At 44.4% G+C, this 57,671-nt stretch carries 45 protein-coding genes and 2 rRNA genes (2 of these 47 running past the window's edge); 15 read left to right on the top strand and 32 right to left on the bottom strand.

The features are described from left to right. The 3 genes in view from AC0VYI_RS07180 to AC0VYI_RS07170 are tightly spaced (at most 14 nt apart) and all read right to left on the bottom strand, a layout consistent with a single transcriptional unit that may run on beyond the window. Window positions 1–1,481: the 5' portion of an ATP-binding SpoIIE family protein phosphatase gene (locus AC0VYI_RS07180; protein WP_475448289.1), read on the bottom strand. 175 nt of this gene lie to the left of the window's left edge; only the first 1,481 of its 1,656 coding nucleotides appear in the window; the start codon lies at window positions 1,479–1,481; the stop codon falls past the left edge of the window. Next, entirely contained in the window at window positions 1,474–1,749 is a 276-nt protein-coding gene (locus tag AC0VYI_RS07175) for an STAS domain-containing protein (protein ID WP_475448287.1), read from the bottom strand. The genes AC0VYI_RS07180 and AC0VYI_RS07175 overlap by 8 nt, the downstream gene beginning before the upstream one ends. Window positions 1,750–1,763: 14 nt before the next feature. After that, window positions 1,764–2,420, bottom strand: coding sequence for a methyl-accepting chemotaxis protein (locus AC0VYI_RS07170; protein ID WP_418903775.1), 657 nt, complete (start codon window positions 2,418–2,420; stop codon window positions 1,764–1,766). A 979-nt stretch (window positions 2,421–3,399) separates the two neighbouring features. Here AC0VYI_RS07170 and bamE point away from each other — a divergent pair. Both bamE and AC0VYI_RS07160 read left to right on the top strand, forming a co-directional pair. Next, a complete protein-coding gene (gene bamE, locus AC0VYI_RS07165; RefSeq protein WP_199476108.1) occupies window positions 3,400–3,726 on the top strand; it encodes an outer membrane protein assembly factor BamE domain-containing protein in 327 nt (108 codons plus the stop codon). A 63-nt stretch (window positions 3,727–3,789) separates the two neighbouring features. After that, window positions 3,790–4,779: an aldose epimerase family protein gene (locus tag AC0VYI_RS07160; protein ID WP_475448285.1), complete on the top strand. Its 990-nt coding sequence runs from the start codon at window positions 3,790–3,792 to the stop codon at window positions 4,777–4,779. A 107-nt stretch (window positions 4,780–4,886) separates the two neighbouring features. On the opposite strand, the gene AC0VYI_RS07155 is transcribed toward AC0VYI_RS07160, so the two are convergent. The 5 genes from AC0VYI_RS07155 to AC0VYI_RS07135 all read right to left on the bottom strand — a co-directional run bounded on the left by AC0VYI_RS07155 (window position 4,887) and on the right by AC0VYI_RS07135 (window position 11,507). Continuing rightward, complete coding sequence (locus AC0VYI_RS07155) at window positions 4,887–6,740, bottom strand: feruloyl-CoA synthase (RefSeq protein WP_475448283.1); 1,854 nt, start codon at window positions 6,738–6,740, stop codon at window positions 4,887–4,889. Window positions 6,741–6,890: 150 nt separating this feature from the next. After that, window positions 6,891–7,658, bottom strand: a complete 768-nt coding sequence (locus AC0VYI_RS07150; protein ID WP_475448281.1) for a 3-hydroxyacyl-CoA dehydrogenase — start codon at window positions 7,656–7,658, stop codon at window positions 6,891–6,893. 22 nt (window positions 7,659–7,680) lie between these two features. Then, window positions 7,681–8,445: a crotonase/enoyl-CoA hydratase family protein gene (locus AC0VYI_RS07145; RefSeq protein WP_199476104.1), complete on the bottom strand. Its 765-nt coding sequence runs from the start codon at window positions 8,443–8,445 to the stop codon at window positions 7,681–7,683. 270 nt (window positions 8,446–8,715) lie between these two features. Continuing rightward, window positions 8,716–9,924 carry a thiolase family protein gene (locus AC0VYI_RS07140; RefSeq protein ID WP_475448279.1) on the bottom strand — a complete coding sequence of 403 codons (1,209 nt, stop codon included), beginning with the start codon at window positions 9,922–9,924 and terminating at the stop codon, window positions 8,716–8,718. Between the two features lie 14 nt (window positions 9,925–9,938). Next, window positions 9,939–11,507 carry an acyl CoA:acetate/3-ketoacid CoA transferase gene (locus AC0VYI_RS07135; RefSeq protein ID WP_199476102.1) on the bottom strand — a complete coding sequence of 523 codons (1,569 nt, stop codon included), beginning with the start codon at window positions 11,505–11,507 and terminating at the stop codon, window positions 9,939–9,941. A 325-nt stretch (window positions 11,508–11,832) separates the two neighbouring features. On the opposite strand from AC0VYI_RS07135, the gene AC0VYI_RS07130 reads away from it, so the two are divergent. Both AC0VYI_RS07130 and AC0VYI_RS07125 read left to right on the top strand, forming a co-directional pair. After that, window positions 11,833–12,285: a MarR family winged helix-turn-helix transcriptional regulator gene (locus AC0VYI_RS07130; RefSeq protein ID WP_475448276.1), complete on the top strand. Its 453-nt coding sequence runs from the start codon at window positions 11,833–11,835 to the stop codon at window positions 12,283–12,285. A gap of 280 nt (window positions 12,286–12,565) precedes the next feature. Beyond that, a complete protein-coding gene (locus AC0VYI_RS07125) occupies window positions 12,566–13,420 on the top strand; it encodes an inositol monophosphatase family protein (RefSeq protein WP_475448274.1) in 855 nt (284 codons plus the stop codon). Between the two features lie 42 nt (window positions 13,421–13,462). On the opposite strand, the gene AC0VYI_RS07120 is transcribed toward AC0VYI_RS07125, so the two are convergent. Beyond that, window positions 13,463–14,386, bottom strand: coding sequence for a LysR family transcriptional regulator (locus AC0VYI_RS07120; protein WP_199476099.1), 924 nt, complete (start codon window positions 14,384–14,386; stop codon window positions 13,463–13,465). 117 nt (window positions 14,387–14,503) lie between these two features. Here AC0VYI_RS07120 and AC0VYI_RS07115 point away from each other — a divergent pair, with 117 nt between their 5' ends. Beyond that, window positions 14,504–16,420 carry an FAD-binding monooxygenase gene (locus tag AC0VYI_RS07115; RefSeq protein WP_475448272.1) on the top strand — a complete coding sequence of 639 codons (1,917 nt, stop codon included), beginning with the start codon at window positions 14,504–14,506 and terminating at the stop codon, window positions 16,418–16,420. Between the two features lie 79 nt (window positions 16,421–16,499). Here AC0VYI_RS07115 and AC0VYI_RS07110 read toward each other — a convergent pair whose 3' ends face one another. From AC0VYI_RS07110 to AC0VYI_RS07100, 3 genes are all read right to left on the bottom strand, one after another. Then, window positions 16,500–17,126 carry a TetR/AcrR family transcriptional regulator gene (locus AC0VYI_RS07110; protein ID WP_475448270.1) on the bottom strand — a complete coding sequence of 209 codons (627 nt, stop codon included), beginning with the start codon at window positions 17,124–17,126 and terminating at the stop codon, window positions 16,500–16,502. 72 nt (window positions 17,127–17,198) lie between these two features. After that, window positions 17,199–18,071, bottom strand: coding sequence for a dimethylarginine dimethylaminohydrolase family protein (locus AC0VYI_RS07105; RefSeq protein ID WP_475448268.1), 873 nt, complete (start codon window positions 18,069–18,071; stop codon window positions 17,199–17,201). 244 nt (window positions 18,072–18,315) lie between these two features. Then, entirely contained in the window at window positions 18,316–19,071 is a 756-nt protein-coding gene (locus AC0VYI_RS07100; protein ID WP_475448266.1) for an SDR family NAD(P)-dependent oxidoreductase, read from the bottom strand. A 143-nt stretch (window positions 19,072–19,214) separates the two neighbouring features. Here AC0VYI_RS07100 and AC0VYI_RS07095 point away from each other — a divergent pair, with 143 nt between their 5' ends. Further along, a complete protein-coding gene (locus AC0VYI_RS07095) occupies window positions 19,215–20,105 on the top strand; it encodes a LysR family transcriptional regulator (RefSeq protein ID WP_475448264.1) in 891 nt (296 codons plus the stop codon). A 194-nt stretch (window positions 20,106–20,299) separates the two neighbouring features. Here AC0VYI_RS07095 and AC0VYI_RS07090 read toward each other — a convergent pair whose 3' ends face one another. Further along, a complete protein-coding gene (locus AC0VYI_RS07090) occupies window positions 20,300–21,199 on the bottom strand; it encodes a LysR family transcriptional regulator (RefSeq protein WP_475448262.1) in 900 nt (299 codons plus the stop codon). Between the two features lie 173 nt (window positions 21,200–21,372). On the opposite strand from AC0VYI_RS07090, the gene AC0VYI_RS07085 reads away from it, so the two are divergent. Further along, window positions 21,373–21,993 (top strand): DsbA family protein, encoded by a 621-nt coding sequence (locus tag AC0VYI_RS07085; protein ID WP_475448260.1) that lies wholly within the window; start codon window positions 21,373–21,375, stop codon window positions 21,991–21,993. A 76-nt stretch (window positions 21,994–22,069) separates the two neighbouring features. Here AC0VYI_RS07085 and AC0VYI_RS07080 read toward each other — a convergent pair whose 3' ends face one another. From AC0VYI_RS07080 to AC0VYI_RS07055, 6 genes are all read right to left on the bottom strand, one after another. Then, window positions 22,070–23,452, bottom strand: a complete 1,383-nt coding sequence (locus AC0VYI_RS07080; RefSeq protein ID WP_475448258.1) for an efflux transporter outer membrane subunit — start codon at window positions 23,450–23,452, stop codon at window positions 22,070–22,072. 5 nt (window positions 23,453–23,457) lie between these two features. After that, window positions 23,458–25,404 (bottom strand): MacB family efflux pump subunit, encoded by a 1,947-nt coding sequence (locus tag AC0VYI_RS07075; RefSeq protein WP_475448256.1) that lies wholly within the window; start codon window positions 25,402–25,404, stop codon window positions 23,458–23,460. Between the two features lie 2 nt (window positions 25,405–25,406). Beyond that, window positions 25,407–26,564, bottom strand: coding sequence for an efflux RND transporter periplasmic adaptor subunit (locus tag AC0VYI_RS07070; RefSeq protein ID WP_475448254.1), 1,158 nt, complete (start codon window positions 26,562–26,564; stop codon window positions 25,407–25,409). Between the two features lie 241 nt (window positions 26,565–26,805). Next, window positions 26,806–28,080, bottom strand: a complete 1,275-nt coding sequence (locus AC0VYI_RS07065) for a hypothetical protein (protein ID WP_475448252.1) — start codon at window positions 28,078–28,080, stop codon at window positions 26,806–26,808. Between the two features lie 103 nt (window positions 28,081–28,183). Continuing rightward, a complete protein-coding gene (locus tag AC0VYI_RS07060) occupies window positions 28,184–28,357 on the bottom strand; it encodes a hypothetical protein (RefSeq protein WP_475448250.1) in 174 nt (57 codons plus the stop codon). A 58-nt stretch (window positions 28,358–28,415) separates the two neighbouring features. Continuing rightward, the gene (locus AC0VYI_RS07055) at window positions 28,416–28,835 is read right to left on the bottom strand and encodes a hypothetical protein (protein ID WP_475448247.1); all 420 of its coding nucleotides are present in this window, start codon (window positions 28,833–28,835) and stop codon (window positions 28,416–28,418) included. A gap of 289 nt (window positions 28,836–29,124) precedes the next feature. On the opposite strand from AC0VYI_RS07055, the gene AC0VYI_RS07050 reads away from it, so the two are divergent. Beyond that, on the top strand, window positions 29,125–29,586 hold the full coding sequence (locus tag AC0VYI_RS07050) for a DUF3237 domain-containing protein (RefSeq protein ID WP_475431523.1): 462 nt from the start codon (window positions 29,125–29,127) through the stop codon (window positions 29,584–29,586). Window positions 29,587–29,629: 43 nt separating this feature from the next. Further along, a complete protein-coding gene (locus tag AC0VYI_RS07045) occupies window positions 29,630–30,571 on the top strand; it encodes a LysR family transcriptional regulator (protein WP_475448245.1) in 942 nt (313 codons plus the stop codon). A gap of 32 nt (window positions 30,572–30,603) precedes the next feature. Here AC0VYI_RS07045 and AC0VYI_RS07040 read toward each other — a convergent pair whose 3' ends face one another. The 5 genes from AC0VYI_RS07040 to mdlC all read right to left on the bottom strand — a co-directional run bounded on the left by AC0VYI_RS07040 (window position 30,604) and on the right by mdlC (window position 37,611). Beyond that, window positions 30,604–31,830 carry an MFS transporter gene (locus AC0VYI_RS07040; protein ID WP_475448243.1) on the bottom strand — a complete coding sequence of 409 codons (1,227 nt, stop codon included), beginning with the start codon at window positions 31,828–31,830 and terminating at the stop codon, window positions 30,604–30,606. A gap of 372 nt (window positions 31,831–32,202) precedes the next feature. Then, on the bottom strand, window positions 32,203–33,123 hold the full coding sequence (locus tag AC0VYI_RS07035; RefSeq protein ID WP_475448241.1) for a helix-turn-helix domain-containing protein: 921 nt from the start codon (window positions 33,121–33,123) through the stop codon (window positions 32,203–32,205). 302 nt (window positions 33,124–33,425) lie between these two features. Next, a complete protein-coding gene (locus AC0VYI_RS07030; RefSeq protein ID WP_475448239.1) occupies window positions 33,426–34,400 on the bottom strand; it encodes a ketopantoate reductase family protein in 975 nt (324 codons plus the stop codon). A gap of 60 nt (window positions 34,401–34,460) precedes the next feature. Beyond that, complete coding sequence (locus AC0VYI_RS07025) at window positions 34,461–35,912, bottom strand: aldehyde dehydrogenase (RefSeq protein ID WP_475448238.1); 1,452 nt, start codon at window positions 35,910–35,912, stop codon at window positions 34,461–34,463. Window positions 35,913–36,024: 112 nt separating this feature from the next. Continuing rightward, entirely contained in the window at window positions 36,025–37,611 is a 1,587-nt protein-coding gene (mdlC, locus tag AC0VYI_RS07020) for a benzoylformate decarboxylase (RefSeq protein WP_475448236.1), read from the bottom strand. A gap of 101 nt (window positions 37,612–37,712) precedes the next feature. Between mdlC and AC0VYI_RS07015 the strand changes: the two genes are divergently transcribed. After that, on the top strand, window positions 37,713–38,609 hold the full coding sequence (locus AC0VYI_RS07015; protein ID WP_475431513.1) for a LysR family transcriptional regulator: 897 nt from the start codon (window positions 37,713–37,715) through the stop codon (window positions 38,607–38,609). A gap of 5 nt (window positions 38,610–38,614) precedes the next feature. Here the strand turns inward: AC0VYI_RS07015 and AC0VYI_RS07010 are convergent, their stop codons facing one another. The 6 genes from AC0VYI_RS07010 to doeB2 all read right to left on the bottom strand — a co-directional run bounded on the left by AC0VYI_RS07010 (window position 38,615) and on the right by doeB2 (window position 45,488). Then, complete coding sequence (locus AC0VYI_RS07010) at window positions 38,615–38,797, bottom strand: hypothetical protein (RefSeq protein WP_475448234.1); 183 nt, start codon at window positions 38,795–38,797, stop codon at window positions 38,615–38,617. A gap of 302 nt (window positions 38,798–39,099) precedes the next feature. After that, entirely contained in the window at window positions 39,100–40,125 is a 1,026-nt protein-coding gene (locus AC0VYI_RS07005; RefSeq protein ID WP_475448232.1) for a carbon-nitrogen hydrolase family protein, read from the bottom strand. A gap of 228 nt (window positions 40,126–40,353) precedes the next feature. Next, window positions 40,354–41,715, bottom strand: a complete 1,362-nt coding sequence (locus AC0VYI_RS07000) for an NAD-dependent succinate-semialdehyde dehydrogenase (RefSeq protein WP_475448230.1) — start codon at window positions 41,713–41,715, stop codon at window positions 40,354–40,356. A gap of 10 nt (window positions 41,716–41,725) precedes the next feature. Then, window positions 41,726–43,006, bottom strand: coding sequence for an ectoine hydrolase (gene doeA / locus AC0VYI_RS06995; protein ID WP_475448228.1), 1,281 nt, complete (start codon window positions 43,004–43,006; stop codon window positions 41,726–41,728). Then, window positions 43,003–44,262: a diaminobutyrate--2-oxoglutarate transaminase gene (locus AC0VYI_RS06990; RefSeq protein ID WP_475448226.1), complete on the bottom strand. Its 1,260-nt coding sequence runs from the start codon at window positions 44,260–44,262 to the stop codon at window positions 43,003–43,005. Before AC0VYI_RS06990 ends, doeA begins: the two co-directional genes overlap by 4 nt. 53 nt (window positions 44,263–44,315) lie before the next feature. Continuing rightward, a complete protein-coding gene (doeB2, locus tag AC0VYI_RS06985) occupies window positions 44,316–45,488 on the bottom strand; it encodes a N(2)-acetyl-L-2,4-diaminobutanoate deacetylase DoeB2 (protein ID WP_475448224.1) in 1,173 nt (390 codons plus the stop codon). Between the two features lie 1,108 nt (window positions 45,489–46,596). Here doeB2 and AC0VYI_RS06980 point away from each other — a divergent pair. From AC0VYI_RS06980 to AC0VYI_RS06960, 5 genes are all read left to right on the top strand, one after another. Continuing rightward, complete coding sequence (locus AC0VYI_RS06980; RefSeq protein WP_199478757.1) at window positions 46,597–47,655, top strand: FHA domain-containing protein; 1,059 nt, start codon at window positions 46,597–46,599, stop codon at window positions 47,653–47,655. Beyond that, window positions 47,652–51,707, top strand: a complete 4,056-nt coding sequence (locus tag AC0VYI_RS06975; protein ID WP_475448222.1) for a protein kinase domain-containing protein — start codon at window positions 47,652–47,654, stop codon at window positions 51,705–51,707. Before AC0VYI_RS06980 ends, AC0VYI_RS06975 begins: the two co-directional genes overlap by 4 nt. A gap of 18 nt (window positions 51,708–51,725) precedes the next feature. Beyond that, window positions 51,726–52,607 (top strand): hypothetical protein, encoded by an 882-nt coding sequence (locus AC0VYI_RS06970; protein WP_475448220.1) that lies wholly within the window; start codon window positions 51,726–51,728, stop codon window positions 52,605–52,607. A gap of 110 nt (window positions 52,608–52,717) precedes the next feature. Then, the gene (locus AC0VYI_RS06965) at window positions 52,718–53,971 is read left to right on the top strand and encodes a YcaO-like family protein (RefSeq protein WP_475448218.1); all 1,254 of its coding nucleotides are present in this window, start codon (window positions 52,718–52,720) and stop codon (window positions 53,969–53,971) included. Further along, window positions 53,968–55,071, top strand: a complete 1,104-nt coding sequence (locus AC0VYI_RS06960; RefSeq protein WP_475448216.1) for a TfuA-like protein — start codon at window positions 53,968–53,970, stop codon at window positions 55,069–55,071. The genes AC0VYI_RS06965 and AC0VYI_RS06960 overlap by 4 nt, the downstream gene beginning before the upstream one ends. 688 nt (window positions 55,072–55,759) lie before the next feature. On the opposite strand, the gene rrf is transcribed toward AC0VYI_RS06960, so the two are convergent. Both rrf and AC0VYI_RS06950 read right to left on the bottom strand, forming a co-directional pair. Continuing rightward, a 5S ribosomal RNA gene (gene rrf / locus AC0VYI_RS06955) occupies window positions 55,760–55,874 on the bottom strand. A 186-nt stretch (window positions 55,875–56,060) separates the two neighbouring features. Further along, a 23S ribosomal RNA gene (locus AC0VYI_RS06950) occupies window positions 56,061–57,671 on the bottom strand; it runs 1,283 nt beyond the window's last position.

Here is a 57,671-nt window from a genome sequence, read left to right as displayed (position 1 = left end):
TTCGCAAGCCATTCGACGGTTATCTCGATAAAATCGTTATCTAACACTTTTTTTAAACCTTCAGATCGCTGTTCTAAATATTCAAAAAAGTTCTTTTCCTTTAACTCTGAGGAAAGGCTCAAAACACCATGCTCAATCGCATTACTCACCAGCTCAGTTAGTACTAAAAATACCTTTTGCAAAAAATCAGTAGGAAACGGATATTTTTCAAGCATAGTAATAAAACTAGATACAATTTCTTCATTTGCAAGTGCTTTTCCCATCAGAACAGAACGAAACTCGATATCACCAATGTCCTTCCTACTTTGATCCGTTTTCAGAATATTCGATAGGCTCTTTTTTACCTTAAAAAAATCAACATAAGAGAAAGACATATCATCAACATCATCAATGGATTCACTGAGAGCATGATATTTATTAATAACATCCAAAGGGTGAAAACGGTTAGATTCAAGATCTTGATAAATATCTTGAAATGAGAGTAGCTTTCCTTTAGCTATTTTGTTTTCTATGACGCCATCACTCATCAGCATTGCAAAGCCAACCTCTTCCAAAGAAAAACGATCAAACTTAGTCGTTATCAAATCATTACTAAGTATTCCCAATGCCATATTCTTGGATTTTACTCGGGTGAAAGGCTGATTATTTTTATCCATCAATAACACATCTGGCATCCCGGCGTTCCAGATAGAAATTTCATTTTCCTGATAGAGAACTTCAATCATAATGCAAGAAATAAAACGATTATGCGGTACTGTTTGCGTGTGTTTTTTATTCAGCTCCAATAAAATTGCAGCAGTGGAAAATCCTTTGTTAATCAAAGAAGTAAAGGTCGTCACCATAGGATAAATGGTCAGTGCAGCCGCCATACCATGGCCCGTTGCATCCGCTAACATAATCATCAAATTACCATTCGGTTTCACCACTTGCATTAAGATATCGCCGCAAAACTTACCATGAGAAAGGCTTGCATGCTCAACACCATCCAGTTCTTGTATGTTTTTATTGATGATATGATCGTAAACGTAAAAAGCTAAGGCTTCCTCTTGGTCTTTATCATGCATTATTCTTTCTAATAATACGGTTTTTCTTAGTTCTTCAAGCTCTACGCTGTAACTTTCAATGACACTGATAATTTTTCTAGAAAAAAGATAGACGTTGATCGGCTTATGCAAAAAATCTTTTGCTCCCAACTCATAAAAATCAGAAATGATTTTATTTTCTAAATCCCCTGTTAAAACAACCACGGGAAGCCGACTATTTTTCTCATGAATGTATTTCATAAAAGACTGGCTTGGCCCGTCTTCTAGATTCACGTCCAATATAATGAGGTGAAATTCATTCTCATCGACCATTTTTTTCGCTTCTTTATTTGACGCGACAATGATCACTTCCAACTCATGAGAAGAAAGAATGTTTCTTATAAGCGACTGCGTTGGAAAAGAATCCTCAACTAAAAGGATCTTTTTTTCATTATTCATATTGATACAAGTTATCAAAATTGGCCATTTCTAAGATTTCTTTTGCATTGCCAGATACGTTTCTTACCACCCCTTTTTTATTTTTTTCAGCCAATAGGCGATGCAGTAAAACCATCATCCCCAGTGCAGAGGAGTCAATATATTGGACACAAGAAAAATCAAGAACAATATTATTGTTAGTTAGCAAAGCTTTTTCATACTCTTTGGTAAACCATTTATGGGTACTAAAATCAAACCTTTCTGGTAAAACAATCACAATATCAGTCATAAGAAGTCCTTATTCTAAAATAGCTCGACATCACCACTATCGACCCCTTTTTGTGAGACAGGGTTATGCCTTTTTTCTTTTCTCTGATTTAAAAGAGCCAGTCTTTCTTGAAGAATATTCTCAATTTCTTCTGCTGATCCACCATTAAAGGCTTGTAAGTTATCCTCAATAAATTTTAGCGTTTCCATGATGAATAATATGTTTTGACTATTGATGTCATCAAATTGCAACCCTCTCGTCGCTTGGTGAATAGCTTGCTCTAAAGTACCAGACAGACTTTCTAATTCGCTGGTGACCCGCGCGTCTGAATGTGCCTTTTTGACAATCCTGTCCAACGCAACATTCATCTCCTTTTTCGACTCCATGATGTAAGTCACATCATGAGCAGCGACTTTTTCCATAGAAACCGATAGCTGGTTGACCTGAGTTTGAATATTGTTAATACGAGACTGAATGGCTTCACTGAACCCAGTGGAGCGATTGGAAAGAGAACGCACTTCATCCGCCACCACAGCAAAACCTCGACCAGCCTCCCCCGCTCGGGCCGCTTCGATGGCAGCATTCAATGCTAATAAATTGGTTTGAGCAGCAATATCATCAATATCTTTTAAGGCTTTGGCGATTTCTGGCATTTGTTCGTTAATCACATTGACCTGTTTTAATAACTCCATAGAAGACGCTGACATCTCCACCGTGCTGGAAATAAAACGGTCAATGGTCTTTGATGTTCGGTTGGCAAACGCTTTCATGGCATTACTGTAGGTGTCTCCGCCTTCCATACCATCTTTGACCAACTCCTCAATATAACCAGACTGGGAAGTAACAAGGTTGTCGATATCTCGAAAGGACTCGGTAAGTAACGCTACGGCATCCTCTTGAGTCTTTAAGACATTCGATAAATCGTCATCACACGAATGTAGCAATGGAATCAGCTCATTTTGGAATAAATGCTGTTGCACACTCTCCATGTCGACTACTGGTTTTTTGATGGTTTCACCATCATCAGTATTTGCAGGTTGATCCACAGTAGCCAAATGCTTTCTGGCAACCACAATGACAGCTCCCGCTCCTACAGATAAGCCGATAAAACCCGCTAGGGGAGCAACAAACACAAACAGACTGCAGCAAATAACCAGCAGAAAAAAATACAACCACAATGTTTTTTTCATAACGATCCTAGTTACTAAATATAGGCCCTTGTATGAGCGGTTAAGCCATTGCTTGCTCAGAAAGTAGAAAAAATAAAGAGGGGTACAGTTCACGGCGGACAAAAAGCATGCATCGATGAGGTTTCAATTACGACTTGCTCCTGTAAACACTTTTTATAGGCGCCAAATAAGGCACTTTGTCTTCCCTACGTTACTTTTTATACAATGCAATTAAAGTAAGCGTAGTAGACTCCCCAATAAAATGTACGTTGAGTTTGTAATTTTTTTATACCAAGTGAACACTGGCATAGACCTGATAGCATAAGGCGATAAGAGAGGCTTTTAACGCGGATAACTCGCTGATACAGCATCAATAATTTGTGGGTTTTGCTGTATAGCCTTATAGTTAAGCAAGGTACAAACAACGGATAAACATGATCATGTCAAAGCATGATCCTGACTAGAATACTATTTTACCAGCTCACTTTTTGGATGGTCCATAATGCGCATCGTTTTCCTTATAATTGCTTTTTCACTGTTAACCGCTTGTAGCTTCATCAACACCAAAGCGCTCTCTCTACAAGAAGGGATGGATAAACAACAAGTCACGAATATTATGGGCAAGCCCATCTATCGCTCCTTCAATGGCACCACTGAAGCATGGCAATACGCCGCCTTTAATGGTGTAAAGCAATGTATCTACATTACCGTTTGGTTTAAGCAAGGTCAGATGGTTGCTATGACCAACCGTCAAGAACCTAGCCAAGATCAAAGCTGCTTACAAGGTATTCGAGAAATTGACTGGACACAAATTCCACGAGGCTTATAGTCGGTAATCAACGTCTTAGTGACCCCGCCAAACATAACAACAAAAAACCCACTAGAGGAAAGTATGGGCCAACAAAAACAAACCACCGCTACTCTAGATAGCGACCAAATAGAGCTGAACAATGGCCAATTACGCGTGGTTATTTTGCCTCTGGGCGCCAGCATTCAGTCTATTCATTTAAGCGGCTATGAGCATTCATTGGTGCTTGGTAGTGCGTCTCTTGATCGCTACTTAGACCAAGCGAAATACTTTGGTGCCGTGGTTGGACGTGTCGCCAATCGTACCGCACAAGGTCGCGCTCTGATTGACAACCGACAATATACTCTGCCCCTTAGCCCACCAGAAAAACATCATTTACACGGTGGCCCCTTGGGAACCAGCAGTAAAAATTGGTCCGTCGTCGAACATAATCTCGAGCAGGTTCACTTACAAAGTGTCTTGGCGGATGGAGAAATGGGGTATCCAGGTAAGATGGTTGTGGATGTCTTTTATCGGCTATATGGGACAGCACTAGAACTGGAAATTCTTGCTACAACAGACCAGCTAACGATCTGTAATTTTGCAGGGCACAGCTATTTTAACTTAGACGGGCAAGGTTCTGTACTCGACCACAAGCTCGCGATTCAAGCGGAGCATTATTTACCCGTGACAGAGGAGTTAATTCCCACAGGTGAGGTTCTCGCGGTTCAAGACACACCCTTCGATTTTCGCACACTAAGACGTATTGCCAGGGACGATTATCCTGGTTTAGACACCAATTTTTGTCTGGCCCAAGACAAACAGCCGTTACGGGACGTAGCGACACTTATTGGCCCATTAACAGGCATTCAAATGTCATTAAAGACCAATGAAACAGGCTTACAAATCTATGATGGTAGACACATTCAACTGGCTCAGGAGCACAATATTAATCACGGTGCATTAAGCGCTTATTCAGGATTAGCCATGGAAGCACAAGCCTGGCCAGATGCCATTAATCACGGCCACTTTCCCTCTATTTTGCTCTCCCCAAAAGATCGCTATCAACAGATCACACGTTATTGTTTTTCTTAACAGCGAGTATTATAAAGCGCCATAATAGCATCATTATCTTGATGCTATTATGGCGCAACAAATCAGACCGACTGATAGCACTGCCCTCTTGAGCACTACAACAGTACTTAGATACTAATCACCTCATCGGCGACTGGTTCTTGATACAGAAGAGCGATTTGATCAGGACGATTATCTTGAACCGCACGTTGGTTTAACGATCCTTTATCAGTAATTTCGTGGGCGTCAATACTAGCCGCTTTGGATTGCAAAATAATGCGTTTTACCAAAGTAGAGCTACCAGTACTGAGTTGAGCGAATTCCACCAATTTTTCTCTAAAGGCTTCACGTACGTTGCTATCACGGATGATATCCTCATAAGACACCTCTTCATAGCCAGGCATAATCGCACGACAATGATTCCAATCTGGAAACACCATTGCTGTGACGAAACCTGCGTTTGAACCACATATCACCACGTCTTGAACAAACGGCGCCAATGCACTAATCAGTTTCGCTTTAATAACGCCAGAGCTCACCCAGGTACCGCTGTCCAATTTAAAATCTTCAGAGACACGTCCATCAAAACGGAACCCACGATGAGGGTTTTGCTCATCCACATAAGCAAACGCATCCCCAAGGCAATAAAATCCTTCTTCATCAAACGCTTTTTTATTCAACTCAGGTTGACGCCAATAGCCTGGCATAGTGGTCACCGCTTTGACCCGCGCTTCCAACTTTCCTTCATTAGGAACCAACTTGACGGTCACACCCGGTGCAGGCACACCGATCACACCTGAAGCAGACTCTTCAACAGAAGCAAAGGTGGCAGACGGTGCCGTTTCAGTACAACCAAGCCCCGTTAACATAGGGATTTTCTTGCCAGTATATTGGATGGCTAAGGCATCGAGATCGTCCCAAATATGTTGAGCTAAGCCAGCGGCGGCGAAAAAGGTAAACTGCAATCGAGAGAAGAAGCTTTCCGCTAGTGCACTGTCAGCTTTCAAATGCTTAACCAAAAGCTCAAATCCTTTTGGCACGTTAAAATACACCGTTGGCTTGACGTCCACGATGTTTTTCAGGGTTTTATCAAACAGTTTTTCGGTTGGCTTGCCATCGTCCAAATACAAAGCACCGCCATTGTATAGAGCAATCCCCACGTTATGGTTACCACCAAACGTATGGTTCCAAGGAAGCCAGTCCACCATAACAGGTGGTTTCTCTGCTAAAAATTGCATAACTTGATGAATCATCACCTGGTTAGCACAAATCATTCTCTGGGTATTGGTCACCCCTTTTGGGAGCCCTGTTGTACCAGAGGTAAACAAGATTTTTGCCACCGTATCGCCATTCACTTCAGCATTTTTAGCCTCGATCACAGGATCCAGTGGATGATCCCAAAACGCGTCAAATGAAATGGTTGGGTTGGTGATTTTTTGTGGTTTAACGTCCCCTTTAATCACCGCGACAGGAGTACTGGTATCCGAGCAAACAGCCTGTATGGCTCTTTCATAAGGCGCTAAATCATCTACCACAATCAACCCAGGCGTTAAAACATCAAAAATGTGCTTAAGCTTGTTATAATCTGTTGCGATTAAAGAATAGGCGGGAGAGACAGGGGAATGAGCAATACCCACATACATCCCGGCTAACGCAAGCATTAAATGCTCAACACTATTGCCACAGAGAAAAACAATTGGGCGCTCCAAAGAAACTGGCTGCTTAATCAACCAAGAGGCAATTTGACGAACGCGCTTCAGGGCTTGAGAGTAAGTTACCTCATCCCATTCACCATTATCATTGCGTTGTGCAACGAACACTTGATCTGGCGTTTTATCTGCCCACAAAGCAAGCCGATCGGTCCAACAACGTGCATAGTCATTCAGCGCCTTCTGGCTACTGATAATTTGTACCCCATCTTCCCTATATTCGATATCAATAGGGTGAGCAGTCACTTTGATAGGATGAAATTCACCATTCATTTTAAGCTCCTAAAACCACGCTGGTTATTTTTATGTGGTTAAAGTTTTAGGGAAGTGACCATCATAGCCACAACCAATATTATTGTTATTCTCTCGACGAGACAGAAGCCCATCAGCGCTTGCAATAGCAGGATTAGCTCGCTAAGCGAGTTATTTAGCGGCCATCCGCAATGCGCCATCTAAACGAATCACTTCGCCGTTTAACATGACATTTTCAATGATATGCTGTGCCAAAGCCGCATATTCATCTGGTTCCCCCAAACGAGAAGGGAACGGGATAGCAGCTCCCAATGATTGCTGAACGTCTTCTGGCAGCACATCCATCATCGGAGTTTTAAACAAGCCAGGGGCAATGGTCATAACACGAATACCAAAGCGTGCAAGCTCACGGGCAATTGGCAATGTCATCGCACAAATCCCACCTTTAGACGCAGAATAGGCCGCTTGACCAATTTGCCCATCAAACGCCGCAACAGACGCCGTATTAATGATCACACCGCGTTCTAAATCCGCTGCTTGTTCGTTATGCTGCATTTTGTCAGCCGCCAAACGAACCATATTGAAAGTCCCCAACAGATTGACTTTTAAAGCACGCTCAAAACCAGCTAAGCTATGTGGCCCTTCACGTCCTACCACCCGTTCAGCACCAGGAATACCAGCACAATTGACAATGCCGCGAATTGGGCCAAAAGCGTCGACGGCTTTATCCATACAGTTTTGTGCCGATGCTTCATCAGACACATCTGTCGTCACAGCCTGAACGTGTTCACCAAGATCCGCTGCCACACGCTCTAACCCTTTTTCATTCATATCCGCTAATGTAATCTTTGCCCCCAAACCATGGAGGCGGCGAGCAACCGCTTCACCAATACCAGAAGCCGACCCAGTCACAATAAAATGATTATTTTTGATTTGCATATTAATTGCTCCAATGAAGGTATTAGGAATTCTTTTTACGATTTAGAAAGGCATCAATACGCGCTTTCACTTCAGGACTGGTTTGCGTCACACCACAGAGTAAAGACTCGGTGTACATGCCCTCAGAAGCCGACATACTGTTAATATGACGTAATCCGGTGGTCATCGCCCAGTTAGAATATTTAGAGTTGGTTGCAATCGTCGCTGCGACCTCACGCGCTTTTGCTAACGACGCGCCATTGTCAACCACATAATGAGATAAGCCGATGCGCAACCCTTCTTCTGAATCGACATCTCGTCCTGTCAGCATCATTTCCGTCATTCGGCTGGTACCAATAACATTTGCTACATTGACCGATGCACCACCGCCGACAAAAATGCCATGACGACCTTCCGGTAATCGATAAAAAGTGCCCTTTTCAGCAACACGGATATGGGCACAGATTCCCAGCTCCAAGCCGCCGCCAATGACAGCCCCTTGCATCGCCGCTACAACTGGAACCCCTGAATTTTGGATATGGCCAAAAACGCGATGCCACATATTCGAATGCTTCACCACATCAAATGGCTCACGTGCGGTGTGCTCACTTAGATCTAACCCTGCGCAAAACTCAGGGCCCGCCCCTGATAACAAAATGACACTCACCTCATCACTCAGATTGATAAATACGTTTTCAATCTCAAGACACAACTTATCATTGATCGCATTCTTCTTTTCAGGGCGATTTAACACTAGATGGCCAATACCATCTTCTACGGAAAATTTAATGTACTCGTACGTTGCCATGCGTCTGCCTCTATTCTTATGGTTATGCAGCCAAGGTCTGCCCATGTTGTTTATATCGTGAATAAATCATTAAAGTGATAATAGTTGTACACATAAACAAATGTCAAACTCAACATTCTATAATAATTGAAAATATTTAAATAAAACGGTGTGTTGCGACCTGTAAAAAGCCAGAAAAAAAGCCATCCGAAGATGGCAAGCCTTACAGCAACGGAACATCATCACCATTCGCCCATCCTGCGCAAACGGTGAACAAAACAAAGACCAAGCCTAGCGTTCGGACACTTTAATAATGGCAGCCATACCCGTATCACCCGCCGCACAACCAGTAAACAAGCCATAACCGCCGCCACGAATCGCCAGTTCCTCAATCATCTCAATAATGGCGCGTAACCCTGTTGGCCCCTGAGGGTGCCCCCAGATCAAAGAACAGCCATAGTTATTCATCGTCATGACATCAATATTCAATGCCTTAGCCAGTGCCACATCGTTCACTGCAAAGGGATTGTGTGTCTTGATCGCATCTATTTGTTTAATATCAAGATTGGCCATTTGCAACGCACGTTGTGCCGCCTCAATGGGAGCCGCTGGCATGTAAGCCAAATCATCCCGAGCTTGACCAAACCCCAAGACTTCTACCTTGATCTCTGGCCGAGTCGACAAAGCCTGAGCTTGATCACTATGACAAACAATAATCGCCGCATTACCATCCGCCGGATGAGTTTGGTTACCAAAGGTGATCACTCCCCCTTCCATAATGGGTTTCAGCTTCGCCAACCCTTCAGCCGTCGTAGGAAAAACCCCTTCATCACCTGTCAGAACCGTTTCTTCCTTTTTAAAGTTTGCGGTTGGCACAGACAAAGGCAACGTCATAAAGCGCTTTTGGAATGCTTGGTCGTCTTTTAAAGCTTCTTGATATTGCTCATAACGACGTAAGGTAACGGCATCCAACTCTTCTCTCGAAATATCAAAACGCTTGGCAACATTTTCACCGGTTTGCATCATGGAATGCCCCCCCATTGGGTCATTCATCATGTTGTATGTCACCTGTGCTTCGCTCTCACCATAGCCCCCCATACCTTTTGGATTTGGGTAATAAATCTGTGGACCGTTAGAACAACGATCAGCCGACATCAGCAATGACACCTTCGCCATGCCACACATGACTTCCGATGACGCCGCGAATAAGGCGCGTGCACTGGTTGCGCAGACTTGATTAACCGCATGACCTGGGGTACGAATTGCCCCAAGATCATACAAAGCCCAAGGGGCACCGTTAAAAGATTGATACTGATTAATGGTCATACCCAACACACCAGAATCAAAAATCAGTGGATCAATCTCGCGTTTGGCCAGCTCTTGTTTCGCAACATGAGCGGCAAACTTCATCGAATGCAAATACTGTAGCGAGCCTTGCCACTTGGTAAACGGCGTACTCCAATAAGCACCATAAGGAATTTCAACATTATTAATAGACATAAACTTACCCCTTGTTATCTTGTAGCCGCTACTGCCATAGCTTTCGTTAAACCGCCCCATTGCTCATAAAAGATCTCTTCCGGCATGGTTTTCAGATCCTCAGCAATCACTGGTTTGAAATCCATCATATCAAGCACATCTTTTTGTAAATCCAGCCCCGGCGCGATTTCTGTTAACACCAAGCCTTCTTCCCGTAGCTCCAAGACACAACGCTCAGTAATAAAGAACACAGGCTGCTTATTGGCTTTCGCCACCTCACCACTAAAGGTAATATGATCCACGGAGTCGACAAATTTCTTCGTTTTGCCTTCTTCTACCACACGCACTTTTCCCGCTTCGAAGGCTAATTTCGCACCATTCACCAAGGTACCGCAGAAAACCACTTTTTTCGCACTTTGCGAAATGTTAATAAAACCGCCCGGACCAACTACTTTTGGCCCAAATTTACTAACATTCAAATTACCGTTGCGATCCACTTGGGCTAAGCCAAGAAACGCCATATCCAAACCGCCACCATCATAAAAATCGAACTGCGCTTCATGGTTAATAATGGCTTCTGGGTTCCATGCTGCCCCAAAATCACCACCTGAAGCAGGAATACCCCCATAGGTTCCAAGCTCTGTCGTCAGGGTGAATAAGTGTGCAGCGTTTTCTTCTGCCGCCACCGACGCCACGCCATCAGGCATACCAATACCTAAGTTGACAATCGCCCCTTCGGCTAGCTCCATGGCGGCACGACGGGCAATAATTTTGCGATCAGAAAATTTTAAAGGAGGGATACCATTGGATGGCACACGGGCATTGCCTGCTAAGCCGGGGTTATAATCCGTGGTGATGGTTTGCATATGGTCTTCTGCCGGAGCAACCGTGACATAGTCAACCAACACGCCAGGGACTTTGACTTCTTTAGGTGGAATGCTGCAAGCCTCAGCAAGATACTTCACTTGAGCAATCACGATGCCGCCGCGATTTTTCGCCGCTTGCGCCATAGACAAAATTTCTGCCATCATGGCTTCTTCTTCAACGGATAAATTGCCTTTTTCGTCTGCCGTAGTGGCTCGAATCACCACTACATCAACTGGGAAGCTTTTATACAAAAGCCAATCTTCCCCTTCAATTTCAATACGTTTAACCAGTTCTTCTGTGGTAATGTTCGTTACCTTGCCACCATCGATTAATGGATCTACATACGTCCCCATTCCGACTTTGGTTATCACACCCGGCTTGTTACCGGCAATCTGACGCCATAAAGTGGTCAAAACCCCTTGGGGTAATAAATAGGCTTCGATTTGGTTATCCGCGATCAAATTCGCCATTTTGGGGGCTTGCCCCGTATGACCCGACACCAAGCGCTTAACCAACCCTTCGTGGGCTAAATGGGACATGCCCTTTTCTTTGCCATTACCACAACCGCAGTCATGAACTAAGGTTAGATTCTGTGGGTGGCCCGTTTGCAAAAAGCGCTCTTCAACAGATTTCGCTACCGCCTCAGCAAAATACGACATACCAACGGTAGACCAAACCACACAGTCGCCATCGTTAATCAGGCCCGCCGCTTGATCCAAGGATATTACCTTGCTCATAAATCACCTTCTTTATTTTAGATTTGTTATAGAATGAACCGGATAAAACATTCCATTGTTGTACACCACAACAGTTATTTTTGTAAATGATTATTTTGCTAGCTGCGCCAAAAAGGCTTAAAAAGCAAAGGAAAGCAAACTCTAAGCGTTGGTAGCAGCACAGGTAATGAAAGAAAGGAGCAGCACTATTTGATAGCGCATACAACAATTAAGCATTACAATTATAAAAATTGAATAATAGATATAATAATTGAATAATACTCCCCTAGGTATGGCTTCACAGAAATAGCCATCTAGACGAATACAGAGAACTTAAGAGGTAGCCATGGCTCAAACCGACACAATTAACGACACCGATATCGACTTTGGAATGCTAGAAGAATCCGTCGGTTACCGATTAAGGCGCGCACAGATGAACTTCTTTGCAAAGTTCAGCGAACTCTGCTCCGATTTAGGCATCAGCCCTGGCCTTTTCTCCGTTCTGGTGATTGTCGAAAAAAACCCAGGACTCACGCAAACTGCTGTTGCTCAGGCTCTTGGCAATGATCGATCTGCGATGGTGGCCGCAGTTGATAAACTGGAAAACATGAAACTCATCGAACGTCGTCCGGCGAAAAACGACCGCCGTTCCTATGCCTTATTTATGACCAAATACGGCCAAGAATTTTTTGAAATGTCGTCCAAAAAAGTCCGTGATTACGAAAATACCATGATGGCTAGACTACATGGTGATCATGAAAAAGACCAACTGGTTGATATGCTCAAACGACTCTCCTAACCATGCCATGATAAAAAATAATGCCTTAGCCCCATAAGACACTATTTTTTATCTCCCTCCATGCATCACTTTTGAACAATGCTGGCCAGCGCTATACTCACCAACGCGGCTTGTAGGTTAGAACGAAACCAACACACCATAAATCATCACCTCATATTTATAAAAATATCGAAAGCAGTATCATGGAAAAATTGACTAAAAAATAATCCATCCCCCACTTTGTCAACTTCATCAGGTATACTGCTTTTAACGCACAGCTGAGAATGGTGAGTGGTAGTGTATGAACCTCGATAAGCCCACACAAGCAAGACTCATAAACATCGTCCGCCGGGCAGGCCAAGAGATCGTTATGCCTAGCTTTCGCCAACTGAGTGCCGCCGATGTTGAAACCAAAAGTAGCCTTACCGACCTAGTTACCATTGCCGACAAAGCCAGCGAAGCCTTTATTAGCAATGAAATTGAAGCTGCATTTCCTGATTGGGAAATCGTTGGAGAAGAAGCCGTCGCTGACGACCCATCAAGGATTGATAAAATCGCCACCGCCGACACCTGCGTGATCATCGATCCCATCGACGGCACTTGGAATTACGCTCATGGTTTATCGGATTTTGGCATCATACTTGCCGTGGTCGTAAAAGGCATCACACGCTTTGGCTTACTCTATGACCCCGTCAATGACGACTGGATTTACGCCAATCTAGGAGAAGGCGCGTTTTTCCAACGCACCACCATGGCGGAAAAAGGTAAGAATCAAGTGCCGACTCAAGCGCCTCTTCCCTTGCACATCATAGCTGAACCCGAGCTAGATAAACTCGCGGGCATCATGTCCGTTAACTCTTATAGCGATGACAGAAAACGAGACTTTGCCCTAAAAGCGTCTCGCTTTGTACGCATCAACAACTTACCTTCTTGCCCCGCTTATCGACAAATCGCCCAAGGCCACTTTCATTTCAGCCTAACCTACAAAATGCTGCCTTGGGATCACGCAGCTGGCGTACTGGTTCACACCGAAGTGGGCGGCATCTGCCGAACCCTTGATGGTCAAGAATACAGTCCAACCCTGCTCGATGGTGAAATGCTCGCCGCCCAGTCAGAAACGCAATGGCAGGAATTGGCGGCGTATTTTAGACACTAGCTTCTAAATAGATAGCGATTTAAAAAAACTCTTATTAGACATTTATAGATCCAGTCCAAAGGTTGATACGGTCTGGTCTATTCTCTTCATATAGTCGCGTAGCAAATCGTACACTTTGATAAAATCTGGCCGTTCACGGTTTTCATTTCTCGACCATAAGGCAATATCTCGCCTTGGCCCAAGGGGGCCTTCCACTTTAATCATCTGTGCCTCTGACACGTCCCCCGTCATGAGCGTCATTCGCGCTGGCATACGCACCAACATATCTGATGTATTCAGAAGATGAAGTACTGAGCGAATACTGCCCGTAAAAGCAACGTTGGCCGCCTTCTGCCCAGCCAATTCCGTTGGTCGATCTAAAAACCCCGCACTGGCGCCCGCAATCATCCACTTTTGTTGTGCCAAAACTGCCTGGGAAATAACTTTTTTACTTCCATACAGCTTAGATTTCTTACCCACAAAAACACCAGAGCGATCACGGAAAAGCAGCTGTCGATCAAGCGAGCCTTGCGGCACAGAAAGATGGGCGGGCGCAAACAGAAAGTCGAGTTCACCGTTTTTTAATAAATCGATCTGGGCGGCGGCTGAACTGGTACGAAAGTGAAAAACATAACGTTTTTCGTGCAAGAAGAATTCTGTCATTTGCTGCACGGTGGCGAACTCCCACAAAGGGTCCACACCCACTACAAATTCATTGTGATAACCGTTGTGATATTGACGGATCACCTCTTCCGCTTGTTCTGTTTCCGCCAGAATGCGCTCGCCAATACTGGCAAGTCGAGCCCCAATATCCGTCGGTTCCACACCATAACGGGTTCGAATCAATACTGGCGCCTCGACACGCATTTCCAGCTGCTTAATGCTGCGGGTTAGCGTCGGCTGGGTAATATACAGCTGCTCACAGGCTCGACTTAACGATCCTTGCTTCACCACGATGGCCAATTGCTTCAATAAGTTAGGATTCATATATGCAAATTCTTTTAGTCTAGATCTAAATATCTATTTTTCCTTATATCTGGATTTAGTTAAAGTCCTTATACGCTATAAAAATAACTTTTAAGAAAAAGAATAAGAGGGCTCCTCATGCAATTTTATGAAAACGGTTTTCATCCCGGTAATCCACGGATTAATGATCCCAAGGCGCGCGTTATTGCCCCACCATTAAAGCAACCGCTACCCAAAAAAGTTGATGTAATGATCGTTGGCTGTGGCCCCGCTGGCTTGAACCTTGCCGCACAGCTTTCTAAGTTCTCGACAATTTCTACCTGCATTGTTGAGCAAAAAGACGACCGCCTTTTGGTAGGCCAAGCCGATGGGATTGCGTGCCGTACCATGGAAATATTTGAAGCCTACGATTTTGCCGATCAGATCAAGCAAGAAGCCTACTGGGTAAATGAAATTGCCTTTTGGCGACCCGATGATCAGCAGCCGGAAAATATTGTGCGTACCAGTAAAATTCAAGATGTCGAAGATGACTTGTCTGAAATGCCGCACGTCATTGTCAACCAAGCACGCGTTCACGATTTTTTTCTAGACATTATGCGCCGTGGTGCCAGTAAAATTGAGCCCCATTACTCACGTAAGTTGCTTGATTTAGAAGTCGATTACAACCATCCAGATTACCCCGTGACACTACAATTCGAACGTTTGGACTCGCAACATCTTGGTGTCATTGAAACCGTTCAAGCAAAATATGTCGTGGGCTGCGACGGGGCGCGCAGCACCGTGCGTAAATCCATTGGTCGTGAACTAGTGGGGGATTCCATCAACCAAGCGTGGGGCGTCATGGACGTTCTTGCCACCACGGATTTCCCAGATATTCGACTCAAAACCGCCATCTATTCGAACAATCAAGGCAATATGTTGATCATCCCTCGCGAGGGGGGCTACATGGTTCGTCTATATATTGAATTGGATAAACTAAACGAAAATGAGCGTTTTAATCGTGAAGCCATTACGCCCGACAGTTTAATTGCGGCGGCGAACCGCATCATGGCGCCCTATCATATCGACGTGAAAGAAATCGCTTGGTGGAGTGTGTATGAAATTGGACAACGCCTAACCACCGCCTTTGATGATTCAGAAATCGGCCGCGAGCCTCACGTATTCCTTGCAGGCGATGCCTGCCATACCCACAGCCCAAAAGCAGGGCAAGGCCTGAATACTTCACTCAATGACACGTGGAATCTGGGCTGGAAAATGGCCCATGTACTGACAGGCAAAGCCGACCCCTCTCTGCTTCATACTTACTCGGAAGAAAGACAGAAAGTCGCTCAGATACTCATCGACTTTGACCGAGAACTGTCCACCATGTTTAGCGCCAAACCTAAGTCAGCAGACAATCCAGATGGCGTTGATCCCGCTGAATTTCAACGATATTTTATGAAATCTGGCCACTTCACAGCGGGCGTGGCCATTCATTATCCCGCTTCTCGATTAGTCGGCAAGGATCAGCATCAAGCCTTAGCAACGGGCCAAATACTTGGCAAGCGCTTCCATTCGGCCAAAGTAACCCGTCATGGGGATGCCAAAGTCGTCCATCTCGGTCACTCAGTCAAAGCCGATGGCCGCTGGCATATCTTTGCCTTTGCTGGCAAAGAGGCCTTTATGTCAGAGTCTTGTCGAGTCAAAGCCTTATGTAATTTTTTACAAGAGGACCCACACTCCCCTATCAATACCTACACGCCAAAAGGCTCGGACATCGATTCTATCATCAGTCTCAGCGCCATCTTCCAAGAAGCGCATCGTGATGTGGAGGTGTCGGCACCCCATCCACTATTGCAACCGCTAAAAGGCACGCTTGGTTTGAAAGACTACGAGAAAGTGTACAGCGCCCAAACGAGAGAAGGGTCTTTCTACGATAAGCGCGGTATCGATAAGGAACAGGGCTGCATGGTGATCGTTCGCCCAGATCAATATGTGGCCGATGTTTTGCCTTTGGATGATTACGATCGTCTGGTCGCTTTCTTTAAAGACGTTTTAATCAAACCAGCGGACTAGCAACACTTGTGAGCGTTTGTGGATGGTCTTCTCTTACTCCTTTTTGAGAGCCCTTTCGAGGGCCATCCATCTTTTTAATCTACCCATTGTTTTCATCTAAACTGAGTTGTAATACCGACGAAGCGGCGTGCAACCCCAGCTGTTCTAATTCCCCTTTGACAAACTTATCAGTTGCTAAACTGCCTTCTAACCACAGTCCATCAATAATCGCATTCACTTGAATGGCGAAGCGCTGCACGGCCTTATTGTCCAACACCTTATCTTCTTGCTGAAAAGAGTCGGCGATTAACACCGCCAGAATATCCGTGGTATCCACATAAGCTTCACGGCGAATGGCCGCTATCTCAGGATCGCTGTAGGTTAAAGGCAAGAAATTCGCCCACAACAAAACCGTTCGCGGCGCCACAATCGGCGGGCTCAGGGTTGCCCGAATAAACTCGCGTAAACGGACTTTTGCAGGGACAGACTCATCCTCTACGCCCACACGTGCCGTCACATAAATATGCTCCAACAGCGCCGCATACGCGGCACGAATCAGCTCATCTTTGCCCGAAAAGTAAAAGCGAATTAAACCATTGGTCACTCCCGCATAGTCGGCCACTTTGCGCACCGTCGCGCTTTGCAAACCTTCTTGGGCAATACACTCAAGGGCCGCTTCAATCAAGGCTTGGCGACGCTTATTGCTTTCTCTTCGTTTTGTTTCCATGGTGTTAATTCGCCTTTTACCAATAAATCTATAGAGACAATGTCTCGATGTGACGAGCGAAACTAAGCATGGCTAGGCACGTAAGATAGTATTGGTTAAGCACGTCGGCCCACCTTCACAGGCAATACAAAGGGCATCGCCTTCAAACACATGTACTGTACAGCCCGCCTCTTCCATCATTTTTTTGGTTTTTGGGAAACCATCAATCATGATGCACTCACTCGGCTTCACCGGCAGTACGTTTAGGTTCAATCCACCGCTTGTCAAAAACTCTTCCGCTGGTGCATCCAACAGAGTAAAGCCTTCTTCAAGTAAAAGCTGATAAAAGGCCGTTGGCATTAGAGGAGAATAAATCAGCGCGAGCTTATCATCCAAAGGTGAAATCATCGACATAAGATGCAAACAAGCTTCTGCCCCTTGCCAAACGGGTAAATCAAAACCAATGACAGTGATCTCATAAGGATTCAAGATCGCATTCAGCTGCGCAATGCCTTCGCGGTTAGAACGAAAGCCACACCCCACCACAATGGTTTTGTCGTTTAGCCATATAAAATCGCCCCCTTCAATACGCCCATTGCCAGTAAGCTTACCAATAACAGGCACACCAGCGGCTTCATAAGCCTCGCCATGCATCGCAGGCTCTGGCACCCGCAAAGGTTTGCCCATGTTGAGCAACACCGCACCATGATCCGTTACCAAAGAAGCATCTTGGGTAAACATGGCATCACAAAGGCCATCGCCATTATCTTCAAGCCAAGTGATTTCCGCGCCAGACTCTGACACCAGCTTGGCAAACACATCGTATTGGGCAATGGCTTTGGGGGCATCAAACAGACTGCCGTAATGCCATTCTTTGGCGTCCGCCGCGAGCAAACTCTTACCTGGACGACGCATTAACACACGCTTGATCGGTGCGACCATGGATTGACTGCCAAATGTTTTCATCTCTTTTCCCCTACCCTTCTGTGTTTCGCATTAGCACGAATTCTAAAAATTCAACGGATAGGCGACATTATTATGCACTTGCATAATTTTATGCAAGTGCATAATACTATTTTTGAAAATAGTGATTAGGATGAGGTATTGTCGCCTCATCCCTCTCACAGAACACATACCCCGTTTCAACAACTTTAAGATTTACCAAAACGGTCTCATTAAACCATTTATGATGAGTCAGGTTCATTTTGCATTAAAGGAACATGCCGCCGGAGGCTTCGATACGTTGACCGGTAATCCAACCCGCCTCATCGCTCAATAGCATGGCAACTACTGGCCCAATATCACCAGCTTCTCCCACTCGGCCTAATGCAGTCACTGATGACACCATTTGATTTACTTGGGGATTATCTCTCACATTGCCATCGCTGAAATCTGTCGCTATTGCACCAGGAGCTAAGGTATTCACGCGAATCTGCTTGCTGGCGAACTCTTTTGCCATATAACGCGTCATCACTTCTACAGCGCCTTTGGCCATTGCATAAGCCCCTGCACCCGATAAACTAAAACGCGCTAGGCCAGAAGAAACGTTTAGAATATGACCACCCTCTTTTATGACGGGTAAGAGCTGCTGTGTCAGATAAAACGGGCCTTTTACATGAATGGATAGCATATCTTCTAGTTGCTCTAATGTGGTTTCCTCTAAAGGAACATGCAAGCCGGTTCCCGCATTATTAAAGAGATAATCACAGTCCTCTCGAGCAAATTCTCTCTGTAAAACAGAAGGCACCTGCCCCGCAAAGTCTTTCACGGCCGCCATATCTCGTGTGTCTAATTGCACAGCGAAAGCTTTTTGACCCAGCTTGTTAATCTCATCCACCGTTTCTTGCGCGGCTTCCGCATTGCTATGATAAGTGAACAGGACATCCACCCCTTTTGTTGCTAACGCTAACGCGCTGTTTTTCCCAAGACCTCGGCTTGCCCCCGTAATAATGGCTAATTTACTCATGTCTAATTCCTCTACGCATTAAGTCACTTGAAAATGTTGAGCTTAGGCTCAAACCCTGTGTGTAGCGTAGGCGAGAGATTGTGCTCAATAAACCACCCCAAAGTGATATCATTGTTTGGATATAACGAACAAAAGTAGGCAGTATGGATAAATTTGACGCAATGCAGCGTTTTGTCTTAGTTGCTCAATCAGGAAGCTTTACTAAGGCCGCGGACACGTTGGGGTTACCTAAATCAAGTATTTCCAGTGCGATTCAAAGCCTTGAAAAAGAACTCGGTACGCGACTTTTTCACCGCAGCACACGCAGTGTTACTTTGACACAAGATGGCGAGCGCTATTTACCACAATGCTTGGCCCTTCTGACCGAACTTGATGCCATAAGTAGCCAATTCCAAAGCACTCCAGAAGATATCCGAGGTATTTTACGCGTGGATATGCCAAGCCAATTTGCCTCGATCATTGTCTTGCCTAATTTGTCTGACTTTTTTGAAAAATACCCTAATATTCAACTCAAAATCAGCAGTGCCGATTATCGTGTTGATCTGATTCGAGGAAGCTTTGATTGCGTGGTGCGGATCGGAGAATTGGACGATAGTAACCTAATAGCGAAACCACTCACTCATTACCGCACAGTGAACTGCGTTTCACCCAGTTATGTCGAAAAGCTCGGTATCCCGAAAAGCCTTGGAGATCTAGCATGTCACAAATTGATCGATTACTCCCATAGTCTTGGCCATGCTGAAGCCACATTTGAATACATGGAACAGGGTAAAATCAAACAACTCAGCATGCCTAGCAGTTTGGCGGTAAACGGAACCGATGCTTACCTTTCGGCCTGCTTATCAGGATTAGGTATCGCTCAAATCCCCTTTACAGGTGCAGAGCGTTTTCTTCTAGATGGACAATTGATTCAAGTGTTGCCCGACTACGAGGCAGAGCCTATGCCCGTTTCCCTTTTGTACCCATCACGCCGCCAGATCTCAAAACGGTTGATGGTCTTTATGGAATGGCTGCAAGAGAAAGTCGCGAAATAGCTCATTCAAGCGTTATCTATCATTTTTGCCTTAGGGAACTAGATTTATTATGGATTAACCAATCTCGTATGCTTTCTTGCTCTAAATTAATGGCACGGATCGGATAAGGGATGGCAACTTCTTCACTTATTATTGTCATCTTGATTTGTCAGTTTACCTTGACAATACCCAATGCGGAATCTTTTCTTTTTGATCTACCAAGAGTTATCAGCAAAGTAGCTTTCTAGATAATCAATTAAAGCACGCACAGTAGGCGATAAGTGCTTGCGGGAGGAGTATAGGGCGTAGATGGTTAGGTTTCTGGGAGTCCATTCTGGCAATACGTGGCACAAGCAACTGTTGTGTAGGTAGTGGTTTGCCAAATAAGTGGGTTGCAGAGCAACGCCCATGCCATTTAATACGCCATGCAAGAGTGCTGTTGCTTCGTTAACGCTTAAACGACAATCCACCGATACCGACTCAAATTGCTCGCCTTTCGACAAGTGCCAAATATGGCGTTCAAAGTTTTTGTACCCCAAACATGCGTGTTTCACTAAGTCCTGTGGATGGTGGATTTCACCCAATGTGTGGCGTGTTTTTTCAAGATACGCCGGAGAAGCAACCAACACAGATTCGCACACTCCAATGGGTTTACCGATTAAGGATGAGTCTGGGTTGGAGGCGATGCGGATCGCAAGGTCGATGCTTTTGTCCGTTAAATCCGCTGTGCTGTCTTCTAAATCAATGTCAATACGCACTTGCGGATGCAGATCCATAAAGCCTTGTATTGCGGGCATTAATTGGGAATAACCAAACGACATGCTGCTGGTAATGCGCACCATGCCAGAAAGCTCCTGGCTATTGTTCACTAAGGCGGTAAGTTGATCCGCTTGCTGTAACCATTGTTCGACGTCTTTTAAGCAGGCTTCCCCCGCACTGGTGAGGGATACTTTGCGGGTTGTTCTGTGTAATAGGCGAATCTGTAGCCAATCTTCCATGGCTTCTATGTATCGCGTCACCATAGGGCGGGACATGTTCAAACGGGTTGCGGTACGAGAGAAACTCTGTGATTGGGCCACATCAAGAAATACTTTTGCAGCGGTGACTCTGTCCACTACTCTTCCACCTGCTCGATTTAAGAAACAAAGATGCTCATTTTTGTCTATTTTTCCGAGCAAGACAATTCTTTATTCTAACACCATAACATTCACGTTACTGGACAGCGTCGGTTAAAACCTTTTTCTCACGCGATTTCCACTCAATTTTCGAACTCAATAGGTAAAATACAATGCTCAAAGTTCACTACTTCTTCGACCCAATGTGCGGTTGGTGCTATGCCGCGTCTTCTTTGGTGGAGGTGTTGGCCAATATGCAGGCATTCGAAATCCTCTATCACCCTGGTGGTATGATCCCTAAACGGGCCATTGAACCGTCCTTTAGACAACATATTTTGCAAGCGGATAAACGCATTACCGAGATGACGAAGGTACCTTTTGGCGACAATTATATTGCCCGTGTAAAAGGGCCGGAAGAATACGTTGTGGATTCTTTGCTCCCTACCCAAGCCATGATCGCAGGGGAAAAAATGGGCACCGATCGTCATACAATGCTAGAGGCGTTGCAAAAGGCCCACTACCAAGAAGGCAAGCATTTGCACGAGCCCGAGGTATTAGCAGAGCTAGCGGCATCCCTTGGTTTAGATAAAGCCGAATGGGAGAAGACGATGACGCAGTCTGACAATGCAATGAAGTCGGAAATAACCCAGAGCCGTCAACTTATGTCGCAGATGCAAGTTAGTGGCTTCCCAACCTTTATCCTTGAAAAAGATGTCACCTGGATGCCTTTGTCTCACAGCGCATTCTATGGCAAGCCCACTGAATGGAAGGCGTATCTTAGTAATTTACTCTAAGACTGTAAGCCATTGCTTTCATAGGCTTTCTTTCTTCATGCATCCAGACACAATGAAGCGGCCGTATTGTTTAACATCATTCGGCCCTTCTGCCCTGCATTTCCATTCCTCCACCCAACGCTTGAATAAGCGTCACGTAATTCTGGAGTTGTGCCAAACGTGTTGTCGCTAGAGCCACCTCTGCGGAACGTCGCCGCTTCTTGGCATCCAGCCAAATCCGCAAGGCAACTTGTCCAGCACGGTAGCGCGCTTCGTAGATTCTTTCTATCTCTATTGCTTCATTGAATATGCGCCATTGTGCGGCTTCTTGCTGAGCAAGTTGCGTTCGCGCTGACAGGGCTTTTTCGACGTCGGCGAAGGCGTTGTATAGCGACTTTCTGAATATGACAATGGCTTCTTCATAACGTGTACGGGCGATGGCTTTATTGATACGCATGTCGCGGACATTAAGGAAAGGCAACGTCAGGCCCGCTCCGAGTGTGGCCACTGGATGGGCTAATACGTTTAGTAAAGCGGTACTCGATGTACCAAGGCTGCCAGTTAACGAAAGAGCAGGATAGTAACGTGCTTGAACGGCGTCACTACTGGCCAAAACACGGCGCAAACGTAATTCCGCTGCTCGCAAGTCGGGACGGCGCTGCAGAAGTTCTGCTGGCAATCCTGCCTGCACCGCCGGCAGTGGCCGCATCGGCAGATGCTCAGGAACGGGAGACGGTGGCACAGCACCATCGAACAACACCATGAGCGACTGCTGCAATTCCGCTTTCGCTTGGACAAGCTGACTGAGTGCTAGTTTTTGTTCGGCAACGGCTTGCTCTGCCTCTCTGCGCTCTAACCCCGATACAGCACCCGCTGCGTATTGGCTCAATACTAGGGCATGAATGCGAACGGCATCGGCCACATTCTGCTTAGCCAAGGCGATTTGTTGGTTAGCAAAGGCCAGTTGCCAATACAGTTTGACCGTGGTACCAACCAGCGATAGAGCCACGGCGTTTCGATCTTCAGCGGTTGCCTGCGCCTCGAATGCAGCGGCATCACGCTGAGCTCCCAGCCGATCAAATAAGTCTATTTGCCATGTCACTCCTAGCGTTCCTGTAGTGGTTTTAGTAGAGCGCTGGGTATCACCGGACAGTGGACGGCTTACGCTAGTTGCAACCGTGCCGTTGAAAGCGGGTAATAAGGCATTGCCTGCTAAACGAGACTCAAGGGTCGCACGTTTCACACGGATGGCCGCCGCCGCGAGGTCGGCATTACGAGCGCGAGCCAAATCAACCCAAGCATCTAGATGCGGCTCCTCTAACCGACGCCACCAGGCATCAAGAGGTGTGGCCCCAACGTCACCCGTGGCGTTTTTAAAAGTCTCCGGTAGTGAAACAGCCGGTGCGTGATAGTCAGTACGGGTGAGCGTGGAGCAGCCTGTCAGTATAACAGCGGCCAATACAACACTTTGCTTAAACATAGTCATCAGTCCCTCGCCAATGCTTGGATCGGATCCAGCCGAGAGGCATTGCGGGCAGGAAAAAATCCGAAGGCGATGCCGATCAATGAGGCACAGGCAACCGCTAGCAACATAGAGTCCACGGAGTAGATTAATGGTAGACCGACCCCCGTGAGCTTAATCAGCCCTCCCACTGACAATGCCAATGCGATGCCGATGAACCCACCGACCAAACACACCAATACCGACTCAATCAGAAATTGCTGTAGAATATCAACTTGACGTGCCCCTACAGCCATACGCACACCAATCTCACCAGTACGTTCAGTGACGGATACCAACATGATGTTCATCACCCCAATGCCACCAACAAGCAGTGCAATGGCGGCAATTGCAGAGATTAATAGCGTGAGCGTTGCACTGCTTCTCTCCACCGCCTGACGCACTTGGTCTGAGTTAAAAATGGAAAAATCCTTGCTGCCATGACGACGAACCATAAAGCTTGTCACTGCTTGCTCAGCGGCCTTGCTGGAAACCTTGCCCTTTAGACGCACGGTAATATTATCCAGATAAGACTTCCCTATCAGGCGAGTGGCGACAGCACTGTAAGGGACATAGAGGATGGGACTGGAGCCAGTAAAATTGTTTTGCGATGGTTTTAACACGCCAATGATCTCGACTGGCATGTCTCCAATCAACACGACCCTACCGATTGGGTGAGCAGTGTGTGCAAACAAAGCGGCCTGTGCCCGTTGATCAATAATGGCCACTTGGGCAGATTGCTCGGCCTCACGTTCGTTAAAAAAACGCCCACTGGCAAGCTTCAAGCCACGTACTCGAAAGTAGTCTGCACCGACACCGTTCACCTGAGCTTTTGCGGCAATATTCTGATAAAGGGCTGTCACACTGGTTGAAACATTAGGGGTTACACTGTCGATATAGGGTTGTGTTGCCAGTGCTTCAGCATCTCTTGCGGTCAGAGTTTCGATGGCGGCAGCCTCTAAATCACCAAAATCACTACCAGGATAGATATCCAGCGTATTCGTCCCCAAATCACTAATCTGACTCATAACCTGCTGCTGGGCACCACGACCAATCGCCACCACAACGACCACGGCAGCAATACCGATGATAATGCCCAACATTGTCAAAAAGGTCCGTAAACGGTGTGCATTCATCGAACGCAGCGCCATACGCAATGCTTCCGTAAAGCCTCCCCAAAACGCACTCAACGCATCGGCACGGGGTGGCAGTTGATGATGCAGAGCTGATGGCGGATTGCTTGGTTCACGACGCTGGTCGGTGACAATCACCCCATCGCTGATTTCAATCTGCCGAGGAGCATGTGAGGCGACTTCCATGTCATGGGTGACAAGAATAACCGTATGACCGTCAGCGTTGAGTTCCCGTAGAATATTCATTACTTCCACACCGCTGGCTTTATCCAGCGCACCCGTGGGCTCATCGGCTAGAATCACTGCGCCGCCATTCATCAAAGCACGCGCAATCGACACACGTTGTTGTTGCCCACCCGAGAGTTTACTTGGACGAAAATGCTGTTTATCTCCCAAACCAAGACGGGCCAATAAAGCGCTCGCCCGTTCATGGCGCACAGAGGCATCACAGTTGGCGTAGATGGCTGGCAGTTCAACATTGCTAAAAGCACTGATATCAGTCAGTAGATGGTAACGCTGAAAGATAAAACCAAAGTGTTCCCGTCTCAGTTCGGCTAATTCATCCCGACTCAGTGAACTGGTTTCTCGCTCTGCGATCCGATAAGTACCAGAACTAGGGCGATCCAAACATCCGAGAATATTCATCAAGGTCGACTTACCCGAGCCAGATGCGCCTACAATGGCCACCATCTCGCCTTCGTCGATGCGCAGGTTAATGTCTTTCAAGATCGTGACAACACCTTCCCCAGCAGCAAATTCACGGCGCAAATTACGTATTTCAAGTAATGGTGATCCCACGGTTATATCCCCATCAGATTGGCTGACGAATTGCTCTCTGACCCAGCCTCACCGAGAACGACCTGTTCACCAGGCTTCACACCAGAAATGACCACCGCTTGGTTGGTCGTGGTTATTCCAATTTTCACCTGACGAGAAACCACTTGGTGAGTTTCAGGATTCACCACTCGAACCCGATAGCCATCATCGATACGCTCCCCCAATGCGGCTATGGGAATCAGCACAACGCCCCGCTCCCTTGCTACCAGCACAGATACCTGAGCTGTCATCGATGGCTTCAACACGCCCTTTGGATTCGGTACATCGAACAGCGCGTTGTAGTAGATGGCTTGAGCAGTACTGGTTTCACCTTTGACAATGGATTTTGGGGCCGGCTCAACCTGTTCAATGTGTGCTTGATAGCGATGTTTCTGCCCCAACGTGGTAAACCAAACCGACTGACCGGGATGAATTTTATTAACATCGGCTTCCGCGATTTTGGCTCGAACGGTCATGACATTGAGCTTGGCGATGACCACAATCGTAGGAGCTGACTGGAATGAATTAAGCGTCTGACCCTGTTTGGTCACCACGGCGACCACCACCCCATCCATAGGCGCAGTAATACGTGCATAGGCCAATTTGATGCGCGCCGTCTCTACCTGTATACGAGCTTGATCAATTTGTGCTTGTAGTGAGTGGATTTCCGCACGGACCACATCTCGTGCTGCCCGTGCCGCTTCGACATCGGCCCTTGCCGTGGCATCAACCGCTATCAACGTTTTTTGTCTATTGTAGGTGAGTTGTGCTTGCACCAATGTCGCTTGTCGAGCAGCCTTTTGTGCTTGTAATGACGCGACGGACGCTTCTGCATTTCGCAATGCTAGCTGTTGTGGCTTTGCATCAATTTCGGCAATAAGATCGCCCGCTTTCACCTTCTGCCCCAGTACGACATGTAGACGCTGGACTTGACCTGTCACCTGAGCGCCAACATTGACCAGCTCCTTAGGCTGTAAGCGCCCCAATGCCGTGACCGTCTGATCCAGATTGCCGACCGTCACAGTAGCCGTCAAAAAATTGGCGCTACTGGTTTGCATTAGATTTGACGACATCGCGACGCCACCCGCAATCACCGCCGCGACAGAAAAACCGATAAAAACCCATCGTCGATGAATCGACATATAACACCCTTTCTTACGTTGCTGTAGTTAAGAAAGCTGATTCTCGCATTGCTCGATGGAGTATTGATTGATGTTGTGTGGAGGTTTAATGGAGGAACAACGGTTTGCGTTTTTTACGATATACCCAAAGCGATGCTAGTAGGTATAAGTGGAAAAACTTCCTGTCTGATCTCATAAGTCAGATGTGTTCATAATTAAGCGAGGAAACCACTGTCTAGAGGCTCTAGACAGTGGTTTTTAATTAGAATTGGTAATTCACAGATGTCCGTAGGACTGTTAATGAATCTTCTGGGACGTTTTGATTGTAATCGATATAGGATAGCTGCATCAGCGCAGACAAACCTTTAATGTCTTGAGACTTATAATCGACGCGCAAAGACGCTTCATATCCACCATCTAAGTCCGTACCATGACTGTGTTTTATCCCCTGCGCACTTTGTTGCCAAGAGGTATAACCAATTGTCGTTTTAAAGCCAGGTATGTGAAAGCCATAATTTGCCGCAATCGATGTGGTTTTTAGGCCAGCATAATACTCGCCCTGTAAGCCTGGATTGTAAGCACGAAACATGGGGACATGCCCTAACGTCCCCGGGAAGCTCGCTGCATCTTGCACAGAAGTATACGCCAGCTGAACACCAATACCGTTAAAGGTATTTTTGACAAGGGCACCCCAGTAGCCAGTATTGGCACTGTTTTCAAAATTGGCTGACAGTGTCTTAGCACCGACCACCCAATTGGTATCTAACACTTTATAAGTCAAACCCAAAAAGCTTGTATCGTAATCCTTCGCGGTTACCGCTGTCGGTGGATCGCCTGCATTTTCATCATTATGGTTCGCTAGCCATTGAGCTTCAATGTTTAAGCCTTTGATGCTTTTGTTATCCATATAGAGTGAAACAACGGGGTTGTGATAGCTTTTACTGGTTTGGGTGAGAGAGCCATTGTTATCATCGCCATAGCGCATATTCCATTTCGTTACATACATAACGCGCAGCAAAGTATTCCGAATATCTTTGTTCTCAAGTACTGCTGCGTCAAACGAATCTTTCATTGGATAAACGCCGCTATTCATTAATAAAGGAGAAACAATCCCCTGTCGACCGATGCGTATGTGGGTATTGGTTATCTCTTTACGGAAACGATAATCAAGAAAAGCGCGATACAAATTTGTCGTATTGACCGTCACACGATGATCATTTTCCCCGCCGGCTGTCGTCAACGTGTCATTGTTTTGGAGTTTCCAGTCGTAACCTGTTTCAGATCCTACGCCCACTTTAAATCCGTAATAGGACCCCGTTAGGTAATCTAAGGTTAATGCCGAACCCAAGACTTTCGCGTGGTTAAGCGCGCCAGCGCCTGTCGCGTCGGATTTGGTGGCAAGTTCTAGCGTATTACGAAGTCCACCTGAGAAGGTTCCACCTTTGATCGCATCCTGTAAACTGTCGGCCTGAGCACTGACACTGATTACTCCTATCACAGACATTGTCACGAGAGTTCCATAATGTATTCTTTTCATTGTAAACAACCTTTTTATTATTATTTAAGTGCACTCCCTTTATGGAAGTGCCTTCTACGTGTTGTTGCACATATCCACTACATATCGCCCTACTACAAAAGCCCTAACGCTGAGGCATATCTGCAACGCTATAACCAAGACTCACTGTGGCATCCCCTGGTATTGCGGTTATCGTGGCATTCCAATCAAGCCACTGCTGTCTCATCTTCTCTAATTTTTCAAGATACTTTTTCCCCAAATTCGCTCGCTCACGAGCATCATTGGTTACATTAAACAAGTATTCATGCTCATCTACTTTTAGATATTTCCAATCACCGATGCACAAAGCCCGTTGATTACGATGGTTCTATATATACGCGTTTGCCTTTTGCTTCAGGCCAACTTTTAATACCGGACTTGGCGTTTGTAATGGCATGATAATAACTTCCAGGAATAGCAAATAAGGTACGTACATTCCCTGCAATTGACTTGGTTTTATCGGCAATTTTGGCATATGGGCCTGTGCCCTTTTGAAAGTCTTCATACGCGAGAGGAGGAACAGCGGCAGAATCTGGTTTGCCTAATGCTATTTTAAGAAGAGGCTTGGTGAGCGTTTGATTGAGAGCAAGCTGAATATTTATGCCACTTTTCGCCCCGTATGGGGCCATGGCCTGAGGCAACATACCAAGAACACTGTTTTCACTGACTGATTCCATTCCTATCGTTTGCGCCTGGCTGACGGTCGCAACAAACGCGCTGGTACAAACAAGACCCATGATCCCTATCAGCTTCCTAAAGAACCTTTTGAAAGTAGACATTTTATTACCCTGCTGATTTTATTTTTTTTGTTTAGCGGTAAACAATCTACCTCCATTGCATATATCCGTAAAATAGCAATTTGAATCTTTAATCATACAAAAATGCATACGAAAATTGGCTTGTTTGCTTGAATAGTGCAAACTAGTAGACCTTGTGTACGTAGAAAACGTGCCAGAAAATTCGATTAGAACGACATCTCTTCTTCAATATATAAGTACTAAAAATAACAAGAATAGGAGGTTTTATATGATAAATGCACCAACGCTGAATTACTTCGCCACGTTAGAAATCGAAGTGGCTGAGCCACAAGAAATCGGTAAATCAATACACGGTGAACGTCGCATCATCCCCATTTTAGGTGGCAACATTTCTGGGCAGAACTGGCAAGGTAAAGTGCTATTAGGAGGGGCAGACTACCAACTTATCGCCACTCCAAGACTGGCGCTTCTGGATGCACACTATACCATTGAAACAGACCAAGGAGAGTGTATTTATGTCCATAATAGCGCCATTCGAGTGGCCTCCCCTGAAGTGACACAACAAATCAAAAAAGGCGAACCGGTGGATCCTCAGCAAGTTTATTTCCGCTGTTCTCCTAAATTTGAAACCAGTGCAGAACGTTTTCAATGGATCACTGAACGTCTTTTTATCGGAGTGGGGGTTCGCAAACCCACATTGGTTGAATTAACAATATTTGAAGTAGGCTGATCCGCAGCTGAACAGTCGCCGATAATTTAAAGAGGCATTGTTAATGGAATCCAAACACCTTGTTTACTTATCTATTATTTTAGAAAAAGGCTCTATTACCGCCGCAGCTGAGCATTTAAATATTGCCCAACCGACGCTAACAAGAGCCATGGCCACCCTCGAAATGCAGGTGGGTACACAACTGTTTACTCGCAGCCGTTTTGGTGTCTCAAGCACTCCAGTAGGTGAATCTTTAGCGAGGGAGGGTCGCGCGATTACTCGCAGATTAGACTCGGCAAAAGAGCAGGTATCTCAGTATAAATTAGGTATTAAACACAATTTACGCATTGCTTCTGGCTCACTGTTCGCAATGGAAATATTGCCCATCATCATTGAAAAAATGTTAGAGAAGCACCCAGAAATAGCAATAACGGCAACCTGCTTAAATCCAGCCATTGCTTTAGAGGGATTGATTGACGATCAATTTGACATCATTATCGCTCCCCAATCAACAGACAAAACCGCCCCAACACTTCACAAAGAAATCATCATCAAAGATAAAATCGGTATTTTTTGTGGTAAGAATCATCCACTTGCTTATGAGAAAAATATTAAAATTAATGATTTCATCGAGCAAGACTGGCTCAGCCTAGGCATCGCCTCTTACTTTGAAAAACAAACGACAGAAATGCTGATCTCCTACGGTATTCATGGCATGAAAACCAAAGTGGTCTTTCGAAATGATGCGATAATGCTGATAAAGATGCTTTCTACAGGGCGCTATCTTGCTGCCTTACCCAGCTTCCCAGTCTCAACCATTCAGAAGCATTATCCCATCATTGAAATTAAAATGAATGATGTCACACCAATAAACAGAGACTTGTATCTATGGTGTGCAAAGTCGATAAAAGACTACACCGCTTACTTATCATTTAGAAATATAGTTCGTAGTGTCTTTAACGACCTATCTAAAAGCAACGAAGTGGAAAAAATAGAGGGAAAGTAACATCATTTCCCTCTATTTATAAGAGGATCGAGTTACCTATTTTCCGCCAATTTTGGTAGGCAAAACTTAGGTGACGTTTCCACTAACAAAAATGATCCGAGACAAGCTATCCCCGCGACACCTGCAGCAAAGTAAAAAGGTGCATTTAGTCCATACATATCCGCCAAAACACCGCTAATAGCAGGGCCAGAAAAACCACCAAGCAGTTCCGTTACGGCCATAACGAAGCCAAGCGTTCCGACAACGTACTGACGGGGAACACTTTCTGATGGAACAATCGACATGACAATAGGAATGGATCCCAAACCAAAGTAGAAGAAGAATAGGCTGATCATCATATAAGTTTGATTGCCCGCCAAATACAACACGCTTAAGGGACACAGGATCGCAATCAGTGTAAAAACGCGAAAGACGCGAGCTCGACCAAACATGTCTGACAACATAGGAACAAATAACCCAGAGATGACAGCGGAAGCCCCCAGTACACTCATTACACTACCCATTTGATAACCGCTATAACCTTGAATCTTGGTCAAATACACAGGAATAAACGTCAGTTGAGAAAACATCCATGCCACCATCAGACAAGATAAAATGCCACTTAACACCACGTTTTTATTCTGAAAAACCCTTTTCAAGCTAAATGGCACAGCTTCGTTTTTTTTCTCTTTTATAACAGGGGAATGAGGTTGCAATTTGACATATTTATAAATTAAAAATGCCACAATCAAACCCGGCAAACCAACCACAAGAAAGGCATGGCGCCAACCATAATGCTCCGCGACAAAGATCAATACAATTGGCCCAAGAACTGAACCAAATAAGTTACTTGAGACATTTTGTACAAAGCCCATATTAAAACCACGACGTTTATCTGAAGATTCTTCCAGTAATATTGACTGAGCAATCGGTAATACTGGCCCTTCTGCGATCCCCATTAATATTCGAATAATGACCAGCAGCATAAAACTTGCAGCAATCGAAGATAATAGAGTAAATATTGAAAATAATACGACACACGCGACCAATACTTCAGTCCGACGACCAAATCGAGTACAGAAATGGCTTAAAAAATACGCAGAAATGGCCCAAGACACGGATAATGCAGAGGATAAAAACCCAATTTGAGCATTGGTAATATGAAATTCTTGTGTAATAAACGGCATTAGAAAGTTGATGGATAGACGATCAACAAACACAAAGCCAAACGTCAACCCCATAATAGATAATATTGTATTTTCTCTCGTTAATATTTTCATTGACTGTTCCTATAGGTGCTTATTATTCAATAACATTAATTATTTTTATCGAAAACTTTTCATTGGAAGTTAAGAACTATTTGTCAGTCTCTTCCTCAGAAGAATTAACCTCTTCTGAATACAGTTCATGTAAGATTTTTCAAATTTTTAGATTGAAAATAATACGTTTACGTCGATCATTAAAAACAACTTCATAAGCGTATAATCGAGAACAATGTTCCAAAAATCTTAAAAATTGCTGACATCCATTAACAGCATCAAGATTAAAAAAATCGGGAGAAACAGACTCTTTATATTGTGTATACATAATCAACCTCTCTTATTAATGCTAAGTAAGAGGTTAATCTTTTTTAATTAAAAAGAGTGGTAAAATCAGGAATGAAAGATTGGATTTTTTTGCATTCTAAATTCTTTTGGTGACAACCCTGTGTAACTTTTAAATTTCCTAGAAAAATAAGCATTATCGTAGAAACAGTAATCATTAGCGATGGAATAGATCGTTTTCCTAGATTTTTCTGGCGACACAAGATCTGACATAACATTATCCATACGCATTTGAAAAATCAGCTTAAGGAGAGATAAGTTTTTGATATTTAAAACTTTATTTAGATATCTAGTGGTATAACCCATTCTCTTAGCGATAAAATCTGGTGTGAGAAACTCTTGCTTTATGTTTTTCTCTACCAAAGAAATCATTTCTTTTAAAAGATAAAAAATATGATCCGTACTTGGAATAATATCATTAACATCATTCGCGCTCAGCACTCCCGAAATCAGACTCAAAAAGCTCTCTTCAAAATAATGAGACAGGGCTTTTTCATGTGATATTTTTGCATCCAAGTACGGTTTTACCAAAGGCAAATAAGAAGAATCAATATGCGGGTTTAAAATAGCATTGGATTTAGATAAAAATATTTTTTTTGATACCGCTATTTTATTATATGGAATGAATAATGTTTTTAATTCAACCCCATCAGACGTTTCAATGGAATAGAATTCACTGGAACGACAAAAGAAAGCCGATCCAGTTGAAAATTCAAACTGATCAAACTGACGCTCTAAAAAGCACTGCCCAGACGTAACCGACGTCATCACTATCCCATCTTGCGCGGAATATAAAGGACGATGAGTGACGCGATGTCGTGGGGCTTTAATGTTACAAATAGTCAGTTCTCCTAAGCGTTTCTCTTCCAATCCACCTTCAAACTGACTGTCATTTTCAGTAATGCACTCAAGATTCAAAATAGAGCGAGATACACGTCGCTCAAACTCGCTTAATGTCATAGAACTCATGATTTACTTCTCTTAAAACACTTATTAAATAAAGCAATAAATGTACCAAAAGAAATCATATGGAAATAAAAATAAACCATTGAAATACAATAACTTTTTATTATTATGATTAATATAATATAGTCCCCCATTGGGGTGAGTGATATTAGCGCATTTTTAGTGCAAGAAAGTAACACTATGACCTAAATAGTGCTAAGGAATCCCATTTTCTATAATGCACTCAAATAAAAAACCACCTTACTATTGATCGAATAAGGTGGTTTTTGATTTAACCGTTAACAAGCGCTAGCGCAATCGAAAAATTACGCTTTTTTATTTTTGGCAACTTGTTCTGAAAGTTTAACGAGCTGTGCCAAGGTGCGATTAACAGGAGCATCTAGCCCAACCTTCTCCGCTGCCACGACAATTGCACCATTTATGGCATCGATTTCCGTCGCTCGTGCCGCTTCGATATCTTGCAACATAGAAGGTTTATGGTTGGGATGCTCTCGCATAGCCATTTCCACATTGTTCCAGATATAACTTTCATCCAATGACACACCATTCGCTTGACCTGTTACAACGGTTTCATGTACCACGTTTCGCGCTAATGCTTTAAACGCTGGCGCTGGCGTCAAGCCACCAGGGGAAGAACCTGTTATCGAACAAATAGCATTCAAAGCGGCATTAAAAGCCACTTTTGACCAGATTACCGTCATAATCTCAGGGTCAATACTGGTCGTCAGTGACGCCTCATTAAACATTTCTGATAAATCGGTCAACCAAACAGGGTTGTTAAGAGTTGAATCCATAATATGAGAACTTGATGGCCCGTGTGAAGCCACATGACCAGCCCCTTTTAAATCCGCAGGAACTAACGTGGTACCAACAACAATGCGATCAGGATTGACAAATTGTCCAACTCGCTCAGCATTACCAAGGCCATTTTGTAGAGATAAAACCACCGTATTATCCGTCAGAATATGACGAATAGATTCCATAGCGCTCATGGTATGCATGGTTTTAGTGAAAAGCACCACCAAGTCAGCTGACCGATTGACGTCTTTCGCTAAGGCTGCTTTTGCCGGCATTTCATACAAACCATCGTCGGTTTCAAGAATCACACCTCGTTGATTGATTGTCGCAATTTGCTCTGAATTGACATCCACAAATGTCACTTGATGGCCCGCTTTCATCAGCATTCCACCAAAGTAACACCCCATTGCTCCCGCTCCAACCACCACTATGTGTGGTTGTTGGCCAAATGCCCCATGGTTTCTAACAGACTGAGTCGGCATTCTGCATTACTCCTAAATCAATAAAATGGCCGTCGCATGACGGTCATTTAGATAACCTAATTAAATTGGATAATGTCTTGGTCCCATCTGAACCGTCATCCAGCGTAAATCTGTAAATTCTTCGATACTTGCGGTGCCACCAAAGCGACCATAGCCGCTGTTTTTCACGCCACCGAACGGCATTTGCGGTTCATCATGTACCGTTGGCGCATTAATATGACAGATACCGCTTTGGATTTTTTTCGCCACTTTCATCGCGCGCGCTATATCTTGGCTAAACACCGCGGCAGAAAGGCCATATTCACTGTCGTTTGCCACGCGAATTGCCTCGGCTTCGTCTTTCACTCGCATCATTGCGACAATCGGTCCAAAGGATTCTTCACTATAAATGCGCATTTGCGGGGTAACATGGTCAATAAGAGTCGCTTGCATTACCACTCCCTCTGCTTCGCCACCGCTTAGTGGCTTAGCGCCTTTACTGACGGCATCCGTTAACAGACTATTTAATTTATGCCCAGCCTCTTCAGAGATTAGGGTTCCCAAGGCGTTCTGACTATCCAAAGGATCACCGGCTTTTAAGCTTGCCGCTTTGGCTGCCAGTTTTTGTGCAAACTCATCCGCCACACTGTCCACAACAATCAAGCGCTCAGTTGACATGCAGATTTGTCCTTGATTGAAAAAAGCACCGAATGCGGCGGCTTCCACAGCAGCATCAATATCTGCATCTTCCAAAACAAGGAATGGCGCTTTGCCGCCTAGCTCTAGCAGCACAGGTTTAATATGATGCGAAGCTCGCTCAGCGATAATACGACCGACCGCCGTTGACCCAGTAAAGTTAATACGACGTACTTCAGGCGCATCGATTAACGCTCCGACTACCTCAGCTGCATCCTCTGGCGCATTCGTAATGACATTCACTATGCCATTATCTAAGCCCGCTTCAACCAACACCTGCCCAATCAAATGATGTGTCGCCGGACACTGTTCAGAAGCCTTCAAAATAACGGAGTTACCACAGGCAAGCGGCATCGCGATGGCCCGTGTTGCCAATATAATTGGTGCATTCCATGGCGCGATTCCCACCACAACACCACAAGGCACGCGTACCCCCATAGCAAGATTGTCAGGTACATTAGAAGGAATAACATTTCCGCCTATTTGGCTAGTCAGAGAAGCGGCTTCTCGTAACACTCCTGCCGCCACCATTACATTAAAACCAGCCCAAGTGGGAGTGGATCCGGTTTCTTCTACCATACAAGCAATAAATTCGTCTTGATATGACTCCATCAGATCGGCGGCTTTCAATAACAGAGATCGGCGCGTTCCAACACTGGATTCGGACCACGTTTCAAACGCCTTAGCCGCGGCAGCAACGGCTGCTTTCGCATCTTCTACAGAGGCCGCCGAGGCTTCTGTGACCGCCTGTTTACTTAACGGATTACAGCGCTGAAAAGTGGCACCGTTAGAAGCTTTTACCGCTTCGCCTGCAATCAAAAGTTGACGTGTTTTCATAATACACCTTACTCATTTTGTTAGATTTATTTTTCGCTGTGGTTACAATCATTTAAGTTTGTTACGCGGTGTCAAATACATTCCTTCCAGTAAACAACCTAAAAAACCGTTATCAAGGTTCAATGGTGGTCGTCGGTACTTCAATCAACATAGGCTTTTTAGCTGCCAAAGCATTTTGCAAGGCCGTTCTAAATGCTTCGCGAGTGTTCGTTTCGATGGCTTCGACACCATATCCCTTAGCAATCGCACAAAAATCCAACCCAGGCACATCAAGGCCTGGGGAAGTCTCAGCGTCCAACAAACGAGAGAACCAACGCAACGCACCATAGGTTCCATTCTTCAAAATAATGAACACCACAGGTACGTTATATTGAGCGGCAGTCCATAAAGCGGTAATGCCATAGTTAGCTGAACCATCACCAATCACTGCGATAACTTGACGATCTGTCGCCAGCTGTGCGCCCACCGCAGCTGGCAAACCAAAACCCAAACCTCCTGATGCAGGGAAGAAGTAACTGCCGGGATAACGCATTTCAACACGTTGCCAAAACGCCGTAACGGTAGACGTGGACTCTTTGACATAAATAGCATCTTTTGGCGCGAATTCATTTAGATCATCAAACACTTCTTCTGGCGCTAGTGGTCCTGCTGTTGTCACAGGATAAGGTGTTGGAGAAGGTAAAGCTTGAGGCATCGGCCGCGCTGCAGGCTCGATGTGTGCCAAAATACCTTCTAGCATGGCGGTAATATCCGCAACATAAGCGTTCCCCATTGGAGCTCGTGCCGCTTCTTGTAGATCACAAGTGATATGCACTAGCTCAGCACCCTCTGGTAAATAGCGACCCGGTGCATGTTGGTGATAACGGAAAACCGGCGCCCCAATAACAATAATCAGATCGTGTCCTGCTAGCTTTTGTGAGATACCAGCAATCGCAGCGGGTAACGCTCCTCTAAAGCTAGGGTGGCGATTTGGAAACGGACAACGCGGTGCCGAAGGCGCCACCCAAACGGGTGCCGCAATTCTCTCTGCCAAGGCAACAGCAAGGTCATTGGCTAAGTAAGCATCCACATCTGGGCCTAATACCAGCACAGGGTTACTGGCCTGATGAATACGTTGAGTCAAAGATTCCAATTGTTCAGGGGAAGGAGAACCCGCTGTGGTGACATCGCGTTCGGCTAATAACATGGCATCATCTTCGACCTCTTTGTCCCAATCATCATGGGGAATGGATACATATACAGGCCCCTTTGCTGGCTGATTTGCCATGTGAATGGCCTGGCTAATCGCTCTTGGCACATCACCAGACCAAGATGGCTCATAGCTCCATCTAACTAAGGGTTTTGGTAGTTGCGCCGCATCCACATTAGACAGCATGGCTTCAACACCAATGAGGGAACGAGCTTGCTGACCCGCAGTAATAACGAGCGGAGAATGGGAATACCATGCGTTCGTCAATGCCCCCATGGCATTACCAGAGCCCGATGCCGCATGTAGATTTACCAGAGAAGGTTGACGACTTACTAAAGAGTAACCATCGGCTATCCCAACTACCACGCCTTCATGAAGTGCAAGTATGTATTCAAAGTCTTCTGGGAAATTTTTTAGAAAAGGAAGTTCATTCGAACCTGGGTTACCAAAGACTTTAAACATGCCATGTTTACGCAATAAGGCATAGGTTGTTGAGTGTACTGTTTTCATAGACCTGCTCTCAGAGAAAATTCAAGATTGATTTACCTTAGCTCGCCTGCTTTAATTGAACAAATCGATATTTTTTCTAATAAAAATAGATACCATTTATTATGTCTAACATTGACCTGAACCTTATTCGCACCTTTGTGATTCTGTATGAGACACGGAGCGTCACAAAAACCGCCGATCAGTTATTCGTTACGCAGCCTTCCGTCAGTTACGCGCTGTCCCGATTACGCGATCTATTCAAAGACCGTCTTTTCATTCGTAATAAAAATGGCATGGAACCTACGGCAATCGCTCAACAGCTATACGAAGAGCTGAGCCATTCTTTAAGTATGATAGAAAACACCGTTGCTAATGTGCAGACGTTTGATCCTGCGGTCTCCCATAAACGCTTTCGCGTAGCCATGACAGATTTAGGAGAAATGGCACTATTGCCTGCGATTGTGGCTCGTCTTCAAATCGAAGCGCCCAATATTGAAATGAAAGTCATTCCACTGGAAATAGACAAAGTCGACGAGTGGATGTCTTCAGGAAAAGTTGACGCGGTTATTTGTAGCCGTCCCTTAGAGGGGCCTCACATACAACGGCATGCTCTTTTTGAAGAACACTATGTCTGCGTCCTCCACAACCGTTATGCCCTACCATCGAGTACGCTAACGATGGAATGCTTTATGGCACACAAACATACGCTAGTCACTCATAACCTAGGCCATGGTGCCTCAGAAGAAGTGCTAGCCCAAATGGGGGTAAAACGCAAAATCAGCCTAGAAGTGTCACACTTTTTGATCCTGCCTTCCGTATTAGCAAAAGCCGACTTAATGGCCATACTCCCCTATCGCATTGCACTTTTTTTTGCTGAAAATAATCAATTGACCCTTTACGATTTGCCTTTTGAGGTCCCCACCTTTGAGGTTGCTCTACATTGGCAATCACGTCACAACGAATCCGTTTCCCATCGTTGGTTTCGCGAACTCATTATGAATGCACTTTCAGAGCCATAATATTCTTATTTAAAGCCTTTGCGCTCCTCTGATCGATTACATTTGGTTTCAATGAGCGGCTGAAGCATTCGGAATGCTTCAGTAAAGCGTCCCAAAAACGCACTCAAAACATCGGCACGAGGTGGAAGTTGGTTATGCAGAGCTGATAGGTGTTTGCTTGGTTTGCGGCGCTGGACGGCGACAATCATCCCATCGTCGAAGAATCGACATTCAACACCCTTTCTTACGTTTTAGTAGTTAAGAAGGACTAATTCTCTCATTGCTAGATGACACATCGATTAATGTCGCGTGGAGGCTTAATGGAGGGACGACTGCCTACATTATTTATGATATGCCCAAACGAACACAAGCAGGAATGAAAGTGACGAAAGACGGTATGAATAAGTAGACTAAGTTTCAGAACTTCGGAGGCGACCTCAATCAGGAAACGGATCTAAAGGCATGTAGACCCCTTCCCTAACTTTAAGAGCGTTGTAATATTGATCATTCATTACAGGTCTTTTGAGAAAGACACCTCTCGAACAAACTCTGATGCTGCGTTTTCTACGCGACTTTCATCTTCCAGATCAATGGGTACCACACAACGTTTTCGCTGTTTATCAAACAATACTCGATACACATCAGGACGGGAGTAATGACCCGCACAGTCTAAGAAATGTTTGCATATATCGACGGCATCGAGCTCAACATCGGCGTAAAGAATGCCCTCCTCATTCGGATCAAGCTTTTCACAGAGTGGTTCGCCACCTGGACCATAAATCACCGAGTGGCCACCACCAACCGAGATCAATTCGTGCTTTTCCGGTTTGTCACAGAGTTCATCAACCATGGCTTGTGAAACCAATGCCGATGGGGCGACCACAAAGCAGGCCCCTTCCACCGCATAGGAACGAGTGACGGTATTATTGATTTCCCAAGACATACCACTAGCAAATTCATAGGTTGTAAAACTTGGCCACGACGCCACATGAATTTGCTCGTTTTGTGAGAACATAATAAATTTATTGAGAGGCAATACATGTTCCCAGCAGTTCAAGGCACCTAAGCGGCCAAGTTCTGTATCATGCACGACCATATCACTGCCGTCGCCTTCGCCAAAAATGGTACGTTCGACATGAGTCGGTTTTAGCTTGCGGCGTTTCCCAATGGTGGCGCCGTTACTATCAATCAACCATTGTGAGATATACAAAGAGCCGTTCTCGCGCTCAGAAAAGCCCAAAACAACGTTAATCTTGTATTCACGAGCGGCATCACAGATTAATTTAGCACGAGGATCGTCGTAAGATAGTGAGTTTTTGTAGTAACGGGACACAAAACCCGAGGCAAGTGCTGCGGCAGGCGTATCAAGCCAAATCCACCAAGGGTAGCCTGTTAGCCATAGTTCAGGAAAAGCAACTAACTTGGCACCAGATTCGGACGCTTCTTTAATAAATCGAATGGTTTTTTTAATACCCGCATCGAGATTAAGAAATTCTGGGGCGGCTTGGACAGCAGCCACTTTATATTGTGTAAGCATAATCAACCTCTTATTAAAGCTAAGTTAGAGGTTAATCTTTTTCAATTAAAAAAAGTGGTAAAATCAGGAATGAAAGTTTGGATTTTCTTGCATGCTAAATACTTTTGATTAGGTGTTTATCAAACCACTTCCGCTTACGCACAAACCCCATTTACATGATAAAATCACGAATATAGAAGACAATAAAAAAGGGCCAAATAAGGCCCCTTGATAATAACAAAACTTACGCTAAGCAATCCAAATCTGTTGCACATTAACAAATTCACGAATACCCTGAGGGCCAAGTTCGCGCCCATACCCCGAACGACCAATGCCACCGGAGGGTAAACGAGGATCACTTTTCACAATCCCATTGACGGCTATCTGCCCCGACTGCAAATGATTGACAGCCAGATCAATAGAGGCTTGGCTGCGCGTCCAGATACTCGCTCCCAAGCCATACTCTGTCGCGTTTGCCAGTTCAAGCGCTTGTTCTAACGTTTGTATGGGAGTCACACTTAGCACTGGGCCAAAGGTTTCTTCTTCAAACGCCGCCATACCAGGTTGCATATCGACTAATAAGGTTGGTGGATAAAAAAAGCCTGAACGAGAGGGTAAGTCTCCTCCTACTAAACAGCGAGCCCCCGCTTCAATACTTTTTGAAACTTGCTGATGAAGCTGATCCCGTAAGTCTGCCCTTGCCAAAGGCCCTAAATTATTGCTGTCGTCTCTTGGGTCACCACATTTCAGTTTGCTAAAGCGTTCACGAAGTGCTTCACATACCTCATCATAGATGCTCTGCTCCACAAATAATCGCTTCACCGCAATACACGACTGTCCAGCATTGATCATCCGCGACAGAGTAATCACATCAAGGGCTTTCTCGAGATCCGCATCCGCCATGAGGATACATGGATCCGACCCGCCAAGTTCTAATACCGCGGGTTTTAAACCAGCTGCAACTTGAGAGGCAATGGTTTGTCCCGCCCGGCTTGACCCAGTAAAAGACACGGCTTTGACTTTCGGGTGATCAATCATTTTACTGGCCACATCATTGGCAACGGCTAAGTTCGCCACAACGTTTTCTGGCACACCTGCTCGATAGAAACATTCAACCAATCTACTCGCCGTTGTCGGCACATTTGGATCGGCTTTCATAACACAGGTGTTGCCTGCCATTAAAGCAGGGGCTAAAAAACGCAGAGCCAGCCAAACAGGCGCATTCCAAGGTAAAATACCTAAAACGGTCCCAAGAGGAGGATACTGAACATAACTGTGGCTGGCATCCGATTCTAGTGTCTCAGGTGCCAAAAACGCCGCTCCATTCTCAGCGTAATATTCGGCACACCAAGCACTCTTTTCTACTTCAGCAAGGCCTTCTTTAACGGGTTTACCCATTTCCAATGCCATAAAGTCTGCGAGCACAGCTTTGTCTTCTCGAAGTTCAGCGGCCACGGCGTTGAGCAATGCAGCTCGTTCTGCCATGCTTTTCCCTCGCCATGAAACAAAGCCCTCCGACACCTTGTCTATAACTGCATTGGCTTGTTCTAACGTCAATGCGGGAGAAGGAGGCAAAGCTTGGCCTGTCGTTGGATTAATCACTTCTAACATTACGCACCTCTTATTCGTTGACGGCCTTGTCAGCTGATTTCGCATTCGCTTTGGGCTTTTTCACGTCTTCTTTAGCTGGCGAGCCAGATAACTCTATCGTTTTTGTTTCCGGCTTAGACTCTGCCTTGCCTGGTTTGACGGTAAAATCACGATCCAAACTAAAAAATGAACGACAGCCGTCTTCGGTAATTTCGATTGTATCTGAAATACCGCAGGTCTTATTGCCTTCAATCCCCCACATCCAAGGAATCATGTGAAAGGTCATGCCCGGTTTAAGTACTGCAGAATTTCCCTGTTTCAAGCTAATAATATACCCTTCATCCCAGCTTGGTGGAAACGCAATCCCGATTGAGTAACCGGAACGAGTAATCAAACTCGCTCCAACTTGGTTATCCATAATGATATTACGCACCATATTATCCACATCTGAGACGGTCATCCCAGGCTGAACCAGGCGATGAATTTCATTTAATGCCCGCTTCATGATTTCTTGAGATTGATACATCGCATCCGATAACTCGCCTAAAATCACCGTACGCATCATCGCGGTATGGTAACGGCGGTAGCAACCTCCTACCTCTAAAAAGACGTGTTCATTGGGTTGTACGGTTCGACCTTCAAATGAAGCATGGCCTATCATGGTTCTGGGTCCAGACGTGACATAGGGCATAACCGCAGGTGTCTCACCACCAGCACGAAACATAGCTGCCGCAATTTCAGCGCCAATTTCATTTTCTGTGATTCCAGGACGACATATTTCAATGCCCGCCTTCATACCAGCTTCTGTCGCTATTGCCGCACGACGCATGACCGCAATCTCTTCTTGCGATTTACAAATACGCCCTTCTTCAACAATACCAAAGCAATCCATCAATTTGGCATTTCTCAAGGTGGTATGAATACAATCTTGCTGATAAGCAGGAAAGAAATAACTGTTTCGCTCATAGCCAATACGTTTGTCACCTAAACCAAACTCACGTAGTGCATCCACCAGCATTTGAATAGCATCCCCTGTATCTGGGTAAGGCCTTGTCACTTCCACCCAAGTACGAGCAAATATATTGGACTCTTCTAATGCCCGGGTGATCATAAAGGGCTCTTTTTCAAGAGGAATCACCAATGCTTGGAAAAAGGAATAGCCTGTCGTCTGGTAATCCGTTAAGTAAGTAATGTTTTCCGGATCGGTCACTACCACGGCGTCCAAACGGCGCTCAGCAATACGAGCTCGTAATTCTGCTAGTCGACGCTGATATTCAGCGAAGGTAAACGTCATATCATCGCGTTCAATCATGCGGCTTCCTCCATTACAAAACGTACAGCACTTTTCAGAATCTCGAGACCTTCCATTAAATCTGCTTCAGGAATCGTCAACGGCGGGATAATTTTCAATACTCGCCCACCACTGCCACAAGCGCCAATCATCAGGCCATTTTGAAAGCAGCGCTGTACAACTTTAGCCGCCAGTTCACCCTTGCCCATATCCAACCCTAAAATTAGCCCTTTGCCACGTAACTCATGGGCACTTTTCTCAGCGACCAATGGCTCTAGAGCAGAGCGAACTTGCTCGGCTTTTTGCGCCACTTCCTTCATTAGGTCTGCGTTTTCAAAATAACTAAGTGCCTCCGCGCCCGCAACAAAGGACAAGTTCTGGCCCCGAAATGTACCAGTGTGTTCGCCTGGGGACCAATGCTTGTCTAAATCAGGATGCACCAAGTTCATGGCCATGGGCGTACCAACCCCACCGATACCTTTCGCCAGGGTAATAATGTCTGGCTTGATCCCCATGTCATCAAAACTAAAATACGATCCTGTGCGACCACAGCCAACTTGGATATCATCGACAATTAGTACAGAACCAAACTCTTTCGCTAGCTTTTCAAGCTTTTGCATCCATTCCTTACTGGCAACATTCACCCCGCCTTCAGCTTGAATGGTTTCCACCATAAAAGCTGCTGGAGGCTTAATACCACTGGAAGAATCACGATATTGGCTAGCCAATGAATCTAATGCTTCAAGAGCGGCTTTAGCGTCATGAGATTGATCAAAACGTTCATGACTTACATGCAATAAAGGCACACCAGAAGCCTGACGGAAATATTCATTGGCTGTTGCAGCTAATGCCCCCAATGTCATGCCATGGAAGCCTTGGCTAAAGGCCACAATGTTATGCCGCCCAGTGACATTTCGAGCTAGCTTCATCGCGGCTTCTACAGCATTCGTACCCGTTGGCCCCATAAATTGAATACGGTGTGGCATGTTTCGCGGTTTAAGAATGACATCGGTAAATTTTTGCATAAACTCGGCTTTGGCTTGCGTTTGCATATCAAGACTGTGCAACACGCCGTCTTTTTCCATGTAATCAATCATTGCCTGTTTCATGCGCGGGTTATTATGACCAAAGTTCAATACTCCAGCGCCAGCAAAAAAATCAATGTACTCCTTACCGCTCTCGTCTACCTGACGTGAGTTTTTTGCCGTAACAAAAACCGTTGGGTACGTGCGAGCATAAGCTCGAATGTTGGATTCTCGTTGTTCAAAAATACTCATAACGTCTCCTAATTAACCCTGTATTCAATTACTTTGGTGTTGAGTTGCTTGCGTTACCGCTTTGGTGGTGGTTGATCAGCAAGGCCTGCCAGTTGGCAAAACCAACGACAGACATCGGCAATCAACCGATCATTGAAATCGTAATGTGGACTATGGCATGACACGTTGTGACCTTCGCCGTCGTCACTGCCAATCAAGGCAAATGCCCCAGGTACAGCCTGTAAGTAATAGCTAAAATCCTCTGAGGCCATAATGGGTAAGGATTGACCGTGGTTCAGTGCTTGCTCGCCATAAAGAGACTGCCAAACGTGTCTTGCCTGAGTTGCCTGCCCTTTGTGATTGATAGTGGCTTGATAACGAGTCTCATGCTGCACGACGCATTCCACGCCATAGGCCGCTGCGGTTTGCGTGGCAACCTGAGTTATATGATCAGTAATAAGCTGTCGAGTCGCCTCATCCGGTACACGAATACTGCCACTTAATGTAGCGGTTTCTGGTATCACCGTCGGTGCCGTACCGGCATTCATTTGCGTCACACTAATCACCGCCGTTGCTTGCGGCGCAAGACGTCGACTCACTATTTGTTGTAACGCAAGATTGACGGCACTGGCCGCTAATAGTGGATCAGCACATAGTTCAGGCTGGCTGGCATGACCTCCATGGCCGTTAAACGACATGCTGAAAGTCCCATTACCACACATCACAATATTGTCTGGACAAGCTAGGGTGCCGTAGGGCAAGGCGGGCCAATTGTGCCAACCATAAATCGCACCAACGTTGTCCAATGCTCCCTCTTTGATCATTTCACGAGCACCATGAAAGCCCTCTTCCGCAGGCTGGAAAATGAGCACAACAGGCTGAGGTAACTCATGCTCAAACCGCTTCAACCAACGTGCCGTAGCCAATAGAGTCGCGGTATGGCCGTCATGCCCACAAGCATGCATACAGCCTGTATTTAACGACGCCCATTCTTTTCCAGTTTTCTCATCAATGGGCAAGGCGTCCATATCCCCACGAAGTGCGATTGCCGCCCCTTTAGCTTCTCCATTGAGCCAAGCGAGGGTGCCTGTAGCCGCACAAGCTCGCCAAGGAATATTCAATTCATCCAGTTGAGCACGAACCAATGAAGCCGTATTTTGTTCTTGCCAACTAAGCTCTGGATGAGCATGCAAATGCTTACGCAACCTTTCTGCATAAGCAATATTGTCCTGCCACGCATCCGACATCGATCACTCCGAGAAGAAAATAAAATGTAAAAAGAAATAAACTCTCCATTACAGTAGTAATTAAACAATCCGGCTTTTGCAAGAGGGAAAAATGAATAAAAGTAAAATATAAAATTAAAAAATGGCTAAATAAGAGAAAAAAAACGCTCAAAACAAACACATAGAACACAAACTAAAAATAAAAAATTTTCTTAATTTTCACATTTCAAGATCAAAGAAGTGATGATTTTTTTGCGCCAAAAAAGAGCATAAAAGCACTAAAAACAGGCGTTTAAACAAAAAATGGAAAGTTTTTTTCTATCAACTCTAAACGTTAGTTCTATAATATTATAGAACTAAAAGATAAATCATAAAATCATTAGATATATAACTTCCCCCATTTAATAAGCTCTAAAACAAAAATTAAAAACCAAATATAAAACCACATTTACTTTTCTAAACCTGAAAATATTTAAGCATTTTCTTTTAATAAAAACATTATTATCCAAGTAGGAACGACTGTTAAAAATATATTTTAATATCTGGTCAGCAGTGACTGACTCTATGTATGGATGAGGTGAGTCCTCACTAGAGGAAGTATCAAAACAGAAGAAGTATTAATACGGAAAATTAGTGAGGTTCAGACAAGAACCATTGATAAAGAGGGATAAACAATGCCATGCTCCTGAAGCAAAACAAAAATCTTTTAGCTATTTTTGTTTATAAGCGTGCGACAAACTGTAACATTTCGTCCCTACCATGTGATAATACAACCATTGGCTGAACCGATTCCAAAGTGATAAATTAACATAATAATTACAATTTTATATCTAATGAATACCATTTAATACTGAAAGGCTATTTCCATAAAAAGAGAAACAAAAACATAGACTTATGAAAAAATTACTGTCATTATGCGATATGTTATCATTCTCAATTGGTATTCTTAACCTACTCTTATTGACACATACTAGATAAACAATCTATAAACACTACTACATCATGGAATTGATCAGCTCCTCAAGGTGAGGCTGTCAGACAAAAATTGACGGCTGTTCCAATATTCAAGTAGTAATCCTTCTGAGGGTGATGGTTAAGAGAAATAAATAGCTACAAAGAGGTCAGGGTTATGTCTCATATCGACCAGGTTAAATCGCTGTCAGGCTTGACATCCGATCTTTCCCCTCCAGAAATCGTCCCAGGTCAAACCAATCCAATTAAAACTGGTACACTTTCTTCTTCAGGTCGAGACATTTATTTACGCAATTACCATACGCTAGGACGAGCCGATAACTGCCATACCCACCTATCTGCTAACAGTATTTCTCGGCTTCATGCTATCATTTTTTGGCAAGATGACACTTGGTACATTGAAGACAAAAGTACCAATGGCGTGTGGGTAAATGAACATAAACTGCAAACTGGCCGACCTCACGCTCTCAATAAAAATGACACTATCATCTTTTCCTCTAAAGATGTGGGATCCTTCACCCTCACCAATAACACCTCACCTCACGATCTATTGATCCCAGTCGAATCGAACTTGCGATTAACACCTATTTGCCTAAACAAACCACTGCATGCTCTGTCAGAGACCAGCACCTTGCTGTGGAATGAAGGAAGTTGGATATGGGTAGACAATGAAACCCTATCAAATAAGAAGAGGCTGATGGATGGTGATGTTCTAACAGTAGGTAAACACAAATATCGGATGCAATTTAATCAAATGTCGTCTAATACCAGTCAGTATTTGCCTGTCGCTCAAACACTGGAAGACTTGACCTTTCAACTCAACGTATCAAATGATGAAGAGGATATCCAACTGCACATTATGGATGGAGTGCAGACGGCGGAAATTAAAGGCTATAGAATCCAAAGTCAATTGTATCTATTACTCTATTTGGCTCGCCAAGCCATCTCTGATAAACAGCAGGACTATGCTGAGAATCAACGAGGATGGGTAGCCTTGTCTAAACTGTCCAAAGACCTAGGTATTGAGGTGGAAAATACTCGTATTCGTTTACACCGACTTAGAAGCCGAATTCGTGATGTTGTTAGCTTCACGGATCTTGATGTATGCGAATTAATCCAGTTACAACATGGAGAAGTAAGGCTCAATACGAGTAACGTCATTATATATAAAGGCAAGCAGCATGAATCTCAAAATGAGATTCACCAATTACTATGAAAACAACACCCCACAATGCAATAGCGTCATTTTTTTCCTCGAAAGGCTACCAACTCGAACATAAAATTGGCCAAGGCGGATTTGGTACAGTTTACTTAGCGATCCATCATAATACAGGCCAGCGTGTGGCCATCAAGAGTGTGAATTTAGAAGCGCAAGACGAGAAAAATAGCCAGCAAATCAAACGTTTTGAACGAGAATGCCATTTTGTTGCTAAACTCAACCACCCCAATATCGTTCGATTACTTGATAAAGGCCAAGTCTCATCTAGCAATGTATATAGTATTTTTGAGTATGTCGATGGCACCAATCTGAGTGATTATATACAGCAACATGGTGCTCTAAGCATTGAAGAAGCCTACCCAATCATGCTGCAAGTGTTGGATGCGCTCGTTCATGCCCACCAACAAGGTATTATCCATCGTGATATCAAGCCTTCTAATATTATGCTGCAACAAACGGGGGCGAAAAAAAACGCTAAGTTACTCGATTTTGGTATTAGCACGGTCACTATTAACCAGCGTTCAGAAGACTTTAAAACGATTACCCTAGCCCAAGAGTCTGTAGGAACGCCTAGCTATTGTGCACCGGAGCAACTCCGAGGAGAGCCTGCTTCGTTTCAATCTGATCTCTATATGTGGGGGCTTGTTTTTATTGAAGTGCTGACAGGATCTCCTGCTGTTTCAGGTTCTAGTATTGCGGATTTGTACCATCAGCACCTGAGCGATACGCCCGTCGCTATTCCTAGTTCTCTTTTATCGCACCCGTTAGGACATATTCTGCAGAAAACACTCAGAAAGAATGTGAATGAGCGTATTGAAAGTGCTCAAGGGTTATTTGAAGAACTCGACAAAATTGTCATCAACAATCTTGTTGGACAGTTTCGACCAGTAAAACCCGCTATACAAGAGGACATGGAAACACTCGTTCAACGTGGCGATGACCCTAGTCATATTTTCAAACAGTACCTCCCCTCTACCGAGCGCAAACAAATCACTGTGTTGGCTCTAGGTCTCTCGTTAAACCAAATACATAACATCCCAGAAGAGCAAACGGGGCTGCTAGAAAGTCTTTATCACTCAACTCGCCAACAGTGTATTGATGTGGCCCAGCGCTATGGAGGGTTTCACGTAGGCCATTTAGGGGATCAAACTTTATTTTACTTTGGTTACCCTGTAGCAAGTGATCATGATTCTCGTCTCGCTGCACGCACATCACTTGAAATAATGAGCGCTATTTCTAAACAGCAAGGCTTTATGCTTGAGAAATATCAATGCCAATACATCGTCAAGATAGGTATTCACTCAGGCATTTTGACCCAACATGGTAATCAAATACCAGATGGCTTTGCTAGCCATCAGACCTGCGCCCTAGCAAGACAAGCCTGTAACAATAGCATTCTATGTTCAATGGAAACAAAGGCCATATTAGAAAACTATTATCAATTTTCTGAACATCAGGCGACACAACAAGACCACGCCCAACTTGTCGCCGAGCGATCCATAGAAGCATTTGGTTTTATTCGTGGTGTACGAAACACTTATCCATTGGTTGGGCGTTGCAAAGAGCTAGATACCTTACGCGCCTCTCTAGAAAAATCCTTTAGTACTAATACAATAATCCATATATATGGCGAGGCTGGAATCGGCAAGTCACGGCTTATTCATGAGTTCAGGCGGCTAGAATCCACTAGGACTCATCATATTTTTCAAGCGCTACCCGAACACCAAAACAATGCCCTCTTCCCTATTTTATCCGTCATAAAACATCTACTTACTGCTCTATTTAATCAACAACATAGCCAAGGTAAACAGCTCACTCAATTAATAGAAAACGGCGACTTTTTAGACTCAAAAACAGAAATTACTACCCTCCTAGCAGCATGGCTCAATATTAACGATATTGAACAATGCCAGCTATCCAGTATTGAACCAAAACAGCAAAAATCATTATTGTTTGAAGGGCTGGCCTACATTCTGAACAGCTATCAAAAACAAATGACTCAATACAGTCAATCTGTTGGTCATATTTATATATTTGAAGACATCCACTGGGCTGATGTCACCAGCCAAGAGTTTATCACCTACCTAAGCAAACAAACCGGTGCTCAAAAACAAACGATTATTACCACTTCACGCCAACCTGCACCATCAGCCTTTGACGACGGTAAATATCATTGCATCCATCTTGAGCAACTTAATCAAAACTCTTCACAAGAGTTCATCAATACGTTATTTGATGGGACAGCAGTTGCCGAAGATGTGATGGCAGTCTTAGTTACCCGTACCGATGGCATTCCACTCTTTATTGAAGAGCTGGTATCCATGCTTAAGCGCCGTAAGTTAGTACAGCTAAACCATGGGTTGATAGAATTTGTCGATCACCAAAGAATTGATGAAATACCAAATAGTCTACGAGAATCTATCCAGAATAAAATCGATGGCCTGATTTATTCCAAGGACACCATACAACTTGCTGCCGCGATAGGAAGAGAGTTTAGCTATAACCTACTGGTTACCGCCTCTCACTTTAGTGCACTGCAAGTTCAAAACGATTTATCAGAGCTAATCGATAACCAGCTTATTATTCAGCTGCGTCATGTTGATGGTGACCGTTACCTATTCAAACATGCCCTTGTACGAGATACCGCATACGACAGCATTGAAAAACAAAACCTACCAGACCGACATGTACTTATCGCTGAGTCTATCCTCAATATAACAGACAATATAGATCGCTTTATTGCTTCCGACCTTGCACAACACTATGAAAAAGCCCAGCAATACGACAAAGCCAGCCAATACTATTACCAAGCGGCTAGCGAAGCCGAAACCACCTTTGCCGTTGAAGATGCAATACACCTATATCAAAAGGCTCTTAGTACCTGTCGTGCTAATGGAACTTCTACAAAAGAAGAACAAACAACACATCTCATTCAAATATTAGAAGGATTATCTGATAGCCTTCATCGAGATGGACAACACGAAAAAGCTCGATATAATTTAGAAGACCTAATCCAGTTATTAGAAAAAAATAGCCAATATGAAAAGCTCGCTGATTCTCAAGTTTTTCTAGGTAAAACATATGAAGTAGTTCATCAACATGATCTTGCCCTTAAAAGCTACGATGTCGCTTTTGAATCACTCAAAAATAGCCCGACTGACAAAACGTCAAAAAAATCAGAATGGTGGAGGATTTGGCTAAAAATAAAAAGTGCACAACTATATGTTTATTATTGGCAAGGTAAATCCGATAAAATGAAACCTATATTAGATGAAATGGAGTCTATCATTACATATAGTGAAAACCAAGAACAAATCGCCGAATACTATCATGCTTGCTTTCAATATCAACTAAGAAAAAAACGCTATTTACTCGAAGAAAAAGATTTAATCCCATTAAAAAAATCATTAAAATCGGCAAAAAAATCTAGTGACCTTCATTTAATTACTTATATAATTTTTTCACTTGGGCTAGGGCTTATTTTATGTAATAAAAGCCAACAAGCTATAGATAAATTAAATCTGGCTGTTAAGTCTGCAAAAAAAATAAAAGACAAAGTCATTCAAATAAGATGTTATACCTATCTAACAGTTGCTAGTAGGTTATTAAGAAAAACTGAAAGTACCAGAGAGTATGCCAAATATTCTTTGCAACTTTCTCATGAGTTAAAAATGGATGACTACACAGCAGTTTCACTAGCAAACCTGTCATGGACATATTTCTCCGAAGGCAATAACAAACAGTCACTTATTCACTTAGAACAAAGCCTAGCTCAATGGGAAAAAGTAGCGACACGTTTTGAATATCCTCTTATATGGTTATCTCATTTACACGCTATTGCTTTATATGGAATGAACATCAATTACGGATCAGCCCATATCAATCAAGTGGCTGAGCTAGCAGCCACATTATTAGACCCTCATCAAATGGCGCTTTCACCCTCCATTACTACATTGCTTTCTCAGCTAGCGGATGTTTCAAACACCTATCAATACCCTTATCTTGTAAATAAACTCAAAAAGACAGCAATGAAAGAATGTTTAATTTAAAAACCAAAAGGAGTAGTTATGAAAACAATGAATGACATTTATCTATTAATCTCTGGAAAACAGTATGATTGCTCAAATAAAGAGTATATACTCTATATCCCTAGAAGCTTTTATAGCAACCCTGACAATGTAGAAATTATTGAAGAAATCACATATATCAATGATAACCTTCCACCTCACATTAATAGATTCTTTCTAAGTGAAGATGGAGTCTATCCTATAAATATAGCTGGGCCAGCTATTTCTAAAGTGATCCCTTGGAATTTAAAAGAAGCCAAAAGAAACTCTAAAAACAACCCTTTAATATCAGACTTATCAAAATTTGAGCCAGGCTATTTTGTCGACTTACGACAATTAAAAATGAGCCGACTAAATATGATCAAAATAAAAGATGACATAATTCTCCCATCTTCAGATAAAAATCATATACCTAACAAATTACTGCCTTGTGTAAATAGTGGTTTTTTACAAGTCCCCTCAGATGATCTACCATCTCTAAAAGATACTCCAATAACAAACCTTTATATTGCTTTCTTTGATGATATAAACCAAACCCACAACAATGTAAACTGTTACAACTATAAAGTTTGCTATATCTCTTTAGATACAATAAAAGATAATATAAATAATTATGATGATGACAAAATTTCATTATGGGATATGGATGAAAAAATACCTAATGAAGATGATCAAATAGAGCATCTGCAAACTTATTATGGAGATGCTGGTATCCAAGCTGGTGCACTTAATCCTTTTGACATACAATCTGCTAAAGATTTCAAAGCCTTCTCTTCTAATTTCTATGAGAGCACAGATAATGATACAACTATGGTTGGCGGCCCAGGTGGTGGTGGTGGCTCTACCTGTTACGTTGCCAACTTAAGAACTTTTAAAAAATAATAAATAATAATAACAAAAAGAGAGCGACTATTTAGCTCTCTTTTTTTATTTTAATGCTCCTATCGTTAGTCACTCTATTCTTAAATACGGTTAGATAATTAGGTGATTCTTTGAAAAACAAACTCATAAAAACCTATCGCACTGGCACCCATCGCACAGTATCACCGCAGGATACACTGGATAAGATTATCCCTTTATTACCAGCCATGGGAATTACTCGACTAGCCAATGTCACAGGCTTAGATGATATCGGTATTCCAGTATTCACTGCCTGCCGACCCAACGCCAAGGCTATCTCTGTCTCTCAAGGCAAAGGAATTTCTATTAAAGCAGCTAAAGCTTCTGCGGCAATGGAAGCGATTGAAACCTATCATGCAGAAAATATAGACTTACCTACTCGATTTTGCTCTTACAATGAATTAGTCAAATCACATTCAGTAGTCAATTTGGATCAGCTGCCTAAAATGGATGTGATTGCTTTTGATCCGGACTCTCGTCGTTTGTGGATAGAAGCTCAACTTCTGCAATCTTTCCAAACCACTTATATTCCTTATGATTTAGTTCACTGTGATTTTACCTTGCCACTCCCACCGGGCTGTGGGTGCTTTCAGCTCAGCACCAACGGCTTAGCCTCCGGCAATACTCGTGAAGAAGCTGCCAGCCATGCTTTATGCGAGCTTATCGAGCGGGATGCGTTAACCTTACGCTCATTACTGTCCGAATCACAACATATGCAGCTAAAAGTCGATTTAACTACAATCAAAAATCTCCACATCGGTGAACTGATTAGAAAGATACAAGAAGCGGACGTTATGATCAGTGTTTGGAATATCACATCAGATATTGGTATTCCCACCTTCTCAGCAACTATTATCAACAAAAACGAAAGTCAGCATCGTCAGCTTTACCCCATGAATGGATCTGGCACACATCCAGACAAGCACGTTGCCATCATGCGTGCCATTACTGAAGCGGTACAAACCCGTCTAACATTCATCTCTGGGTCGCGTGACGACGCAAGCCTATCCATGTATAAGGCTAAACAAAATATAGAACATCAGCGTCGTGTTCGAGATCAATTGATGAACACGCCTGCCTATGTCGATTTTAATAATATTAAAAGTTGGAATCACGACACCATAGAGGAAGATCTAATGCTACTAGTTCATAAACTTGAACAGCAAAACCTCCCTCGCCCTATGATGGTAGATTTAACCAAATCTGAATTTGATATTCCGGTAGTACGTGTTATAGCACCAGGCTTAGAAGGTATTCACGATGTACCTGCTTATGTTTATGGGAAACGTGCCCGTGACTTTGCCGAGAAACAAAAAAATATACAGAAGAAGGACCTAGCCCTATGAACATAATCGTATTTGCAGGGCCAACTGTTCGCAAAGAAACTATACTGAAAATCCTCCCTGATGCCGATATTCGCTCTCCTGCTAAGCAAGGAGACCTTTATCTCGCTACCCGCGATAATCCAAAAATCATCTTATTAATTGATGGCTTTTTTGAATCCGTTCCAGCCGTGTGGCACAAAGAGATTTTATACGCTATGTCTATCGGTATTCATGTATATGGAAGTTCTAGTATGGGCGCTCTCAGGGCGTCTGAGCTACATTCATATGGCATGGTTGGGGTTGGAGTAATTTTTGAAAAATTTGCCAATGGAGAGTGGGAAGACGACGACGAAGTCGCACTAACCCATGGCCCAATGGAGTTAGGTTATCCATCTGTTTCCAGAGCTATGGCTGATCTGCGATATGACCTTGCTCGCGCATGCGAAAGAGAGATACTCCCCCCTTCCCAAGCAGAAACTATAGCATCTAAACTGAAATCACTTTGGTATCCAGAACGCTCACATGACGCTTTATGCTCCTATGCTAAAGAGCTTCTAACACAAGATAAAATGGAACAATTGTCCTCCTTTTTAAAAACAGAAAGTCAGTCACTCAAAGAAAAGGATGCCATATTACTCATTAAGCAAATTGCCGATATTGACTTAAATAACTTTCCTACAAAAACAATTAACTATGTCCTACAAGAAAATGATGCATGGCAAACCCTCATTAATGATGTCTCTCGTTCCCGCCTCACTAAAGTACAAGTAGACTTGCCTTCCCAGCTGTCACCAGAACATACAAGATACAATATCTTCCAGAGTAAACTGAGAGCTTTAGCATTAGAGCATGCAGAGGATATAGGTATAGAGTATAAGCCTTGGGTTCGGCTGGCATTTGAAAAAGTCGTTAGCCAATGGGGATGTGTAACAGAAGAAGGGCAAATCCAATTTGAAAAAGTAAGCGATAAAATAGTCTCCTTATCACTAACGACCGAACAATTTGATCGCTGGATTGAACGAGAAGCTCTACTAATGGCTTATGCAGACCAAATAGAAATTAAACCAGAGCACATAGCAGATGAAAGCTTACTTAGACTAGGTGCAGCGACACCCTCATAGCGCACTAGAAACACTTCTTAAAAAAATGACTTCTAAAGCCATCCTGTGCTACCACGGACGCGTTAAACCTACGAGAAACAGGCGCATGCGAGAATATAATGGCAAGGTCTGCTTCACAGCGCCTCCGACGTCTTTAGCTAGTTCCTTCGAGACATCGCCAATCACATGACTTTTCTAATTCAGCCAAGCCCACACAACCATCGGCGATGGCAAGCGCCTGCGGCGAAAAAGAGTCACTTCTGAGTTCCGAGATTGGCCCCTTGACCTAACGCTCTACCTTTGAAAAGATCTATTCAGATCAATCATCACCTTGCTATTGGATTCGCGCAGACGCGTTGAGCCTGCGAAACAGGCGCAAGCGAATACGATAGCAAGGTGTGTCTAATTTTTAGGGAGGTTGACTCCCCCCTTTTACTTTTTTAGATTTTCTTGAGACGAAAAAAAGCCCCGACCATTTCTGATCAGAGCTTTCTCAAATTAAATCTTGATAACGACCTACTCTCACATGACTTTCTAATTCAACCAAGCCCACACTACCTCGGCGATGGCAAGCGCCTGCGGCGAATAAAGTGCCACTTCTGAGTTCCGAGATGGGATCAGGTGGTTCAACCCAGCTGATGGTTTAAAACGTTTCTTGAGACGAAAAAAAGCCCTGACAGCATAGCTATCAGGGCCTTCTTAAATGAAAGCTTGACGACGACCTACTCTCACATGGGATCTCCCACACTACCATCGGCGATGGCGCTTTTCACTTCTGAGTTCGGGATGGGATCAGGTGGTTCAACGCCTCTGTGACCGTCAAGCAAACTGTTGTGCGCAATGCGCAAATTCGTTTACTTGTCTCTTTTAACAATTCATTTTGAAATAGCGACAATCAAGCATTAAACCGGATCGTATTCTGTGTCTTTTGTGTGTCTTACGACCTCCATGGAAGGAGGAAGTGCTGGAATGGTCAGGAACCATCTCCAGTAAAACCACTTTGGTGTTATATGGTCAAGCCTCACGAGCAATTAGTATTGGTTAGCTCAATGCCTCACAGCACTTACACACCCAACCTATCAACGTCCTCGTCTCGAACGGCTCTTTAGGGGACTTATGTCCCAGTGAGATCTTATCTTAAGGGAGGCTTCCCGCTTAGATGCTTTCAGCGGTTATCCCGTCCGAACATAGCTACCCGGCAATGCCACTGGCGTGACAACCGGAACACCAGAGGTTCGTCCACTCCGGTCCTCTCGTACTAGGAGCAGCTCCTCTCAAATCTCAAACGTCCACGGCAGATAGGGACCGAACTGTCTCACGACGTTCTAAACCCAGCTCGCGTACCACTTTAAATGGCGAACAGCCATACCCTTGGGACCGGCTTCAGCCCCAGGATGTGATGAGCCGACATCGAGGTGCCAAACACCGCCGTCGATGTGAACTCTTGGGCGGTATCAGCCTGTTATCCCCGGAGTACCTTTTATCCGTTGAGCGATGGCCCTTCCATACAGAACCACCGGATCACTAAGACCTACTTTCGTACCTGCTCGACGTGTCTGTCTCGCAGTTAAGCGTGCTTTTGCCTTTACACTCTATGCATGATTTCCGACCATGCTGAGCACACCTTCGTGCTCCTCCGTTACTCTTTGGGAGGAGACCGCCCCAGTCAAACTACCCACCACACAGTGTCCTCGATCCGGATTACGGACCTGAGTTAGAACCTCAAACATACCAGGGTGGTATTTCAAGATTGGCTCCAATAGAACTGGCGTCCTATCTTCAAAGCCTCCCACCTATCCTACACAAGTAGGTTCAAAGTTCACTGTGAAGCTATAGTAAAGGTTCACGGGGTCTTTCCGTCTAGCCGCGGATACACAGCATCTTCACTGCGATTTCAATTTCACTGAGTCTCGGGTGGAGACAGTGCCGCCATCATTACGCCATTCGTGCAGGTCGGAACTTACCCGACAAGGAATTTCGCTACCTTAGGACCGTTATAGTTACGGCCGCCGTTTACTTGGGCTTCGATCAAGAGCTTCGCTTACGCTAACCCCATCAATTAACCTTCAAGCACCGGGCAGGCGTCACACCCTATACGTCCACTTTCGTGTTTGCAGAGTGCTGTGTTTTTAATAAACAGTTGCAGCGGCCTGGTATCTTCGACCGACTAGTGCTTACGGAGCAAGTCCTTCACACCGGCCGGCGTACCTTCTCCCGAAGTTACGGTACCATTTTGCCTAGTTCCTTCACCCGAGTTCTCTCAAGCGCCTTGGTATTCTCTACCTGACCACCTGTGTCGGTTTGGGGTACGGTTCATGTATATCTGAAGCTTAGAAGTTTTTCCTGGAAGCATGGCATCAACCACTTCACCCAAAAGAGGGCTCGTCATCAATTCTCGGCATTCTCTCTTAAAGAGTGACCCGGATTTGCCTAAGTCACTTGCCTACTACCTTAAACACAGACAACCATCGCTGTGCTGGCCTAGCCTTCTCCGTCTCTCCATCGCAATATACATAAGTACAGGAATATTAACCTGTTTCCCATCGACTACGCATTTCTGCCTCGCCTTAGGGGCCGACTCACCCTGCCCTGATTAACATGGGACAGGAAACCTTGGTCTT

Source organism: Marinomonas sp. 63XJN7_9_ISO-PGPR-S23-217, from assembly GCF_056173515.1.
This window is presented reverse-complemented; position numbering and strand designations above follow the sequence as displayed.

Bases quoted from the DNA above. Each gene is read 5' to 3' on its own strand.
- AC0VYI_RS07175 (WP_475448287.1), bottom strand. From the start codon at position 1,749: ATGACTGATATTGTGATTGTTTTACCAGAAAGGTTTGATTTTAGTACC.
- AC0VYI_RS07170 (WP_418903775.1), bottom strand. From the start codon at position 2,420: ATGGAGTTATTAAAACAGGTCAATGTGATTAACGAACAAATGCCAGAA.
- bamE (WP_199476108.1), top strand. From the start codon at position 3,400: ATGCGCATCGTTTTCCTTATAATTGCTTTTTCACTGTTAACCGCTTGT.
- AC0VYI_RS07160 (WP_475448285.1), top strand. From the start codon at position 3,790: ATGGGCCAACAAAAACAAACCACCGCTACTCTAGATAGCGACCAAATA.
- AC0VYI_RS07155 (WP_475448283.1), bottom strand. From the start codon at position 6,740: ATGAATGGTGAATTTCATCCTATCAAAGTGACTGCTCACCCTATTGAT.
- AC0VYI_RS07150 (WP_475448281.1), bottom strand. From the start codon at position 7,658: ATGCAAATCAAAAATAATCATTTTATTGTGACTGGGTCGGCTTCTGGT.
- AC0VYI_RS07145 (WP_199476104.1), bottom strand. From the start codon at position 8,445: ATGGCAACGTACGAGTACATTAAATTTTCCGTAGAAGATGGTATTGGC.
- AC0VYI_RS07140 (WP_475448279.1), bottom strand. From the start codon at position 9,924: ATGTCTATTAATAATGTTGAAATTCCTTATGGTGCTTATTGGAGTACG.
- AC0VYI_RS07135 (WP_199476102.1), bottom strand. From the start codon at position 11,507: ATGAGCAAGGTAATATCCTTGGATCAAGCGGCGGGCCTGATTAACGAT.
- AC0VYI_RS07130 (WP_475448276.1), top strand. From the start codon at position 11,833: ATGGCTCAAACCGACACAATTAACGACACCGATATCGACTTTGGAATG.
- AC0VYI_RS07125 (WP_475448274.1), top strand. From the start codon at position 12,566: ATGAACCTCGATAAGCCCACACAAGCAAGACTCATAAACATCGTCCGC.
- AC0VYI_RS07120 (WP_199476099.1), bottom strand. From the start codon at position 14,386: ATGAATCCTAACTTATTGAAGCAATTGGCCATCGTGGTGAAGCAAGGA.
- AC0VYI_RS07115 (WP_475448272.1), top strand. From the start codon at position 14,504: ATGCAATTTTATGAAAACGGTTTTCATCCCGGTAATCCACGGATTAAT.
- AC0VYI_RS07110 (WP_475448270.1), bottom strand. From the start codon at position 17,126: ATGGAAACAAAACGAAGAGAAAGCAATAAGCGTCGCCAAGCCTTGATT.
- AC0VYI_RS07105 (WP_475448268.1), bottom strand. From the start codon at position 18,071: ATGAAAACATTTGGCAGTCAATCCATGGTCGCACCGATCAAGCGTGTG.
- AC0VYI_RS07100 (WP_475448266.1), bottom strand. From the start codon at position 19,071: ATGAGTAAATTAGCCATTATTACGGGGGCAAGCCGAGGTCTTGGGAAA.
- AC0VYI_RS07095 (WP_475448264.1), top strand. From the start codon at position 19,215: ATGGATAAATTTGACGCAATGCAGCGTTTTGTCTTAGTTGCTCAATCA.
- AC0VYI_RS07085 (WP_475448260.1), top strand. From the start codon at position 21,373: ATGCTCAAAGTTCACTACTTCTTCGACCCAATGTGCGGTTGGTGCTAT.
- AC0VYI_RS07080 (WP_475448258.1), bottom strand. From the start codon at position 23,452: ATGTTTAAGCAAAGTGTTGTATTGGCCGCTGTTATACTGACAGGCTGC.
- AC0VYI_RS07070 (WP_475448254.1), bottom strand. From the start codon at position 26,564: ATGTCGATTCATCGACGATGGGTTTTTATCGGTTTTTCTGTCGCGGCG.
- AC0VYI_RS07065 (WP_475448252.1), bottom strand. From the start codon at position 28,080: ATGAAAAGAATACATTATGGAACTCTCGTGACAATGTCTGTGATAGGA.
- AC0VYI_RS07055 (WP_475448247.1), bottom strand. From the start codon at position 28,835: ATGGGTCTTGTTTGTACCAGCGCGTTTGTTGCGACCGTCAGCCAGGCG.
- AC0VYI_RS07050 (WP_475431523.1), top strand. From the start codon at position 29,125: ATGATAAATGCACCAACGCTGAATTACTTCGCCACGTTAGAAATCGAA.
- AC0VYI_RS07045 (WP_475448245.1), top strand. From the start codon at position 29,630: ATGGAATCCAAACACCTTGTTTACTTATCTATTATTTTAGAAAAAGGC.
- AC0VYI_RS07040 (WP_475448243.1), bottom strand. From the start codon at position 31,830: ATGAAAATATTAACGAGAGAAAATACAATATTATCTATTATGGGGTTG.
- AC0VYI_RS07035 (WP_475448241.1), bottom strand. From the start codon at position 33,123: ATGAGTTCTATGACATTAAGCGAGTTTGAGCGACGTGTATCTCGCTCT.
- AC0VYI_RS07030 (WP_475448239.1), bottom strand. From the start codon at position 34,400: ATGCCGACTCAGTCTGTTAGAAACCATGGGGCATTTGGCCAACAACCA.
- AC0VYI_RS07025 (WP_475448238.1), bottom strand. From the start codon at position 35,912: ATGAAAACACGTCAACTTTTGATTGCAGGCGAAGCGGTAAAAGCTTCT.
- mdlC (WP_475448236.1), bottom strand. From the start codon at position 37,611: ATGAAAACAGTACACTCAACAACCTATGCCTTATTGCGTAAACATGGC.
- AC0VYI_RS07015 (WP_475431513.1), top strand. From the start codon at position 37,713: ATGTCTAACATTGACCTGAACCTTATTCGCACCTTTGTGATTCTGTAT.
- AC0VYI_RS07010 (WP_475448234.1), bottom strand. From the start codon at position 38,797: ATGATTGTCGCCGTCCAGCGCCGCAAACCAAGCAAACACCTATCAGCT.
- AC0VYI_RS07005 (WP_475448232.1), bottom strand. From the start codon at position 40,125: ATGCTTACACAATATAAAGTGGCTGCTGTCCAAGCCGCCCCAGAATTT.
- AC0VYI_RS07000 (WP_475448230.1), bottom strand. From the start codon at position 41,715: ATGTTAGAAGTGATTAATCCAACGACAGGCCAAGCTTTGCCTCCTTCT.
- doeA (WP_475448228.1), bottom strand. From the start codon at position 43,006: ATGATTGAACGCGATGATATGACGTTTACCTTCGCTGAATATCAGCGT.
- AC0VYI_RS06990 (WP_475448226.1), bottom strand. From the start codon at position 44,262: ATGAGTATTTTTGAACAACGAGAATCCAACATTCGAGCTTATGCTCGC.
- doeB2 (WP_475448224.1), bottom strand. From the start codon at position 45,488: ATGTCGGATGCGTGGCAGGACAATATTGCTTATGCAGAAAGGTTGCGT.
- AC0VYI_RS06980 (WP_199478757.1), top strand. From the start codon at position 46,597: ATGTCTCATATCGACCAGGTTAAATCGCTGTCAGGCTTGACATCCGAT.
- AC0VYI_RS06975 (WP_475448222.1), top strand. From the start codon at position 47,652: ATGAAAACAACACCCCACAATGCAATAGCGTCATTTTTTTCCTCGAAA.
- AC0VYI_RS06970 (WP_475448220.1), top strand. From the start codon at position 51,726: ATGAAAACAATGAATGACATTTATCTATTAATCTCTGGAAAACAGTAT.
- AC0VYI_RS06960 (WP_475448216.1), top strand. From the start codon at position 53,968: ATGAACATAATCGTATTTGCAGGGCCAACTGTTCGCAAAGAAACTATA.